The sequence below is a fragment of the Streptomyces capparidis genome (assembly GCF_054782095.1).
Genome location: NZ_BAAGTD010000017.1, coordinates 1 through 57,671 on the forward strand (window position 1 = coordinate 1; position 57,671 = coordinate 57,671).

Here is a 57,671-nt window from a genome sequence, read left to right on the forward strand (position 1 = left end):
ACCGGGCCGGACGCGCGGCCCGCGCCGGCGCCCGCGCCCGCCCGCTCCCCCGCGCCCGGCGGCGGCCCGTCGCCGCTGCCCCGCCGGGTCCCGCAGACCAGCCTGGTGGCGGAGCTGCGCCGCCAGGCGGCGCCGGAGGACCCGGCGCCCGACCGCCCGGCCGACGACGCCCCGTCGCCGCGGGAGGCCGCCTCCGCCCTGTCCGCGTTCCAGCGCGGCACGCACCGGGCCCGCACCGCCGACGACCCGCCGGACGGCGGCGGCACCGCGGACACCGCCGCCGGGACCGGCCCGCGCGGCACCCGGCCGACCGGGCGACCGGGGCCGGCCGGGCCCCCAGAGCCGACCCAGCATCGAGAGCCGACCGAGGACGCATGATGACGCACCCCAGCCCCGCCACCCACAGCCAGCTCGACCAGTTGCTCACCGGCCTGGTGGAGCGGGTCGCCGATGTGCGCCACGCCGTGGTGATGTCGGAGGACGGCCTGGTGGTGGCCAAGTCGACCTCCTTCCCCCGCCCGGAGGCCGAGCGCCTCGCCGCCAGCTCCACCGGCCTGATGAGCCTGGGCCGCGGGGTGTGCGCCGACTTCGGCGGCGGGGCCGTGCGGCAGGCGCTCATCGAGATGCACCACGGCTTCCTGATCATCACCTCGGCGGGCGCCGGGGCGCAGCTCGCGGTGCTCACCACCGGGGGCGCGGACGTCGGCGTGGTCGCGTACGAGATGAACATGCTGGTGAAGAAGATCGGCACCCACCTCAGCGCGCCGCCGCGGGACCGGGCCGACGACGCGGGACCGGGCGCGGGCAGATGAGCGCGGGTGAGGAGGCAGGCCGCCTCGTGCGGCCCTTCACCCTGACCGGCGGCCGCACCCGGCCCAGCCGCTCCGACTTCACGCTCATCACCCTGGTGACCACGGTGGAGCCGCTGCCGAGCCGGTCCGCCGGGCTGCCCCCGGAGCACATGGAGATCCTGCGCCGCTGCCGGGCCCCCATGGCCGTCGCCGAGCTGTCCGCCCATCTGGACCTGCCGGTCAGCGTGGTCGCCATCATGCTGAGCGACCTGCTGGAGGAGGGGCGGATCACCGCCAGCTCCCCGCGCCGGGTGAGCGTCATCAGAGATCCCGTACTGCTCCAGAAAGTGAGGGACGGCCTTGGCCGCCTCTGACACCGTCGCCGACCCCGGCGCCGTCACCGCCCCCGACGCCGTCAAGATCCTCGTCGCCGGGGGGTTCGGCGTCGGCAAGACGACGCTGATCGGCTCCGTCAGCGAGATCGCCCCGCTGCGCACCGAGGAGCACCTGACCGTCGCGAGCGCGGGCGTGGACGACCTGGCCGGCGTCCAGGGCAAGCGGGACACCACCGTCGCCCTGGACTTCGGGCGGATCACCCTCACCCCCGCCCTGGTGCTCTACCTGTTCGGCACCCCCGGCCAGCAGCGCTTCTGGTTCATGTGGAACGACCTGGCGCGCGGCGCGCTCGGCGGCGTGGTGCTGGTGGACACCCGGCGCCTGGACACCAGCTTCGCCGCGATCGACTTCTTCGAGCGGCGCGGCATCCCCTTCGTCGTCGCGGCCAACGGCTTCCACGGGCAGCACTTCCACACCGCCGAGGAGATCCGCGACGCCCTGGCCGTGCCGGAGGGCACCCGGGTCCTGCTGTGCGACGCCCGGGACCGCGCCTCCGCCCGGGACGTCCTGATCGCCCTGGTGGACCAGCTCCTGGCGGCGGTGCGGTAGCGGGCCGGCGTCAGGGGAGCCCGCCACCGGCCGCGGCGGCGCCGTCCCCCGCGGGGCGGCCGGCGCCGCAGGAGTCGCGGACGATCACGGTGGGCCAGAGCTGCACGCGGTGCACGGGGCGGCTGCCGGAGTCGGCGGCCCGGGCCAGGGCCAGCTCGGCGGCGAGGGCGCCCAGGCGGTGCTTGTTGGGCCGCACCGCGGTCAGCGGCGGGTCGGAGGCGGAGGCGACCTCGTCGTCGTAGGAGACCACGGCCAGCTCGCCGGGCACGGCGACGCCCTGGTCGCGGGCGCGCTCGACCATGCCGATGGCCTCGTGGTCGGAGTGCACCAGCAGGGCGCGCACCCCCGCGTCGCGGCAGCGGGCGAGCACCTCGTCGTAGGCGCGGGTCCAGCCGGGGGTGCCGTAGGCGGGGACCTCGATGTCCAGGTGGTCGTGGCCGGGCAGGGCGAGGGAGGCCACGGTCTCCCGCCAGCCCGCGCGCAGGGCCAGGCTGGTGGGGCTGGACCGGGAGGTGACCAGGGCGATGCGGCGGTGCCCGAGGGTCACCAGGTGCCGCACGGCCAGGCCCGCGCCCAGGGCGTGCGCGGTGGTGGCCGCGTCCAGGGGGAGGGTGGGCAGCTCTGGCGGCGGCAGGCGCTCGACGAGCACCACGGGCACCGGCAGGCCGCCGAGCCAGCGCAGCAGGTCAAGACCCGCCGCGCCGGTGGTGGTGGGCGCGACCAGCAGCACCCGCACCCCGCGCTCCAGCAGCTTGCCTATCTGGCGGCGGTCCTCGGCGGGGTCGTAGGCGGAGGCGCGCATGACGAGCCTGCCCCCGGCGGCGGCGACCGCCGTCTGGGCGCCCTGCATCACCTGCGGCCAGTAGTACTCCACGGACGGCACGACCATGCCGACCAGGGCGCCCTCCGCGGTGGGGCCGAACGCCGAGCGGTGGCCGCCGGGCGCGGGCGCGTCCGGGCCGCGGTAGGGCAGCGTGATGCCGCCGTGCAGGCGCAGCACCAGGCCCTGGTCGGCGAGCGCGGTGACGTCGCGGCGGACGGTCACCGCGGAGACCCCGAGCTGCTCGACCAGGTCGGCCAGGCGCACGGTGCCGTGGCGGCGGACGGCGGCGAGGATCAGCTCGTGCCGCTGCCTGGCGAGGCTGACGGGGCGGCCCGGGCCGGGCTCGCCGGTATCGGTGTCGGAGGGGACCACGCTGGGTTGCTTTCGTTTCTGATCGATTTCGATCGAGTTTCTCTTCAGTGATTGACCACGAACTATCGCACAGGATGAAGTGACCGGCACCCCCGTCCTGGGAGTCAGGGCGCGGAGCTCCTCCGGAGGCCGGAGGAGCTCCGCTCAGGACCCCGCCGGAGCTCCGCCCCGGAACCCGGAGGGCAACGGAACCGAACAGGGCACGGCGGGCCGCCGCGGCCCCCGCGCACCCGCCCCGGGCTTCGCCCCGGACCCCGAGCCGAGAGAGCCGAGGACTGACGCACGTGGAAGACGCCATGCCCCCACCGGGTGGAGCCGCGGGAGGCTCCCCGACGGCGCCGGACGCCGCGCCGGACGCGGTGCCGCGCCCGGCCCCCTCCCGCCGCACCGTGCTGCGCGCCTCGGCGCTCGGGGCCGCCGCCGCGGCGACGACGGGCGCCCTGTCCGGCTGCTCCGGCGACTCGTCGGGCCGCACGACGGTCCGGCTCTGGTCCTGGCTGACCGGCATGGACAAGTACGTCGCCGCGTTCAACTCCGCCCAGCGGGAGATCCACGTGGAGTTCAACGTGATCGCCGCGGGCCTGTCCGGCGGGTACGCGCAGCAGACCAACGCCATACGCGCCCACAACGCCCCGGACATCCTGCACGTGGAGTACCAGGGCCTGGTGCAGGTGCTGCTCACCGGCGGCCTGCGCGACCTCACCGACGACATCGCGGACCTGGAGGAGCACTACTCCCCCGCGGCGTGGCGGGGCGTGCGGCCCGACGGGCGCACCTGGGCGGTGCCGATGGACCTGGCGCCCATGGCGTTCTACTACCGCAAGGACCTGTTCGAGGAGCACGGCATCGCGGTGCCGCGCACCTGGGAGGAGTTCCGCGAGGCGGCGCGCGCGGTGCGGGAGGCCGACCGGCGGGCGCGGATCACCACCTTCCCGCTGAACGACGGCTCGTTCTTCGCCGGGATGGCGTGGGGCGCCAACGACCCGTGGTGGCGCATCGACGGCGACCGGTGGCTGGTGAACGTCGACGGCGAGGGCACGGTGCGCACCGCCGAGTACTGGCAGGAGCTGATCAAGGCGGACCTGGTCGGCACCGGGCCGACCGGCACCCAGGACTGGATCAGCGCCATGCACGCGGGCCGCCTGTGGGGGCTGCTCGGCGCGTCGTGGAGCGTCGGCCGGCTCAAGTCGTCCCTGCCGGACGACAAGGGGCGCTGGGCGCTGGCCACCATGCCCGCCTGGGCGGGCGCCGACCCGGCCAACGGGATGCAGGGCGGCACCGCGTTCGGGGTCTCCGAGGAGAGCGAGGCCCCCGAGGCGGCGGTGACGTTCCTGCGCTGGCTGAGCACCAACCCCGAGGTGCCGCGCATCGCCAGCGCCTTCACCTCCCTGTTCCCCGCCCACCTGGAGAACCGCAAGGCCGCCCGCGCGGCGTTCAAGGACGACTTCTTCGTCGGCGACCCCGTCTACGACGTGCTGGACGAGGCGGCGCTGCGGGTCCCGCGGTGGACGTGGGGGCCCAACGCGCTCGGCCTGTTCTCCACCGTCGCCGACACGTTCGGCCGCGTCTCCGCGGGCGGCACCACGCTGCCCGCCGCGGTGCGGCGGGTGCAGTCCACCGCGGTGCGCACCATGCGGGACCGCGGCCTGGCCGTGCGCGAGGCGGGCGGCCGGGCGGCCGCCGCCGCGGGCGCCGGCCGCACCGGTCGGGAAGGGGGCCGGGCATGACCGTCGTCGCTCCCTCCCGCACCCCCGGCGCGGGCTCCGGGCAGGCGCCGCGCCGCCGGGCCGGCGGGCGCCGCTCCGGCGCGGCCGCGTGGGCCCTGGCCGGGCCGTTCGCCGTCCTGCTGCTGGCCACCGTGCTGGTGCCGGTGGGCTACGCCCTCTACCTCAGCCTGTTCACCGAGCGCCTGTCCGGGCTCGGGTTCGACGGGCCCCGCCAGGTGTTCGTGGGCCTGGAGAACTACGGCACGGTGCTGTCGGAGTCCGCCTTCTGGGACAGCGTCGGCAACGTGGCCCTGTACGCGCTGGTGCACATCCCCGTCATGCTCGGCGGCGCGCTGGTGCTGGCGCTGCTGGTGGACGCGGTGACCCGGCTGCGCCAGGTGTGGCTGCTGTCGGTGTTCCTGCCGTACGCCGTGCCTGGGGTCATCGCGGGCCTGATCTGGGCCTACCTGTACAGCCCCGACATCGGGCCGCTGAACAACGCGCTGCCGTTCGACCCGCTGGGCGGCAACGGCGTCATGCCGTCCATCGTGAACATGGCGACCTGGCAGTGGATGGGCTACAACATGATCATCTTCTACACGGCGCTGCGCACCGTGCCCCGCGAGGTGCTGGAGGCGGCCCGGGTGGACGGCGCGGGCGCGCTCAGGACCGCGCTGTCGGTGAAGGTCCCGATGATCAGGCCCACCATGTTCGTCGCCCTGGTCTTCACCGTCATCGGCTCCCTCCAGTTGTTCACCGAACCGCTGGTGCTGCGGAACTTCACCGGCTCGGTGACCAGCACCTGGACGCCCAGCCTGTACGTGTACGAGGCCGCCTTCATCAGCAACGACTACGGCCGCGCCGCCGCGGCCTCCCTGCTGCTCGCCGCCGCGTCCGCGGCGCTGTCGGCGCTGGTGATGCGCCTGTCCGCCCGGAGGTCCCGTTGAGCGCCCCCGCTTCCGCCCCCAAGCGGCCGATGTCCCGCTGGACGTCCCGGGGCACCGTGCACGCCGTGCTGCTGCTCGCCGCCCTGTACAGCGTGCTGCCGCTGGTGTGGCTGGTCACCTCGTCCACCAAGTCGCTCGGCGACTTCTCCACCACGGGCGCGTTCGAGCTCGGCGACTGGAACCTGGGCGGCAACCTGCGGGACCTGTTCGCCGAGGAGGACGGCATCTTCCTCACCTGGATCGTCAACTCCCTGCTGTACGCGGGCGTCGGCGCCGTGCTGGGCGCCCTGATCTGCGCCGCCTGCGGCTACGCCATCGCCAAGCTCGACTTCCCCGGCCGCCGCCTGCTGTTCGCGGTGACCCTGGCCGGGGTGCTGGTGCCCACCACGGCGCTGGCCCTGCCGCTGTACCTGCTGGCCACCGAGCTGCGGCTGGTGGACACCTTCTGGGCGGTGTTCCTGCCGCTGCTCACCAACCCGTTCGGCGTCTACCTCGCCCGGGCGTTCGCCGACGCGGCGGTGCCCGACGAGGTGGTGGAGGCCGCCCGCGTGGACGGCTCCAGCGAGCTGCGCACCTTCTGGACCATCGCCCTGCCGATGATGCGGCCCGGCGTGGTGACGATCCTGCTGTTCCAGTTCGTCGCCATCTGGAACAACTTCTTCCTGCCGCTGGTGATGCTCACCGACCCGGAGCTGTTCCCCATGACGCTCGGCCTGTTCCACTGGAGCAGCCGCGCCACCCAGTTCCCCGACTACGTGCCGCTGGTGATCACCGGCTCGCTGCTCGCGGTGGTGCCCCTGGTGACCGCGTTCGTGCTGCTCCAGCGCCAGTGGCGGTCGGGCCTGGCCACCGGGAGCCTGAAGTGACCGGCGGCGCGCCCGGCGGGCGCGGGCCGCAGACGCTGCTGGTGATGGACCGGGACACGCTGCGGGTGCAGTTCGGGCCCGAGGAGATGGCGCGGCTGCGGGCCACCGCCCGCCTGGGCGAGCCGCCCGCCGCCCACGAGCTGGAGTCGCCCGCCGTGCTGCGGCGGCTGGCCGAGGTGGAGGTGCTCATCACCTCCTGGGGCTGCCCCATGCTGGACGAGCGGGTGCTGGCCCACGCGCCGAGGCTGCGGGCCGTGCTGCACGCGGCGGGCACGGTGCGGCTGCACGTGGGCGACGCCGTGTTCGCCAGGGGCGCGCTGGTCACCACGGCCGCCGAGGCCAACGCCGAGCCCGTCGCCCAGTACACGCTGGGCGCCGTGCTGTGGGCGTTCAAGAAGGCCCCGTTCCTGGCCGCGGAGGCCAGGCGGTTCCGCTCCGACTGGAGCTACCGGGAGCGCCACGGCGAGCTGAGCGGCCGGGACCGCACCGTGGTGGTCGTCGGCTGGTCCCGGGTGGGCCGCCGGGTGGCGCGGCTGCTGCTCGACCTGGGACTCGCCCGGGTGCTGGTCGTCGATCCCGTCGCCGACCCGGCGGAGATCACCGCGGCGGGCGCGTCCGTCACCACGCTGGAGGAGGCGCTGCCGGTGGCGGACGTGCTCAGCCTGCACGCCCCGTCCCTGCCCGAGACCCGGCACATGATCGGCGCCGCGGAACTGGCCGCGCTGCCCCGGCACGCGGTGCTGGTCAACACCGCGCGCGGGGCGCTGGTGGACACCGCGGCGCTGGAGGACGCCTGCCTGCGCGGCGGGCTGCACGCCGTGCTCGACGTGACCGACCCCGAGCCGCTGCCGGACTCCTCGCCGCTGTACGACCTGCCGAACGTGGTGGTCACCCCGCACATCGCGGGCTCCCTCGGCTCGGAGACCCGGCGCATGGCCGACGCCGCCCTCACCGAGCTGGAGCGCTACGCCGCGGGGCTGCCCCCGCTCGACCCGGTCACCCCGAGGAACCTGCGGGTGCAGGCGTGACCGGCCGCACCGGGGCCCCGCCCCCGCCCGGGCCCCCGCCCGACCGCGAGCTGTCCCCGTACACCGGCTGGACCAGGGCGCACCTGGCCGCGCTCGCCGACCGGATGCTCGCCGGCCTCGCCCCCTACCGCTCCCCCACCGGGGCCCGCTACGACCTGCCGGGACCGGCGAGCCGCTCCGGGCGGGAGTCCGACGGCCTGGAGGGGTTCGCCCGCTCGTTCCTGCTGGCCGGGTTCCGGGTGGCGGGCGAGCGCGGCGCCGACCCGGGCGGGCTGCTGACCCGGTACGCCGAGGGCCTGGCCGCGGGCACCGACCCCGGCTCGCCCGAGGCGTGGCCGCGCCCCGACCTGGTGCCGCAGGCCAAGGTGGAGGCGGCGTCCGTCGCCCTGGTGCTGCGGCTGACCCGGCCGTGGCTGTGGGACCGGCTGGACGACGCCGTGCGGCAGCGGACCGTGGAGTGGCTGGCCACGGTGGTCGGGCAGCCGTACCCGCCGATCAACTGGGTGTGGTTCCGGGTGGTGGTGGAGTCGTTCCTGCGCGACGTCGGCGGGCCCTGGTCGGCCGCCGACATCGAGGAGGACCTGGCCGTGCACGCCTCGCTGCGCCGCCGGGACGGCTGGCTGTCCGACGGGCAGGAGCGGGCGTACGACCACTACACCGGCTGGGCGCTGCACCTGTACCCGCTGCTGTGGACCCATCTGTTCGACGTGACCGGCTCGCTGTGCCCGCCGCGACTGCGCGAGCGGTGGGAGCGGGACCTGGCGCGCTGGCTGGACGACGCCGTGCACCTCGTCGGCGCGGACGGCTCCCCGCTGCTCCAGGGCCGCAGCCTGGTGTACCGCTTCGCCGCCGCGGCGCCGTTCTGGACGGCCGCGGTCACCGGCGCCGGCGGCCTGCCGCCCGGGCTGCTGCGCCGCGCGGCGAGCGGCATCGTGCGGCACTTCGCCGAGCGCGGCGCCCCCGACGCCGACGGCCTGCTCACACTGGGCTGGCACGGCCCGTGGCCGGCGATGCGGCAGGCCTACTCGGGGCCGGGGTCGCCGTACTGGGCCGCCAAGGGGCTGCTCGGCCTGGCGCTGCCCGCCGACCACGAGGTGTGGACCGCCACGGAGCTGCCGCTGCCGGTGGAGCGGGGGGACGTGGCGCGGGTGGTGGCCGCCCCGGGCTGGCTGGTGTCCGCCCGGCGGCGGGACGGCTTCGCGGTCGTGCTCAACCACGGCACCGACCACGCCGTCCCGGGCGACGAGGCCGCCGACTCGCCGCTGTACGCGCGTCTGGGCTACTCCACCGCCACCGTGCCGCCGCTGACCGGGCCGACGGTCGCCGACCCGGTGGACGGCTCGGTGGTGGTGCTGGACGGCGACGGCCGGGCCACCCACCGCTGCGGCTTCACCACCCTGTACACCGAGCGACTGCCCGGCGGGGTGCTCGCGGGGGCGTCGCGCGGCCGGGCGCACTGGGTGGACACCGGCGGCGACACCTCGCCCGACCACGGCTCGGGCCGCACCGGCCCGGTGGTGCGCGGACCGCTGCTCACCGTCGCCTCGGTGCTGCGCGACGGGGTGGAGGTGCGCCTGGTCCGGGCGGACGCGCCGGAGGGGGACGCGCCGGAGGCGGGCGGGCCCGGCCCGGGGTGGGGGCCGCTGCGGATCGGCGGCTGGCCGGTGGCGTCGGCGGACGAGCCCGAGACGGCGTCGGGGCCCGGCGCGGCGCGGGCCCGCGCGGGCGGGCTGCGCTCGTACCTGCACGGCCTGGCGGGCATCGCCTCCGGCGGGGTGGCCGTGGAGCGGGGCACCTCGCCGCTCGGCGAGTGGACCGCGGTGCCCTGGCTCGCCACCGCCTCTCCCCTGCCGCTCGGGGAGGTCGTCGCCGCCGCGGTCGCGCTGGACCGCGGCGGCGCGGCGGCCGACCCGCCGCGGGTGTCCGCCCGCCCCCGCGACGGCGGCGGGCACCTGGTCACCGTGCGCTGGCCGGACGGGGCGGCGACCGAGGTCGCCCTGCCCTGACCCCGCGGCGGGGTGCGCCGCCCCGCTCAGCCCTGCGGGGACACCGCGGCCTGAGCGGGGCGGGCCGCCCGGGACAGGGCGGGCAGCGCCAGCAGGCTGGTGCTGGCGATGGCCGCGCCGAGCGTGATCGCGCCCACCTCGGAGGTCACGGACGCCATCAGGCCGGCCAGCGCCCCGCCCGCGGGCACGGCGATCAGCGACAGCGCGTACACCGCGGCGTAGACCCGGCCCTGCCGCTCCAGCGGGGTGGCGGTCTGCCGCAGCGTGGCCGCGGCGATGCCGAGGAACACCGCGGCGGAGCTGAAGACGAGCTGGTACACGGCCAGGCACGCCACCGGGTGGGTCACGCCCGCGGCCGGCACCAGCCACAGCGCGAGCACGGCGGTGCAGAAGGCGGCGGGCAGCGCGGTGCGGGGCGACGCCCGGCTCAGCACCCGCCCGGCGGCGAGCGCGGCCAGCAGGGCGCTGACCCCGCCCACGGTGATCAGCGTCCCGGCGAGCGAGGGCGAAAGATCCAGGCCGTCGTAGAGGAACGGGAACCACAGCGAGCCGACGGTGGCGCCGCCCAGGTTGAACAGGGCGATCGCGGTCACCAGGGCGCGCAGCGCGGGGTGCGCGGCGACGAACGCCACCCCTTCGCGGGCCCTGGCGAACAGGCTCAGCTCCCGGGCCGCCTCCTCCTCCGCCTCGGTCTCCGCCGGCCGGGGCGCGTCCCCCATGGCGGCCAGCAGCGCGGCGGACAGCACATAGCTGGCCGCGTCCGCGAGGATCGCCGTGCGGGTCCCGGCGAACCCGATGAGGAGCCCGGCGAGCACCGGGCCCACGACATCGGCGGCGCTCGCGGCCTGGGCGAGCCTGCTGTTGGCGGGCAGGTAGTCGGCGCGGTCCACCGCCCTGGGCAGGTACGCCTGGCCGGCCACGTCGAAGAACGAGCCCGCCACGGCGACCAGGACGACGGCCGCCACCAGGTGCCACAGCGTCAGCGAGCCGTGCGCGGCCAGGGCGAACACCCCGCCGAGCGTCAGCGCGCGCACCGCGTCGCAGGCCACCATCACGGCGCGCTCGGAGCGGCCCACCAGATGGGCGGCGGCGGGGATCGCCAGCAGCGCGCCGGGCAGGGCCTGGAGCGCGAACAGCAGCGCCACCTGGCCCGGGGTCGCGTCGGTCTCGCGCAGCGCGAGGAACGGCAGGGCGACCAGCGAGCAGCGGTCGCCGAGGAGGCTGACGGCGCGCGCCGACCACAGCAGGCGGAACGCGCGGTTGCGGCGCAGCAGCCCGGGCGCCGAGCGGCTCATAGGGCCTCAGACCTGGTCGAACGGCACGGGCCAGTGGCGCATCCGGAACGGCAGCAGGGTCGCCCACTCGCCGCGCCGCAGCACCAGGCGCTCCGCTTCGAGCAGCGCGGCCAGCTCCCGCACGCCCTCGTCCGCCGAGGTGAGCCGGACGGGCGCCTCCAGGCCGGGCCAGGCGGCCACCGCCGTGGGCTCCTCCAGGCGGTAGCGGGCGCCCTCCCCGCTGTCGCGGACGTCCCGCAGCAGCACGAAGGCGGGCCCGACCCGGTAGTAGCACAGCCCGAACCGGTAGCGGGAGCGCCACCGGTCGCCGGTCCGGTCGCCGGTCCGGTCGCCGCCGTCGGCGCCCCCGCCCCGCTCCGCCCGGGGCGGCGGGATGTGGCAGACCGCCGCGTCGTCGAACGGCAGCGGCCCGCCGGCCGTCCACTCCACCCGCAGGCTCCGCGAGACCGCCTCGCGCAGCAGCCACAGGAAGCGCACGTCGAACTCGTCGTCCGCGCCGAGGCCGACCGGCTCGGCCAGCACCAGCCGCTCGCAGCCCTCCTCGGTGAGCGCGCCCGGGTCGAGGCCGGCCAGCCGGGCGGCGGTCAGCGGCCCCGTCACGCGCCGCTCGCGCGGCCCGGCGCTCACGAGCGGATCCTCACCGGCACACCGGTGGTGGCCAGCGCCACGTACCGGTCGCCCTCGCGGAAGACCAGCCCGGCCTCCTCCAGCTCGTCCAGCCACGCGGCGAGCCGGGTGGGGGTGAGCACCATGCCCCGGTCGGTGAGCCGGGTGAGCACCGCGGGCGCCGACCGCCCGTGCTCCAGCTCCTCGTAGGCGGCCATCAGGGCCGGGTCCGCCACTAGGTGGTCGCGGGCGGGCCACCCGGAGCGGCGGTCCTCCAGCACCAGGCCCTCGCCGGTGGTGTACCGCACCAGGGTGCTGTCGTGGTAGCGCTTCTTCCACTCGCCGATCGCGGCGTCCAGCGCGTCCACCACGTCGTCCTCCACGCCGAGGTAGTCGCTGTCGAACAGGTAGACGAGTTCACTGAGTTCGCTCTCGGGCAGATCGTAGACGTGGTCGTAGAACCGGGCCGGGCGTCTGCGGGTGAAGCCGATGTCCGGGCGGTCGAAGTTGGGGCTGAAGCGCTCCAGCAGGATCGGGGTGGCGTCGGTGGGCGGCTGGAGGTGCACCAGGGCGGGCAGGCCGCGGATCACCGGCAGGTAGTCGTCGCGGTGCTCGCCGGGGAAGCCGTACAGGAAGTTCCACGTCGTGGTCAGGCCGGCGGACTCGCACTCGCGCAGCGTGCGCACGTTGCGCACCCCGTCCACGCCCTTGTCCATCAGCTTCAGCACGCGGGTGCTCAGCGACTCGATGCCGGGCTGCACATGGGCGACCCGGGCCGCGCGCAGCGCCCGCACCTGGGCGGGCGTGAGGTTGGACTTCACCTCGTAGTGGACGCGCAGGTCCCAGCCGAGCGCGGCCACGCGCGGCAGCACCTCGGTGAAGTACCGGTTGTCGATGATGTTGTCCACCATGATCACGTCCAGCGTGCGGTGCCGGGCGACCAGGCCGGTGAGCTCCTCCAGCATGCGGTCGGCGGGTTTGCTGCGGAACTGGATGAGCGACCCGTTGAGCCCGCAGAAGGTGCACTGGTGGGCCTCCCCCCACCAGCAGCCGCGCGCCGACTCCAGCACCAGCTTCGGCTCCACGTGGCCCTCCACCGGCGAGCTCTCCAGGCGCTCGAACCAGTCGTCGTAGTCCGGCGTGGGGATCCGGCCGGGCGGCAGCGGGGTGCCGCTCTCGGGGTTCGCCACGGTCTCGCCGCCGCGCCGCCAGCACACCCCGGGCAGTCGCTCCGGCTCCGCGCCGGACTCGATCGCGTCCAGCAGCGCCGGGAGCACCGTCTCGCCCTCGCCGCGCACCACGAAGTCCACCCACGGGTAGTTGCGGTGCAGCGCCGCGCCCATCGGGCCGTCGCAGTTGCCGCCGCCGAAGACGGTGACGACGTGCGGGGCCAGGCGCTTGAGCCGCGCGGCCACCGCCAGGCTGGGCACGTTCTGCATGAACGTGGTGCTGAAGCCGACCACGTCCGGGCCGAGGTCGAGCAGCTCGCGCGCGGCCAGCTCCACGAAGTCGGCGGCGTGCTCGCGCATCTCGGCGGCGCGGCCCGGGTCCACGCCCCGGTCGCGCAGGTAGGCGGCGAGGGCGGCCCGGCCGAAGTCGTCGTCCTCGTGCAGGGCGCCGCTGAACACCCAGTCGCCGACGCCGTGGAAGATGCCGTTCTCCGCCACGTCGGTGTAGTCGGTGGTGCCGAGGGAGCCGCCGCTGCGGTCGAGCAGGAACTCGGCCCAGCGCAGGTTGCCGTGGTAGGTGGCGGGCAGTTCGCGGCCGGCGCCGCGGCAGGCCGCGCGCAGCAGGCCGAGCGGCAGGGACGGCGAGTCGAGGCCCTGCCACGGCATGGCCGTGAGGCAGACGCGCAGTTCGGTCATGACGGGTCCCAACTGGAGTACCTGCGCGGGTGGGCGGGCGGCGGCCGGGGCCGGCCCGGGGCGCCGCGCGGCACCGCGGGCACCCGCGGCGAGAGCTGCGGGCGCCCGCGGCGCGTACCGAGTCACCGCGCACCGCCCGGGCGCGGCCGCGCGGCGCCGGGCCGCTCAGGCGGGTCCGGCGCGTCCCGGGCGGTGTGCCCGTCACTCTTCCTTGCCGGACTTCTCCGACTTCTCGCTCTTGGCCGCCGGGGCCTTGGGCGGGGCCAGGTAGCGGCAGCTCGCCGCCATCGCGGAGCTGATCCTCACCTTCTTCAGCGTCATCGGGTGTCACCTCCCTCCTCGAGCCGTATTCCGGCGCCGCGCAGCCGTGCGCGGTGCCGGCGTGTGAACCACTGCTCGACCCGTTCCGGGGGGCGGCCCAGCAACTGCCCGAGCCCCTGGCTCACCGCCGGCAGGGCGGCCAGCTCCAGGCAGCGCCGCTCCCACGCGGCGCCGTGCGCCGCCCACTGCTCGCGGTCGCGGGGGTCGGCGGCCGAGCGCCGCAGGTAGTCGAGGCCGATGGCGACGTGCAGCAGCTCGTCCGCCCGCACATGGCGGTAGATGTCGGCGAGCGGGTCGCCGGCGAACACCTGGCGCAGCAGCAGGAACTCGTCGGCGGCCAGGCCCTCCAGCACGGTGTGCAGCAGGCACTTCTCCAGGTACTCGGCGGAGGACAGCATCGCGTGCAGGTCCGTCAGGTAGTCGTCGCCTGCGCAGTCGGCGATCCGTCCGCCGCGGGCCACGGCGTAGGCGAGGAAGGCGTCGCTGTGCCTGGCCTCGTCGGCGACCGCGGTGGCCAGTCCCATCCGCAGCGCCACGTCCTCGGTCTGCGCGGCCAGCTCCGCGGCGGCGACCAGGCCCGCCTGCTCGGCGTAGTACCCGGTGGACGCCAGCAGCCAGGCCCGCTCCTGGGCGTCCTCGGTCAGCTCGGTGCGGCCCGAGCCGATCAGCTCGCGGGCGGACCACGGGGCGCGGTGCGCCGCGCGCCGGAACAGCTCGCGGGCCGAGGCGGTCAGCCGGTCCTCGTCGGGGCGCAGCAGGGTCATCGGACGGGCCCCTCTCCGAGCAGGGCGAGGACCCGCGCCCGGACGGCCTCGGGCCCGGGGAAGACCGCGCTCTGGAGCGCGGGGCTGAACGGGGCGGGCACGGGCAGGGAGTTGAGCTGGTCGATCCGGGACGGGGGCACCGCGCCCGCGGCGAGCAGCCGGGCGGTGATCTCCGAGGCGGCGGAGCAGAGGGCGGGCGCCTCGTCCACGACCAGGACGCGCCCGGTGGCGGCGGCGGCCGCGGCCAGGCCCGGCACGTCCAGCGGGGCCACGGTGCGCACGTCCACCACCCGGACCCCGATGCCGTCCTCGGCGAGGGCCTCCGCCGCGCGCAGCGCGTGGCGCACGGCGAGCCCGATACCGATCACCGTCAGGTCGTCGCCGTGCCTGACGGTGGCCGCCTCGCCGAACGGCACGGCGGGCACCGGCCGCCCCGCCCAGTCCCGCGCGTCGTCGAAGATCGCGGGCGACTCCAGGATGACGACCGGGTCCGGGTGGGTGAGCGCGGTGACGAGCAGCCCCGCGGCGTCCAGCTCGTTCGACGGCACCGCCACCACCAGGCCGGGCACCTGGGCCAGCATCGCGTGCGGGACGTGCTCGTGCTGCGCGCCGAGGGATTCCCCGCCGCGGGTCAGCGCGCGCACGGTGAGCGGCACCGCGTACTGGCCGCCGGTGGTGTAGCGCAGCTTGGTGGCCTGGTTGACCAGCGGGTCCATGGCGCTGAACAGGAACGCGGCCCGCGCGATGTCCACCAGCGGCCGCAGCCCGGCGGCGGCCAGGCCCACCGCGAAGCCGAGCATGGCGTTCTCCGCGATCGGCATGGCGCGCAGCCGCTCGGGCCCGTACTCGGCCACCAGGTCCTCCGGCAGCCAGGTGCACAGCCACACCAGGTCGGGGTCGGCGTCGAGCGCGTCGAGGGTGGCGACGCTGCGGGCGATCACCGCTGCCCCCAGGGGGCGACGGTGAGGTCCTGCGCGGCCTCCTCGGCGGACGGGAACGGCTCGGCCAGGGCGGCCTCGGCGGCGTCCGCCATCTCCCGCTCCGCGCGGGCCCGCTCCCGCGCCAGGTCCTCCTCCGGCACGCCGAGGGCGGCGAGTTCGCGCTCGGCGCGGGCGACGGGGTCGCGTTCGCGCCAGCGCTCCACCTCGTCCGCGGGCCGGTACTCGTCGGGCGGCACCGGCCCGAACTGGCAGTGGAAGTCCCTCAGGTACGTGACGGCCTCCAGGAACCGGGGCCCGGCGCCCGACCTGGTCTCGCCGAGCAGCGCGCCGGCGGCGTCGGCGACCTCGGCGGGGTCGTTGCCGTCCACCGTGCGGGCGGGCACCCCGAGGCCCTGGGAGACGCGGGCGGGGGCCAGGTCGGTGACGCGGGGGCTGGCGGTGCGGTCCTGCCAGCCGTTGTTCTCGCACACCAGCAGCAGCGGCAGGGCCTGGCGGGAGGCGATGCGCAGGGTCTCCAGCACCACGCCCGCGCCCATGGCGCCGTCCCCCAGGAAGACGATCGCGACGCCGTCGTGGCCCCGGATCCGCGCCGCGGCGGCGAGCCCGGCGGCGGCGGGGACGCCCGCGCCGACGATGGAGTTGCCGCCGAGGAAGGCGCGGGAGCGCAGGGCCAGGTGCATCGAGCCGCCCTTGCCCCGGTTGACGCCGGAGGCGCGGCCGAGCAGCTCGGCGAACATCGGCTGCGGCGGCACCCCCACCGCCAGGGCATGCCCATGACATCTGTAGTAGCTGACGACGGAGTCCGCGGGCCCCAGTCGCTCCAGCGCGCCCGCGGCGACGGCCTCATGCCCGGTGGAGGGGTGCACCGCGCCCGGGACCAGGCCGCGGCGGGCCAGGTCGAGCGCGGCGTCCTCGAACGCCCGGATCCGCAGCATCGTCCGCAGCAGTCGCGTCCGCCGCCGCACCCCGGCCTGCCGCTCGGCCACCACGGTGTCACCTGATGCTGGACGCACGACGGTTCCCCCTTCAGCCGGGTGGGGTGGCTGAGGCCAGGTTTTCATGGGGGAATGGGGAGTGTCTTCGTAAGAAGTTGTGAAAGTTCGCCACTGCCGGAGGCAATCGCCCCGGGAGCCGCCGCCCGACGGCGCGTCCGCACGCGGGAAGGCGGCAGAGGCCCCCGGCGTGCGCTCGGCGCGCGGGGGTGGGCGCGGGGGCCCGTGGCGCGTTCGCGGTCCGCGGCGGCGGGGCGGAACGACCCCGCGCGCCGCCCGCCCGGCGGCCCGCGGCGGACTGGCCGGGCCGCGCGGGGGGAATCCCGCTCAGAGGGGAAGGTTCCGCTCCGCAGGCCGCTCCGCCGACGGCTCGGCAGGCCGCGGAGGGCCGGAGGGGCCGCGGGGCGGAACGGCGAGGAGAGGCGGCAGAAGTGAGCGCGACCGTGTCCACGCCGGAGGAACCGGCCCCCGAGCAGGGCTCCGCGGCGGCCGCCGCCGGGGTCGTGCTGCGCCCCGAGGACTTCGGGGCCCGTCCCGGCAAGGACTGCACCACGGCGTTCCGGACGCTGATGGACACCCTGGAGACCAAGCGGCTGAAGGCCGACGGCGGGGGCGGGGTGCCGGTGTGCCGGGCGGCGGTGCTGCTCGGCGAGGGCCCCTACCTGGTGTCGGGGCCGATCATGCGGCCCCGGGCGGGCCGGGCGCAGGCGCTGACGGTGCAGGGCCTCGGCAAGCGCGCCTCGGAGATCGTGCTGACCGGCGAGGGCCCGCTGCTGGTCAACCAGGACCGGTGGATGAACGTGCGCTGGCGGGACTGCTCGTTCCGCTCCGCCGACCCCAAGGGCGCCTACCTGTACTCGTACTCCACCGGCGCCGCGCAGGACTGGGTGTGGGAGAACTGCGAGTGGCGGGGCCGCTGGGCCTACGGGATCGGCCTCGACGGCCCGGAGAAGTCCAACACCAACTCCGAGTTCGGCTTCGTCAACTGCCATGTCAACGGGGCGTACGACAAGGCGTTCCTGTGGTCGGGGATGAGCCCGCAGCACGCGCAGCAGGACCAGTTCCTCAACTTCTGGTTCCGCGACATGAAGGTCGAGTACGACTGGGGCGACTTCCTCCGCTTCGACAAGGGCGGCTTCATCTCCTGCACCGGCGGCTCCTACATCGTCAAGGGCCACCGCCCCGACGGCGGCACCAGCCGCTTCTTCCACCTGCCCACCGCCGGGCACCACGACGCGGTGCAGCACCTGGCGGTACGGGACGTGCGGTTCGAGCTGCGGCACGCCACCACCCAGGTGATCCGCTCCCGCTGGAAGGGCCATGTGCTGTTCGAGGGGTGCAGCGACACCGCCTGGGGCTTCAAGGAGCACTCCGCGTCCCTGGTCGCCCACGAGTACCACGACCCCGGCGTGGTCGCCTACCGGGACTGCGACCTGGTGGGCAGGCACGCCTACCACCTGACGGAGCGGCCGTCCCGGCAGGTGGCGAGCTACACCTCGTGCACCCGCAAGAACCACCGCACCGCCGCGGCCTTCCTCGTCCGCGAGGGCCCCCACGCCGCCCGCCTGCGCGTGGTCCACCGCGACGACGGGGACGGCATCCGCTGACGCCGTCCCCGTCCGGGGCGCGGCCGGAGCCGTCCCTCCACGGCTCGGCCGCGCCCGCCCCGAGGGGGAGGCCCGTGTGCGGGACGGGCCCCCGCCGCGGGAGTTCAGCCCAGCCGCCTGCTCTCCGGCGGGCCCAGGTAAAGGTAGGTGCCGGTCAGGCCGCCGGTGTCCACGATCAGGCGCTGGAGGACCACGGTCGGGTCGGCCATCCAGAAGACCAGGCGGTGGTGGCCGGGGCGGGTGATGGTGTGCCGGGTGGCGGTGCGGTTGACGTTGTCGCCGGTGTTGCGGCCCCACCCGCGGTTCATGGTGCCGTCGTCGGAGCCGGTGGCCGCGATGACATCCACCACCTGCGGCGGGTCGTCGTCGAAGGAGATCCCGTAGCGCAGCCCGCCGCCGGGCAGGGTGGGGTTGCGGGGCGAGAGGTACGCCCACACCGTGACCTCGCCCGCGGTCAGCAGGCTCACGTCGTACTCCAGGCGCGGGGAGCGGCCGCCCGGGGTGAGGCGGGGCGCGGTGACCGGGAAGGGGGTCATGCCCGCGCCGGTGCGGCCCGCCCGGTCGACGCGCAGCCACCGCACCCCGCGGGAGCCGACCGCCCGGGAGCAGTGCTCGGCGTCCACGGCGACGTAGCCGCCCGCCTCCACGAAGCCGCGCAGCCCCGCCCGGTCCGGGCGGTGGGCGACCGCGGTGACGGTGACGGCGGCGCCGCCGGGCCCGCGCACGGTGAGCCGCCCCTCGGCCCTGCCGCGCGGCGCCTTCGCCCAGTCCACCCGCACCGTCACCCGCACCTGCCGCTCCACCCGGCTCCGCGGCCGGTCCACGACCAGCCAGGGCACCGACGGGGTGACGGTGCAGTCGAAGGGCCGCGAGCCCCGGTTGAAGACCTCCAGGTACTGCGCGGGGCGGGTCTGGTACGGGCTGAACTCCGGCAGCACGCAGGGCTCCGCGGCGGCGGGCCACCACGACAGCGAGCCGTCCACCGCGACACCCATCTCCGCGGTGTCGGGCAGGGTGATCCGCCGCACGGGCGGGAAGATCTCGTCGGGCAGGGCGACGTGGTTCCTCTCCGGCTGCTGCCAGGACGCGTCCGGGCCGTACCGCTCCACGTCCCCGTACCCGATGTGCGGCTGGGTCTGGAAGCCCTTCCACTTGCCGCCCGCGACCTTGGTGTTGAACCGGTCGTTGAGCGCGAAGTCCTCCGCCAGCCTGGCCTCGGCCGCCGCCGCGCGCTCCGCGGTGGCCGCGCGGCCCTGCGCGGCGTACAGGATGTTGGTGAACTCCGCCTCGCGCAGCTCGTACACGTTCGCGGTGGCCAGCACCTCGTAGCCGATCAGCTCGAACCAGGCATCCTGGTCGGCCTCGGGCAGGTGCCGGGCGATGCGCTCGGCCTCGCGGGCCAGGCGCCGCCACTCCTCGGTGACCCGCTCCAGTTCGCGGTGGTGCTCCAGGGAGAACGGGGTCGCCTTGTCGTCGTTGACGACCGCCGCCGGGTCGGCGGGGTCCTTGGCCGGGTCGAGGGTGGTGCGGCGGTTGAGCAGCTCGGGCTTGCGGCGGGACTGGAGCTGCCCGTACTCGGCGAGCAGTGCGGCGATCGCGCCCGCCTGCGCCTCGCCGAAGTTCTGCGCGGCGAAGCGGCGCTCCCACTCGGGGACGGCGTCGAGCTCCCAGCGCCCGGGGTTCCAGGCGTAGTCCAGGAAGTACTGGGTGGGCCGCTCCATGCCCTTCAGGTCGCCGACATTGGTGATCCACAGGGTGCGGTTGCCGTAGGCGATCGCCTGGTGGAGCTGGTCCCACATCGCGGGCAGCGAGACGGTGTCCACCCACTTGTAGTTGCGGGAGGCGCCCACGTAGTCGAAGTGGTAGTACAGCCCGTACCCGCCGGAGCGGGGCGGCTCGGCCGGGTCGGGGTGCTTGCGGATGTTGCCCCAGTTGTCGTCGGTGTAGACGACGGTGACGTCCTCGGGGGCGCGCAGGCCGCGGTCCCAGTAGCGCTGGACCTCCTTGTACAGCGTCCACACCTGCGGGAGGTCCGCCGGGTCCCGGCCCGTCACCTCGGCGATGATCTGCCGCTGGGTGGCGATGATCTCGCTCATCAGCTCCACGCCGTCGCCGTCGGGCAGGCTGGTGTCGCCGTTGCCGCGCATGCCGAGGGTGATCACGCCCTCGAAGTCCTCGTCCACCATGCGGCGGACGCCGTCGGCCCAGTACCGCTTGATCGCCTCGGCGTTGCGGCGGAAGGACCACTCGCCGGTGCCGCCGTAGGGGTCGCGGCCGGGGGTGACGACGTTGCCCGCGCCGTCGCGCACGGGCGGCACGGCGTGGCGGTTCCACTCCTCGATGCCGCGCATCATCGGCGCCTCGTGGGAGGTGCCCATGACGATGCCGTACTCCTTGGCGCGGGCGTGGTTCTCCGGGTCGTCCTCGGCGAACGCCCGGCCCCACACGGCGGGCCACAGGTAGTTGGCCTTCAGCCGCAGCACGACCTCGAAGACCCGGGCGTAGAAGTCCGCGGTGAACCCGTTGGGGTGGCCGGGCGCCTTGCCGGGGCCGAAGTGGGCGGGCGCCCAGGTGCCGAGCGCCGGGTTCTCGTCGTTGATGAAGACGCCGCGGTACTTCACCGCCGGGGTGCCCTGAGTGTGCCGCCCGCGCAGCGCGTAGAGCGCGTCGCGGTGGACGGGGCGCACGTCGTCCCACCAGTACCAGGGGGAGACGCCGATGCCGAGCGAGACGTCGTAGACGCCGAAGACGGTGCCGCGCTGGTCGCTGCCCGCGACGACGAACGCGCGGTCCACGCCGGGCAGCGGGGAGTCCACGACGGTCTGGAGCGAGGTCTCCCACCGGCCGCGCAGCCCGGTCACGTCCAGCTTCCCCGCGGCCACCAGGCCGTCGATCAGGGGGCTGCGGCCCACGGTGCCGACGATGACGACCTCGCGGGCGCCCGCCGGAGGGGTGTCCCTGGCCAGGTCGGGCCGCACCCCGGTGACCCGCTCGATGTCGTCCCGCAGGTCGCCCGCGACCCGCACCACGCCGGGGAAGTCGGCGGCGGCGACCATGAGCGGCGCCGCCCGGCCCGCACGGACCAGGGGGAACGCGCCGGGCCTGGGCACGAAGGAGATGTAGGCGCCGAAGTCGGTCACCCGCATGCCCCCGGCCGCCTCCGCGGCGACGGCCCCGCCGGTGAGCCCCGGCAGCGCGCCCAGCGAGCCGAGCCCGGCGGCGCCCGCCCCGGCGCCGATCACGGCTCTGCGGCTGGGGCCCGAGGATCCGTTCCCCGCGGGGGCGTTCCTGTCCATGAGCGCTCCTCCGTCCGCGGCGCGGCAGGGCCGTCGCCCACGGCTATTCGTTCAGGGCCGTGACAAATACTGAGGGGAGCTCCGCGCGGGGACAATGGGCGCGCACGCGTTTCGACGATGTTTCGAAGCGGCCCGTTCCGGGCCCGGCGCGGGGCGGCGGGGCCCGCCGCGACGGGTCGTCACCCGGGGCCGCGCACCCGCGCACCGCGCGCCGGTGCCGCCCGCGCGGAAACGTACACTCGGGGTCCGCGGCGCCCGGCCGCCGGGAGTGGCGGGCGGATCCGGGCGGGTCGCGGGGCCCGGAAGCGCGGAGCGAGGAGGGGCGAGCATGGCCCGCAGCGGCACCGGTGACGACACGGAGACCGCGCACGGCGGCACGGCGGACGGCGGCAGGAAGGGCGGCGGGGACACCCGCAGGCGCATCCAGCGGGCGGCGCTCGACCTGTTCGTCCGCCAGGGGTACGAGAAGACCTCCCTGCGCGAGGTCGCCGACGCGGTGCGGATCACCAAGCCCGCGATCTACTACCACTTCGGTTCCAAGGAGGAGATCCTCCTCAGCGTCTTCCGCGAGCTGGGCCGCCCCGTGGAGGAGCTGATCGCCTGGGGCCGGGAGCAGCCGCGCACCCTGGAGACCAAACGGGAGGTGCTGCGCAGGTACGGCGAGGCGGTGCACGCCGCCGCCCCGCTGTTCCGCTGCCTGCGGGACAACGACGCGACGCTGCGCGATCTCGAGGTGGGCCGGGAGTACCACCGGCAGACGACCGGCGTCTGCGAGCTGCTCACCGACGCGGACGCCCCGCCGGACGCGCAACTGCGCTGCATGGGCGCGCTGCTCACCCTGCACTTCGGCACGCTGGTCCTCGACGGCTGCGCCGCGGCCCCGCTGCGGGACCGGCACCGGACACTGCTGCGGATCGCCGTGGAGCTGGTCGAAACCGCCCACGGCGCCCGGGGCTGACGCCCCGGCGGGCCGCGCTCCGCCGCGCGGTGCCGCGGGGGGCGGGGTGACGCGCCGCGCCGCCCGCCCCCCGCGGCGCGGGTCAGGCGCGGGCCACGATGTGCGACAGCACCCTGGTGGACGCCGTGCCGACGCCCGAGGGGCCGCCGAGCGGCCAGCGGGAGCCGGGGACCCGGCGGATCTCCGGCTCGCGGTAGCGGAGCACGCTGCGGTGCCAGTTGAGGATGCCCGCCATCCAGTTCTCCAGCTCGCGCACGTAGCCGCCCATGCCCGCCCTGGCCTCCCGGTCCAGCCGCAGGTCGTCGTAGAGCACCGGCAGCTCACTCGAGGTGATGTGCCGGAACTGCCGCATCCGGGCCGCCATCAGGTCACCGACGACGCGCACCGCCGTCGGGTAGTCGCACCCGAAGAAGTTCTGCACCACCAGGACGCCGTTGTGCAGCTCCCCCTCGCACTCGATCTCCTTCTGGTAGGAGAAGACGTCGTTGAGCAGGCACGCGAAGTCGGCCGCGGCGTTCTCCATCGCCCGCACCGGACCGCTGGCGAACACCTCCGGCGGGACGCGCCGCCCGTGGCCGATGCGGGCCAGGCTCATCGTCAGGTCGGAGCCGAAGGTGCGGCGGCGCATCTCCACGTAGTCCACCGGGTCGGGGATCCGGTTCTGGGCCTGGTTGGCCAGCTCCCACAGCCAGCTCGTCGTCATGTCCGTGACGGCCCGGCGGAAGGCGCGCCGGGCGGGGGGCTCCATCCGGCCCGCGGTGCGGGACCACAGGTCCGCCAGGCTCCGCTCCAGGGCGCTCGCGGGCGGCGGGGGCGGGCCGCCGTCCACCGGCATCAGCGCGTCCAGCCGCTCCACGCACAGCCGGGCCCCGGCCAGGTCGCGGGTCCTGCCGAACACCGCGGGGAAGTAGTCGTCCCCGTACGTCCCCCAGGCCAGCCAGCCCGAGGCCAGGTCGAGCTGGTCCGGCGAGGCGTCCGGGTGCAGGCCCGCGGCGCACAGCGGGAGGTCGTGGGCGTGCAGGGCCCGCTCGTCCCAGACGTAGGAGTGCGGCACCCCGGGCTCCGGCCGGAGCAGGCCCATGCGGTGCGACCACGCCACCAGGTTGCGGCGGGCGGTGTCCAGGTGCGGGCTGAGGGTGAGGGGGAACGGCATGGGGATGTCGGGCAGCAGCGAGGGGCCGACCCGGCGGAACGGCACATGTGTGTGGGAGCGGACCCTGGCCGCGGCGGCCCGGTCCACCGGCGGGCGGGGCGCGGCGGAGGCCAGGCCGAGCCCGGTGAGCGGGAAGGGGCGCCAGGCGCCGGTGTCCGCGGCGCCCTCGTTCATGTAGCGGCTGGAGCGCATGTGCCACTCGTGGCCGCCGGACTGCCAGTCCTGGAGGCCCTTGACGTACGCGGCGACGCGGGCGCAGGACAGCGGGTCGAGGCCGTGCTCGGCGAGCAGCGGCGGGACCTCGGTGAGCGCGGTGTGCTCGAACTGCTGGAGCCGCGAGGTGAGCACGTCGTTGACGGCGTTCGCGGCCTGCTGGGTGGTGCAGCCGAAGAACGTCTCCAGCACCAGCACTCCGTTGTTGACCTCGCCCTCGGTCTCGGTCTCCCGCTGGTAGGAGAACAGGTCGTTGCGCAGGTGCACCCCGTCGGAGAAGGCGTCCTTGAGCACGCGCAGCGGCCGGGAACCGGCGATCGGCGCGGGCACCTCGGCGGAGCAGGCGTGCTCGACCAGGTCGGCCGACCAGGGGGCGCCGCCGACCTTGCGGCGCATCTCGATGTACTCCACCGGGTTGGGGATCCGGTGGGCGTTGATGTTGGACAGCTCCCACAGCGACTCGTTGAGCAGGTTCGCGGTGCTCTCGGCGAACCGCGCCACCCACGCGGCGGACATGCCGGGCACGGTGCGCGGCCACAGGTCGGCCAGGCCTGCCTCCACCGGGTTGGTGGGTTCGGGCATCGCGGCGGACGGGTCCTGCGGCATGAACGCGGCCAGCCGGTCGAGGTACGCCTTGGCGCCCTCGCGGTCCTGGGTGCGCTTGTAGGTCTCCAGGAAGTGGTCGTCGAAGAAGAACACCCACACGTACCAGTCGGTGACCAGGGCGAGTTCCGCCTCGGACGCGTCGGGGTGGGTGTAGGCGCACAGCAGGGCGTAGTCGTGGGAGTCCAGGTCCTTCTGCTCCCAGATGCCGGAGCCCTCCAGCATGCCCAGGTCGCGCGCCCACTGCGTGGAGTGCCCGCGCGCCTGTTCGACGTGCGGATTCAGGCGGGCGGGGTGGGGGAGGTAGAACTCCGGGAGGCGGAAGGGCTGCTTCAAGGGGGATCCTTTCCTTGGCGGGGCGCTGTCCGCTCATCAAATGAGACATATGAAATAGGGAAATGGGGCGCCAGGGAAGGGGGCCGGGGAAAACGGCGGGAAAAACGGATTCCGGTAAAGGAACGGGAATTCGATAAAACGTTTCTTCGCGTCGCGGCGCACCTGCCGCCGCACCGCGGCCGGGGCCCGGCGGCGTGCCGGGGCGGCTCGTGCGGGCGGGGGCGGCTCGTGCGGGCGGGGCCGCCGGCGTGCGGGCGGGGCCCGCCCGGCGGGACGGGGCCGTCCGTGGCCGCGTCAGGGCGCGGACGCGGCCGCCGCGATGGCGGGTGTCAGCTCGCGGCCGCGACGCCAGCCCGGGGCCAGGGCGGAGGCGTCGCCCGTCGTCACCGTGATCAGGCGCAGGGCGGGCACCACCACCAGGTGCTGCCCGGCCCAGCCGCCGGCGAAGAACGCGGTGCGGCCGGCCATCTCGGTGGACCACCACAGGAATCCGTAGCCGGTGCGCTCCGGCGGCCCGCCCGGGGTGTGGGCGCGGGTGGCCTCCCGCGCCCAGTCCGCCGAGAACAACCGCCCGCCGTCCGGCGCCGTCCCGCCGTCCAGCCACAGGCGGCCGAGCGCCACCAGGTCCAGCGGGGACAGGCGCAGGTGCCCGAAGCCGTACGGCAGCCCGTCGGGGTCGCGCGGCCAGGGGCGCGGCCCGATGCCGAGCGGGCCGAACAGGCGGCGCGCGGCGTAGTCCGCCAGGTCCTCCCCCACGGCCGCCGCCAGCGCCGCCGCCAGCACGTGCGCGGCCCCGTTGTCGTAGCGGAACTCCGCGCCGGGCGGGGACAGGCGGGGCGCGGCCAGGAGCGCGCCCACCCAGTCACCGGGCAGTCGCCTCACCTCGTCGATGTCGTACGGGCCCGAGGGGTCGGCGCCGCCGGTCATCGTGAGCAGGTGCCGGACCCGGACCTGACGGTGCGCCGCGGGCACCCGCCCGCCGAGCAGCTCGCCGAGGGTGGCGTCGATCGTCAGCAGGCCGTCCGACACCGCGCAGCCCACCAGGGTGGACAGCACGCTCTTGGTGATCGAGAAGATGTCGCCGGGCTCGTCCAGGCCCCGCGGCCCGTAGGCGTGGGCGGCGAGCACCCGCCCGTCCCTGACCACCACCAGGTGCTCGGTGTGCGCCAGCAGCGGGTCGGTGCGGATCTCGGCGTCCGCGGCCTCGACGGCCTGCCGCACGGTCACGGGCTCACCTTCCGGAAGGGGCAGGGGACTTCGCACCGCAGGGTACGGGGTCGCGGGAGGCCGGCGGCGGCGGGGGCGCTCGGGCGCGGGAGTGGTGAACGGCCCGTCGGCGGGTAGGCGTCGCCTTGACGGGCCGTCGGCCCACCCGGCCCGGCCGCGGTCGCGCGGCGCGGGTGCGGCCCCGCCGCGCCGCCGTGCGCCGGGCCGGCGAAGCCAAGTCCCCCGAGTGGTTCGGGAGGAGCCATGAGCACATCCCATCCCTACGACCGAGGCCGCGGACACGGCCATGCCCAGGACCCCGCCCACCCCTACGACCACGGCCGCGGATACGGGCAGGCCCCCGGCGGGGCCGCGCCGCCCTACGCGGCGTCCACCGCCGTGCGGGAGCCCGAGCCGGTCACCGAGCCGTCCCGGGTGAACGCCGCCCGGCTGTGGGCGGGCGGCGCCATGACCGCCGTGGTCGCCGCCCTCACCGCGCTGGTCTGCGTGCTGCTCGTGCGGGGGGTGCTGGACGTGCCGGTCTTCGCCCCGGAGGGGGACGGCGCGTTCGGCGACGCCTCGACCGGGCTGCTGGCCACCGCCGCCGCTGCCGCCGCGCTGGTGGCGACGCTGCTGCTGCACGTCCTCACCCTCACCACCCCGCAGCCGGAGCGGTTCTTCGTCTGGATCGTGGGCCTGGCCACCGCCGCGATGGTGCTGGTCCCGTTCACCTTCTCCGTCGCCACGTCGGCGAAGGTCGGCTCGGCGGCCGTGTACCTCGTCCTGGGCTTCGCCATCGGCCGGCTGCTGACCGCGGTGGGCCGCTCCGCCGCCCGGCCGGGGCCGTCCCGCACCTGGTGACCCCCGGGGTTTGCCCGGCCGCCGGGGCGGGAACCCGGCAGGCCCGGTCGAGCCTCGGGAGGGACATGAGCAGCGAAGGCGGCACGCGGGACACCGGCTCACGCGTCGTGGTGGTGGGCGCGACGGGCAACGTGGGCACGGGAGTGGTCACGGCGCTGGGCGACGACCCCCGGGTCGGCTCGGTGCTCGGCCTCGCCCGGCGCCTCCCGGAGTGGAGCCCGCCGAAGACCGAGTGGGCGGCGGTCGACATCGCCGAGGCGGACGAGGAGGAGCTCGTCCGCCACTTCCGCGGCGCGGACGCCGTGATCCACCTGGCCTGGATCTTCCAGCCCACCCACGACCCGGTGACGACCTGGCGCACCAATGTGCTGGGCAGCGTCCGGGTGTTCGACGCGGTCGTGGCCGCCGGGGTCCCCGCCCTCGTCCACGCCTCCTCCGTGGGCGCCTACTCGCCCGGCCCCAAGGACCGCGCCGTCGACGAGTCCTGGCCCACCCACGGCTGGCCCGACGCCGCCTACTGCCGGGAGAAGGCGTACCTCGAACGCGTCCTGGACGGGGTGGAGCGGGCCGCGCCGCACCTGCGGGTGGTGCGGCTGCGGCCGGGGTTCATCTTCACCCGCGGCTCCGCCTCCGAGCAGCGGCGCCTGTTCGCCGGGCCCCTGCTGCCCGGCGCGCTGGCCAGGCCGGAGCTGGTTCCCGTGGTGCCGGACATCCCCGGCCTGCGCTTCCAGGCCCTGCACACCGCGGACGCCGCCGAGGCGTACCGGCTGGCCGCGGCCAAGCCGGTGCGGGGCGCGTTCAACATCGCGGCCGACCCCGTGGTGGACGCGGCCGTGCTGTCGCGGCTGCTGCGGGCCAGGTCGGTGCGGGTCGGGCCCGCGCCGCTGCGCCTGGCCCTGTCGGCCGCGTGGCGCCTGCACCTGGTGCCCGCGTCGCCGCACCTGTTCGACGCGGTGCTGCGCCTGCCGGTGATGGACACCAGCAGGGCCCGCGAGGAGCTGGGCTGGACGCCCCGGTACACCGCGGAGGAGGCGCTGGAGGAGGTGCTCGCCGGGTTGCGGGAGGGCGCGGGCCTGCCGACGCCGCCGCTGGCCTCCCGGGTGCGCGGGGGGCGGCTGCGCGAGCTGAGCACCGGCGTGGGGCGCAGGCCCTGAGAGCGGGCCCGGCGGCCCCCGGCCCGTGGTGGGCCGGGGGCCGCCGGGGGCGGGGGCGCCGCGGGTCGGGGCGGGCTCAGGCCGTGGGGCCGACCAGCTCCGACAGGACGTCCTCCATCGTGACGAAGCCCAGCACGGTGCCCTTCTCGCCGGTGACCGCCGCCAGGTGGGTGCCGCTGGCCCGCATGGCGGTGAGGGCGTCGTCGAGCGGGGTGTCGATCTCCACGCGGGTGACGGTGTGCAGCGCCGACCTGGGGAAGGGCCGGTGGCGGTCGGGGACGCCGAGGGCGTCCTTGATGTGCAGGTAGCCCAGCACCGTGCCGCCGGGGCCGATCACCGGCAGCCGGGAGTACCCGGCGGCGGTCGCGGTGCGCTCCAGCTCCGCGGGGGTGATCCGGTGGCTGACCGTGGTCATCCGGTTCAGCGGCACCAGAATCTCGCCGACCGGGCGGGTGCCCAGCTCCAGCGCGTCCCGCAGCCGCTCGCCGTCGGCCGGGTCGAGCAGGCCGGCCTGGCTGGAGTCGGTGACCAGGCGGGCCAGCTCGTCATCGGTGAACACCGACTCCACCTCGTCCTTCGGCTCCACCCGCAGCACCCGCAGCAGGCCGTTGGCCAGCGCGTTGACGCCGAACACGACCGGGCGCAGGGCGCGGGTGAGCGCGACCAGCGGCGGGCCGAGCAGCAGCGCGGACGGGACGGGCGCGGCCAGCGCGATGTTCTTCGGGATCATCTCGCCGACGAGCATGTGCAGGTACGTCGCCACGGACAGGGCGATGGCGAAGGCGATGGGGTGCACCAGCGCGTGCGGGACGTGTGCCGCCTCGAACCCCGGCTCCAGCAGGTGGGCGATGGCCGGTTCGGCGACCGCGCCCAGCACCAGGGAGGAGACGGTGATGCCGAGCTGGGCCGTGGCCATCAGCGCGGACAGGTGCTCCAGGCCCCACAGGACCGTCCTGGCGCGCTTGTCGCCGGCTTCGGCGGCGGGCTCGACCTGGCTGCGGCGCACCGAGATCAGGGCGAACTCGGCGCCGACGAAGAACGCGTTCGTCAGCAGGGTCAGCGCGCCGATGAGGAGCTGCACCGCGGTCATCGGACGGCCTCCTGCTCGGCGGGGGCGGTGAGGGCCACCCGGTCGGCGCGGTGGTGGTCGACGTCCAGCACCGCGACGTCCCAGCCGTCCAGGTGCACGGTGTCGCCCTCCGCGGGGATGCGGCCGAGGCGGGTGGCGATCAGCCCGGCCAGGGTCTCGTACGGGCCTTCGGGCGCGGCCAGGCCGATGGCCTCCAACTGGTCGATGCGGACGCTGCCGTCCGCCTCCCAGCAGGCCCGGCCGTCCTTCTCCGGGGCGCGCAGCAGATCGGGCACCTCCACCGGGTCGTGCTCGTCGCGGACCTCGCCGACGACCTCCTCCACGATGTCCTCCATCGTGACCACGCCCGCGGTGCCGCCGTACTCGTCGATCACCACGGCCATGGTGCGCTCCGTGCGCAGCCGGCCCAGCAGGACGTCCACCGGCAGGCTGTCGGGCACCAGCAGCGGCGGCACGGCCAGGTCGGTGACCGGGGTGCGGGCGCGCTTGTCCTCCTCCAGGGCCAGGACGTCGCGGATGTGGACGGTGCCGATCACCTCGTCCAGGCTCTCCCGGTAGACCGGGAACCGGGACAGGCCCGTGGCGTGGGTGAGGGTGGCGGCGTCGGCGGCGGTGCTGCCCGCCTCCAGGGCGTACAGGTCCACCCGCGGAGTCATCACGTTCTCCGCGGTCAGCTCGCCCAGGTGCAGGGTGCGCACGAACAGCTCGGCCGAGTCCGCCTCGAGCGCGCCCTGCGCCGCGGAGTGCCGCGCCAGCGCGACCAGCTCCTCCGGGGTGCGGGCGCCCTCCAGCTCCTCGGCGGGCTCCAGGCCGGCGCGGCGCACGAAGGCGTTGGCGGTGGCGTTCAGGTGGCGGATGAAGGGGCCGAACACGGCGGTGAAGCCGCGCTGCGGCCCGGCCACGGCCTTGGCCACGGCCAGCGGGCGGGAGATCGCCCAGTTCTTCGGCACCAGCTCGCCCACGACCATGAGGACGACGGTGGAGGCGGCCACGCCGAGCACGGTGGCCACCGAGGGGGCGGCGCCGCCCAGGCCGAGCGCCTCCAGCGGGCCGCGCAGGAGGGTGGCGAGGGACGGCTCGGCGAGCATGCCGATCACCAGGGAGGTGACGGTGATGCCGAGCTGGGCGCCGGACAACTGGAGCGTCAGCCGCCGCACCGCCTTCAGGGCGCTGTCGGCGCCGCGCTCGCCGGCTTCGGCGGCGCGTTCGAGGTCACCGCGCTCCACGGTGGTGAGGGAGAACTCGGCGGCGACGAAGACGGCGCACGCCAGGGTCAGTGCCAGGGCGAGCAGGAGGAGCAGGGTCTCGGTCACCGTGCCACCCCCCGTTCCTGGCACTCGGCTCCACGGGACGCGGCACGGCTGGTACTGGGAGGTTCACCCATCGCGGGCCTGCTGCTCCTTCCTGCTCACGATCACGAGTCACCCGACCGCACGAAGCGGCGGGGCGGGCTCCCGGCGGGAGCCTCCTGCGGAGAAGTTTCCCCGAAGCGATAGTAAAGGAACAGTAAAAACCACCCTCTTCCACCCCTCCTTCCCCCGACCGGCGGCCCGAACCGGAGGGTAAAGCGGGCCGGGAGGGCCGGGGAGGGAGCCGGGAGGAGGGCGCGGGGGAGGCCGGGGCGTGACCGGGAGGGCCGGGCGGCCGGGGAAAAGGGCGGGGGCGGGAGGGGCAGCCCGGACAGCGGACAGGGCGGACAGGGCGGACAGGAACGAGCCGAGACGGCCGCGAACGCCGCGGGGGGCCCGACGCCGGCGACACCGGCGCGGACCAGGCCGCGGGTCGGCCCGCCCCGTCCCCCGCCCTGGCCAACAACGCGGCCGGGCGCGGGCCCGCCCGCATCCGGCGGCGGGGCGCCGGCCACGCCGTGCCGCACCGCGACCGGCCGGCGGGGGCGGACTCCACCGCCGGAGTGCCGCCGGGCGGCACCGCGGGGCATTCACCACAGCTTGACAGATTGTTCACATAAACGTTTACTCATCCAGCTCGAACAAGCAAGCGACCCCACCGCGCGCCCACGCGAGCAGCCGTCCGGACCGGACCGGCGTCGTCGGGCACACCGAGGGAGGGGCTCGCACGCGGCCCAGACAGCCGCACGCGTCCGCACGTCAAATGAAGATAGTTTTCCTGATCCACAACGCCTACGGCATCGGCGGGGCCATCCGCGCCACCGCCAACCTCTCCAGCGCCCTCGCCGCGCGGGGCCACCGGGTGGAGATCGTCTCCGTCGTCCGGGGCGCCGACGCCCCCCGCCTCCCGGCGAGCCCGAAGGTCGGCCTGCGCGCCCTGATCGACCTGCGCAAGGACTCCCCAGGCAGCGAGGCCGACCACCCGCTCCACGCGCGGCCCAGCGCCCTGCTGCCGGAGCCGGAGGGCACGCCCCCGGCGTTCACCCGCCTCACCGACGAGCGGGTGAACGCCTATCTGGAGACCGCCGAGGCGGACGTGGTGGTCGCCACCCGGCCCGGCCTGGTGGTGTACCTGGCCGAGCACTCCGCCGCCCCCTGGCTGCGGCTCGGCCAGGAGCACCTGACGTACACCCAGCACGCCCCCGCCGTGCGCGCCGCCCTGGACGAGGCCGTCCCCCGCCTCGACGCCTACCTGCCGCTCACCGACCTGGACGTGGCCGCCCACCGGGCCGGGCTCGCCCGGCACCCGCGGGTGCTGCGCCGTCTACCCAACGTGGTGCCCGTCCCCGCCACCGAGCCGTCCGACGGCGCCTCCCGGCTGATCGTCGCCGCCGGCAGGCTGCTGGAGGGCAAGCGCTTCGACCTGCTCGTCCGCGCCTTCGCCCGCCTGGCGGACCAGCGCCCCGACTGGAACCTGCGCATCTACGGCCGCGGCCCGGACCGCGCCAGGCTGCGCGCGCTCATCGACGACCTGGGCCTGAGCGACCGGGCGTTCCTGATGGGGCCGCACTCCCCCATCGAGACCGAGTGGGCCAAGGCCGCCGTCGCGGTGTCCGCCTCCGACGCCGAGTCCTTCGCCCTGACCCTGGTGGAGGCCATGCACTGCGGCGTGCCGGTCGTCTCCACCGACTGCGTGGGCCCCCGGGAGATCATCGAGGACGGCGCCGACGGTCTCATCGTCCCCGTGGGCGACGAGGTGGCGCTCGAAGCCGCGCTGCTCAAGCTGATCGACGACCCCGCGCTGCGCCGCGCCATGGGCACCGCCGCCCGCGCCACCGCGCGCCGCTACGCCCCCGAGCGCGTCGCCGAGCAGTTCGAGCAGGTCGTCCGGGACCTGCGGCCCGAACTGCTGCCCGCGCCCCGGCCGGCCGCCGCTCCCGCGCCCGCCGCCCCCGCCGCCCGCCGCGCCCGGCGCCGGGCCGCCGCCGCCCTGGTGCGGCGGCTGCGCCCCGCCCCCGCCCCCGCCCCCGCCCCCGCGCCCCGGGCGCTCGTGCTGAAGCCGCTGCGCCCCGCGGCCCGCTGCCGGGTGACCGAGGACGGCGGCCTCGAGGTCCGCCTGCCCCGCGGCGGGGTCACCGGCGAGCGCCTGACGCTGACCGCCCGGTTGCGCGGCACCGACGGCACCGGCGAGGGCGAGCGCATCGCCGTCCCCCTCACCCCGCCCGCCTCCGGCAGGGGCCCGCTCGTCGCCCGCCTCCCCCGCGCCGGGCACCGCCTCGCCGAGGGCCGCTGGGACTTCCACGTCGAGCGCGCCGACGACGGCGGGCGGGCCCGGGTCGCCGCCGCCCTGGTCGAGCAGGCCCGCCTGCTCACCCTGCCCCTGGTCACCACCCCGGACGGGGTGACGGCGTGGATCCCCTACACCACCGTCACGGGCTCGCTGACGCTGCGCACCTGGCTGCGCCCGGCCCACGCCGAGCTCACCTCCCTCCGCGCCGGCGAGGACCACCTCGCCCTCACCGCGGTCCCGCACGGCCGGGCCGGCACCCCGACCCGCCTCGTCCTCACCGCCGGGGACCCGGCGCGGGACGGCGCGGACGGCGTCCCCGCGACCGTGCAGGTGCCGGTCACCGACACCGGGGACGGCCGGCTCGCCTGCACCGTCCCCTACGGCGCGCTGCTCGCCGGGCACACGGCGGAGCACACCGTGTGGCGGGCGGAGCTGCGCGGCGCCGACTGCGCACCGGTCGTACCGGTCGGCCGCATCGCCGGGGACAACGTGGACCGCAGGCGCACCGACGTCCACCCCGCCCGCACCCTCGTCCACCCGGTGCGCGGCGAGGTCACCGTCCGGCCGGTCTTCGACCCCGGCAACGACCTCACCCTGCACGTGCGCGACGCCCCCGCCCCCGCCCCCGCCCCCGCCCCCGCCCCCGAGTGAGGCTCTGGCCGCACCTGCCTACCGGCAAGTAGCATCCGGGTGCCGCCGCACCGGCGGCACCGCCGCGACCGCGAGGGAAGGCACCATGGGTCCGCTCGTCCCGTCCCGCGGGGAGATCTCCCCCGGCGCCCTGCTGACCGGCACCCACCGGTACACCCGCCGGGACGTCGCCGCCTTCGACGACCTGACCGGCCGGGCCCCCGACCCGCGGGGCGCGGACGTCCTGCCGGGGCTGCTCGTCCTCGCGCCGCTGACCAGGCTCGGCGGCGAACTGGACTACATCGCCCGCGCGATGACGTGGCGGCAGGAGCGGCCCGTGGCCGTCGGCGAGCCGCTGGAGGCCGAGCTGGAGCTGGTGCGGTCGGCGGAGGAGGAGGCGTTCCACCGCCTCACCTTCGACGCCCGGGTCCGCGCGAGCGGCTCGACGGTCCTGACCGGCAGCAGCGAGGGCGTCGTGCTGAAGCCGGGCGCCCCCTCCCCCGCCGCGTCCACGGCCGCCCCCGCCGCCGGTCCCGCGCCGGACCGCGCGCCCGCCCGCCCCGCCCTGCCGGAAGGGCTCGCGCCCGGCACCGTGCTGCGCGGCGCGCACCGCGCCACGCACGCCGACATCTCCCGCTGCGCCGAGCTCACCGGTGACCACGGCGCGCACCACGCGCCCGGCCTCGGGGCGCGCCGGATCGCCCACGGGCTGCTGACGGCGGCCGCGGTGCCGCTGCTGCGCGGCGACCGCGGCTTCCACGCCGCGTCCGTGTCCCTGGCGCTGCTGCGCCCGGTGTTCGCGGAGGAGACCGTGGAGTGCGAGACCCGGATCACCGCCGCGGGGCAGGACGGGCCGCGCTCGGTGGCGCTGGCCGCGGCGGTGACCAACGCCCGGGGCGCTCAGGTCCTGGCCGTGGAGTGCGCCGGCGCCTTTCCCGGCTGAGCGGGGCGCGCCCGGGGCCCGGGGCGGGCCGCGCGCCGGGGTTGCGGGCCCGCCCCGGGGCTCGGTCCCGGGGGCGGCTCGGGTCCTGTGGCTACCCGGCGGGCGGGGGCAGGGTGATGCCCACCAGCCGGCCCTGCCGGTACGCCTCGCAGATGGAGCGCCGCCGCAGCTTGCCGCTGCTGGTCCGCTCCAACTGGCCGGGCTTGAGGTAGTGCACGTCCTCGGTGCGGACCGTCACCCCGACCGTGCGCACCAGGTGGTCCACGATCCGCGCCCGGCTCCACTCGACGTCGTCGCGGGCCGGGCGGTCCACCTCGGCGAGCACGACGATGTCGCCGTCGATCTGCGCCACGCAGGTGCGGCCCTCGCGCACGAACGGCAGTTGCTCGATGGCCTGTTCGAAGTCGGAGGCGAAGTAGCTGCTGCCGCCGACCTTGATCCGGTCGCTGATCCGGCCGGTGACGAACAGCTCGCCGCCGTCGGTGAAGCCGACGTCGCCGGTGGCGTAGTAGCCCTCCTCGCCGCCGAGCGGCTCCTCCCGCTCGAAGTAGAAGTCGGCCAGGGTGCCGCCGGCCAGCTCGATCTCGCCCAGCTCCCGCTCCCCGACCTCCCGGCCCGCCTCGTCGCGCAGCCGCACCGTGAACTCCGGCATGGGACGGCCCACGGAGATGGCGGGCACGCCGTTGGGCGCGGTGACCACCCGGGGCTCGCTGCCCGCCGGGCGACTGGACACCAGCAGCACGGCCTCGGCCATGCCGTAGCAGGGCATGAACACGTCGCCGCGGAGCCCGGCGGGGGCCATCAGCTCCAGGAACGCGCGCAGGTTGGGGATGTTGATGGGCTCGCTGCCGAGGTAGATGCAGCGCAGCGCGGACAGGTCCATCGCGGCCAGCTCGTCCGGCTCCAGGTCCTGCATCAGCTTCAGCGAGTAGTCGACCGCGAAGTTCGGGATCACCGTGCCGATGCAGCGCTCCCGGGACATGTGCTCCCACCAGCCGCGGGCGTCGAACAGGAACGTCACCGGCTCGGTGAGCAGCAGGTCGCACCCGATGGCGAAGCAGGAGAGCATGCCGCCGACCAGGCCCATGTCGTGGTAGAGCGGCAGCCAACTGCTGACCCGCTCCTCGGGGGTGCGGCCGTCCGTGCGGGTGATCATGCCGAGGTTGGCGCGCAGCCTGCCGTGCCGGATCGGGACGCCCTTGGGGAAGGACGTGGAGCCGGAGGAGAACTGGACGAAGGCGAGCTCGTCGTCGCCGGGGGTGCGCAGCCGGGCGCCGGGCGTGCGGATCCCCTCGGGCGGCAGCGGCAGGGCGGGGGCGGGCAGGTCCACCGCGGCCAGGGTGGGCACCCGCAGCACCCGGGCCGCGCCGAAGTCGCGGGCGACCCGGCCGATGAAGTCCTCGTAGGTGTCCCGCGGCGTGTTCATCACCAGCGGCTTGACGGACAGCGGCACCGCGCCGATCTCCATCAGGGCGAGGAAGGACATGATGACCGAGGTGGACGTCTCGAACGGGAACAGCACCCGCGTGCCGGGACCCACGCCCTGGTCGCGGAAGAAGTCGGCGTGCCCGGCGACCCGTTCGGGGAAGTCGCGGTAGGCGACGAACTCCGGCGGGTCGGTGAACTTCTCGTACAGGTGCAGGCCCCGCTCGGGCGGGCACTCCTGGTTGCGCTGGATGTACTCGAGCACCGCGCCCCCTCCTATTCCCCGGATTCCCCGGCCGTCCGGGATTCCCCGGCCGTGCCTTCCGCGGCGCCGCCGGACGGCAGCCCGCGCATCCACGCCACCACCCTGGGCAGCACCTCCGCCTCCGCGCGGGCGCCGCGGACCACGTCGAAGTGGCCCGGGTCCCAGCTCAGGCCCGTCTCCCGCCCCAGGACGGCGAACTCCACCGGTCCGCCGAGGTGGTCGGCGAGCCTGCGGGCGCGGGCGGGCGAGGCGTGGAAGGTGTCGCCCGCCCCGACGCCGACCAGGGCGGGCAGCGCCACCCGGCCCAGGGCCTGCCAGTAGTCCGTGCCGCCGTCGGCGCTGCGGAACGCGCCGTGCGGGGCCCAGTCGGTGAACTGCCGCATCAGTCCGGCCGGCTCGTCCCAGCGGCCCTGCTTGAGCGCCCGCGCGGGGAAGCGCCCGGCCAGCCGGGACACCACCGTGGCGAACGTCATCCGGGCCCGCTTGGACCAGCCGCCGTCGCTGTAGTCGTTGACCGCCGAGGAGAGCGTGACGACCCCGGCGAGCCGCCGCTGGAGGGCGGGCTCCACGCCGAGCGCGGCCAGCGCCGCGTACCCGGCCATGCTGTGCGCCAGCAGGAACAGCGGCCCGGGGTGCTCCGCGGACACCGCGCGGACCAGGTCGGGGATGTCGTGGCGCACATAGGTGTCGAAGTCCCAGTCCCAGGCGCGCCGTTCGGGCCAGCGGCTGCGGCCGTGCCCGCGCAGCGAGGCCAGATGGGCGGTGAACCCCTCCTCGAGGAAGGCGTTCGCCGGTCCGCGGCCGGACGCGCCGAGGAAGAACTCCCCGTCGGAGAAGAGCCCCGGCAGGAACAGCACGCCGGGCGCGCCCTCCCGCTCCGGGCCCGGCCGCACCCGCCTGACGTGCAGGTGGTGCCCGCCGGACGTGGGCACCCACAGCTCGCTGACCGCCCGAGGACCAGCCGTGCTCATCGCTCTCCTTCCCGCCCTTCCCGGGTGCGGACGCCTGTCGGCGGTGCCCGGCCGCCCGTGCGCGGCCGGGGCGCCTCAGTCCGGGACCGAGGCCGTGAGGAAGTCCTGCATCGACACCAGGCAGCGCCGCTCCGCGTCCAGGAAGGCCACGGTGACGGCCGCGTCCACCGCGGGCCGCTCCGCCTCCGTCAGGTGGATGCGCTGGCGGAACCGCGCCCGGAACGTCAGGTCGTCCTCGTCGAACTCCCGCTCGCTGGGCGACTCCAGGACGGTGCGCACCTCGACCCGGCCGCGGGGGATCTCCGCCAGGTAGTCGATCTCCACGCGGGCGACCACGGAGATCACGCGCTCGGCGTGCACCAGCCCGTTGCGGGCGAGCCAGTCCCACCGGCCCGCCTCCAGGTACTCGAGCGCGACCGCGTTGTTCACGTGCCCCAGGGCATCGAGGTCATTGGGTCGCACCGGAAGCAGGAGCCGTGACTCGCCGAAATACACGCCTGACCGCCCGTTCGATCGTGCCGATGAAAGGTACCGAGGGGCCCGTGCCGGTGACGATGACGACGCAGGACACGAAGCCGCCGCTGTGCGAGAGGGAGACGCTCACCCGCAGGCCGTGCCGGGCCAGGTGGTCGGCCAGCGCTCCGTGGGTGCGGAAGGCCGGCGCGCCGTGGCGGTCGTGGACCAGTTCCGCGTCGGTCCAGAACCACGTTCCCCCGGTGGCGGGCAGCGCCTTGAAGAGTGCCTCCTTGGCGGCGAACCCGCCGGCCATGCTTTGCAGGGGGACGACCGAGGACGCGAAGCGGCGCAGCTCCCCCTCGGTGAAGAAGACGCCGGGTTCGCGCAGGCCGGACGCGACCTCCAGCTCACTGATCAACTGGAGGTCGTGCCCCAGGCCGATCAGCTCCCGACGAGATCCATCCAAGTGTCCTCGACCTCTTCCCGGGAGTGGACCTCGATCCCGGTGATCTTCTTCAGGGCGCCGCAGATGAGCTGCTCCTTCTTCTCCAGCGCCTCCGGGCGGAAGTCCGTGTCGCCCGTGTCCAGGGTGTCCCACCAGTTCACGTGGGTGCCGCGGCGCTCCAGGTGCTCGCGGGAGCTGCCCAGTATCTCCCCGTCCTCGCGCAGGAAGAGGTGGGCCACCGCGAAGGCGTCCTTGGCGTGGTACTCGCCGCTGTCCACCAGCGCCTTGGCGAACGAGATGAAGTAGTTGCGGTGCTGGATCTCGTCCGCGGCGACCTGCTTGAATATCCGCCGCAGCCCCGGGTCCTCGATCACGTGCTGGCACTGGCCGTAGTTGACCGCGGCCGTGATCTCCGAGATGGCGAGCAGCACCAGGGTGCGCAGCATGTCGTCGTCGGGGAAGACCTGGCGGAACTCGATGAAGGTCTCGTCCGAGATCGGCTCCATGCCGGTGGCCTGCGCCAGCCGGATGAAGACCGTCTCGTGGTGGGCCTCCTCCTCGTTCCAGTACCGGCTCCAGGTGCCGCAGGCCTCCATGATCGCCGCCACCGTCGGGTTCTTCTCCTGCCAGCGACGGACCTCCGCTTCCGCCTGGCGTTCGAGCCGGTCCGCGCCCGGCTTGGTGGTCAGCTCGGCCCGCCCCGCGTTCCACACCAGCACCCGGTCCAGCGGGGTGAGGCGGTCCAGGTCCACGGCGGACAGCATGTCCACCACGCTCCAGCGCCGGGACTCGTGCAGCCGGTGCTGCTCCCAGGTGACCTCGACCAGGGACATCTCACGCTTGGTCAGCGCGTCGTACAGGTCGGTGATGATGGCGGGGGGCTCTGCGGGCACGGCCGACCGTCGGGTGGCCGTACGCTCCGTCTGCACACTGGTCATTCCGCCTTCTCCTTTTGCCGCTCGAATTCCTCGAGGAAGACCTTGAGCACCGTCGTGGTCGGTGTGTCGAGGGGCAGCGCGGGCAGGCGCACGCGCACCCCGTGGTCCTTGCGCAGCGAGTTGGAGGTCCGGGCGAACGCCTCCATGAGATCGATGCTGTTGGTCATTCGCGGGCTGCGGCTGATCACCGCGGCCAATGTCACGTCGTCGGCGAACAATTCCTCGTCTGCGAGACCCGCATGCTCGGCGAACTTCTGCCGGATGTAGGCCTCCACCCCAGGCGTCTCCATGGTTCAGAATCGTACAAGTTGTTGAGTGCCGTCATCAAGTGACGATTTCACCGTCGGCACGGGTAACGGCGCACGGAAATACCCCGGTTCAGTGGGACCCGTGCGTCCTGTGGGGTGATGCTCGAGCCGCCCTCGAGGAGTTCTCGGGAGCCGCGGCGTATGAACGTCCCACAACCCTCCGTTCACCAGCGTCGATTACCGTCCGTCAGCCTGGCGGTTCGTCCGTTTTGCCACGCCCCGACGGATGCGGAACGATCCGTTCGGCAGCCGCGTGACCACCTTGCCACGCGTTCGCCGAAAATTCGGGAAAGCGCGTGCCCGGATTTGCCGCGCATTGCCGCGCACGGTATTCGGGAAACACCGCCCGGGAGCCCGGGAAGCTTTTTCCCCGCGCTCCGCGCTTTCCGCCTCCGGCGCCACCGCCCCCGTCACGGTCCGGTGCCCTCACCGGCCTCCCGGCGCGGGGGCCGCCGAGCCGCGCACGGTCGCCGCGGCGAGCACCGCCACGGAGAGGGCGAAGCCCACCGCCATGTACCAGGTGCTGCGGGCGCCGCCGAGCAGGTCGGTCGCGTGGGAAGTCAGGATGGACACCGTCAACGCCGTGCCCAGCACCCCGCCGAGCTGGCGGAAGGCGGCGTTGGCCGCGCTGGCGGTGGCCAGCCGCGCGGGCTCCACCCCCGCCAGCGCCACCCCGCCGAGCACCGGCCACACCAGGCCGGCGCCCAGGCCCATGACGGTGGCTCCGGGCAGCCAGTGCGTGAGGAAGTCCGGGTCCCCGCCGCCGCCCCACGACAGCAGCAGGGTGCCGCCGATGTAGGTCAGACAGCCCGCGACGATCACGGGGCCGTCGCCGAACCGCTCGGCGAGGCGCACGGCGGGCTTGGCGACCAGGGCGCTGGCGAGCGGTGGCGGCGTGGTGGCCAGGCCCGCGGCGATCAGGGACCAGTGCCAGTGGTTGGTCAGGAACAGGATGTTGTTCAGGATGACGGCGTAGAAGGTCACCGCGAACAGCATCGTGCCGATGTTGCCGCCGACGGCCGCGCGGGAGCGCAGCAGGTCCAGGGCGACGACGGGCGCCGGGTGCCGGGCGCTGCGCAGCGCGACCGCGACCGCGAGCAGCGCCCCGGCGGCCAGGCAGCCCAGGGTCCCCGCGCCGGCCCAGCCCCACTCCTCGCCCTTGACCAGGCCCAGCGCCACCAGGCCGAGCGCGGCGCCGAGCAGCACCGCGCCGGGCACGTCGGGCGTGGGACCGCCGCGCTCCCGCTGCTCGCCGAGGTACCGGCTCGCCCACACCGCGACGATGCCGATGGGGATGTTCACCAGGAACACCGCCCGCCACGTCCAGTACTCGGCGAGCATCCCGCCGAGGCCGGGGCCGATGCCAGCGGCCACCGCGGCGGCGGCGCCCCAGATGGTGATCGCCACCAGTCGCCTGGCCATCGGGAACATCGGCATCAGCAGCGCCAGCGAGGTCGGCACGAGGATCGCCGCGCCCACCGCCTGCACCAGCCGGGCGCCGATCAGCACCGCCGCCGAGCCCGCGATCCCGCACACCGCCGACGCCAGGGTGAACGTGGTCAGGCCCACGGCGAAGGACCGCCGGCAGCCGAGCCGGTCCGCCGCCCGGCCCGCGGGCATCAGCAGCGCGGCGATCACCACGTTGTAGCCGTTGAGCACCCAGGACAGCGTGGGCAGGTCGGAGCCGTCGAAGGTCTCGGTGATGCTGGGGAAGGCGGCGTTGACGATCGTGCTGTCCAGGAACGCCATGAAGGCGCCGAGGCAGCACAGCAGGACCAGCGGGGCCGACGGCCCGGCGGCGGGTTCGTCCCTGACGACGTCCCGGGTCTCGCCGGTGGCGGCCGGTGTGTCGGCCATGCGTGCGTCCTCATTCCGGGCGGTCCTGCCGGGCGGGTGATCCGGTGCCGGTGTGCCGTCCGCCGGCCGGACCGGCGTCCGAGCGGCACGTGCCGCTCCCTCACGCGGCCGCCGCCGCGCTCCCGCGGAATACCGCCGCACCCGCACCGGGGATTTCCCCCGGCACCGCGCCGCGGTGGGCGCGGGTTGTCCTGGCGGCCGATTTCCCGCCCGAGCGGTGGGGAAAGCGGGAAAGCGCCGGGAAAAGCAGCGCGAGTACCCGCACCGGCGGTCCCGCCGTGTGCCGATCCTCTCGCACCCGACCTCCCGCACACCCTGGTGCGGCTGATCACCGTGTTCCTTGTTACCCACCGGTCACGATGCTGGTTGACCCCCGCGGGTGTCAACCCCCTCCTGGCGCGCCCGGCTTGACCACGCGGAACTCCCGGACCTCTGCCGAACCCCCCGCCCCGCGGACCCGCGGCCACGCCGTCCGCCCCACCCGCCCGCCCCACCCGCCCGCCCGCCGCGGCCGCCCGCCCGTCCGCACCCCGGAAAGCACCCCGGAACCACGCTCGTTGACCGCCGCGTTATCTTGCTGCCACACTGCTCGCCACAATGGAGCAGGGGGAAGGCACGGGGGTGACTCCTTCACATCGGCACCAGGCCGACAGTTTTGCTCACATCCTGCGGGAAAAAGCGGCGCATTCTCCTGACGCCGTCGCCTACCGCTTTGTCGGCGACGACGAATCGGCCCGCGAGATCACCTACGCGGAACTCGACGCGCGCGCCGCGGCGGTCGCCGCGGGGCTGGCCGGCGCCACCGGCCGCCGGGGGCCCGCGCTGCTGCTGTTCGCGCCCGGCCTCGACTACCTCGCCGGCCTGTTCGGCTGCTTCCGCGCCGGTGTGCCCGCGGTCCCCGCGTTCCCGCCCGACCCGACCCGCCTGGCGCGCACCCTGCCCAGGCTCGCCGCCATCATCGAGGACGCCGAGGCCGACACCGTCCTGACCACGTCGGACATCGCGCCGCTGCTTGAGCAGTGGCTGGCCGAGCAGTTCGCCGGGCACCCGCCCCGCCTGATCGCCACCGACACCCTCGACGCGGCGCCGGGTGACGAAACGTTCCGGCCGGACCCGCTGGCGCTGCTCCAGTACACCTCGGGCTCCACCGCGCTGCCGCGCGGCGTGATGCTCAGCCATGAGCGGCTGATCGCCAACTGCGCGGAGATCGTGCGCGGGTTCGGCCTCCACGAGGGCAGCTCGGGCGTGTTCTGGCTGCCCCCGTACCACGACATGGGGCTGATCGGCGGCATCCTGACGCCCCTGTACTTCGGGTGCGAGGCGACGCTGATGTCCCCGGTGTCGTTCCTGCGCCGCCCGCTGTCGTGGCTGCGCACGGTCTCCCGCCACGGCGGGACGATCACCGGCGGCCCGAACTTCGCCTACGACCTGTGCGTGCGCCGCGCCAAGGACGCCGACCTGGCGGGCCTGGACCTGTCCGGCCTGGAGGTGACGTTCACCGGCGCCGAGCCGGTTCGCGCCGACACCCTGGAGCGGTTCACGGCGCGCTTCGCCCCGCACGGCTTCCGGGCCGAGTCGTTCTACCCCTGCTACGGGCTCGCCGAGGCCACGCTGTTCGTCACCGGCGGCAGGCCGCTGGGCGGCTGGCGCTCGGTGCGGGTGGCGCGCGAGGCGCTGGACCTGGAGGGCACGGCCAGGCCCGCCGCGCCGGGCGAGCCGGAGCGGTCGCTGGTGAGTTGCGGCAGCCCGGGGCCCGGCACCCGGATGCTGGTCGTGGACCCGGCGACGGCGAAGCCGCTGGACGACGGCGCGGTCGGCGAGGTCTGGCTGGCCTCGTCCAGCGTCGCCGACGGCTACTGGCGGCGCCCGCGGGAGACCGCGGAGGTGTTCGGCGCGCGCACGGCGGCCGGCGAGGGGCCCTATCTGCGCACCGGCGACCTGGGGTTCGTCCTGGACGGTGAGCTGTTCGTGGCCGGGCGGACCAAGGACCTGGTCGTCGTCAACGGGCGCAACGTCCACCCGACCGACATCGAGCGGGCCTGCGAGGCGGCCGTCGAGGGCATCCGCCGCAACTGCGGCGCCGCGTTCGCGGTCGAGGACGACGCGGGCGCGGCCGAGCGCCTGGTGGTGGTCTACGAGGCCGAGCCCGGCGACGAGGAGCGGTACCGGGCGGCCGTCGAGGGGATCCGGCGGACCGTGTCGATGGAGGTCAGCGTCCCCCCGCGCGCCGTGGTGCTGGTGCGGCCGCGCACCATCCCCAAGACGTCCAGCGGCAAGGTGCAGCGCTGGCTGGCCCGCCGTCACTTCCTCGCCGGCGAGCTGGAGGAGGTCGCCCGCTGGCAGGCTCCCGCCCGGCCGGCCCCCGCGCCGGGCACGTGACGGCCACACACCCGCGGACCGCGCTGCTGCGGCCGCCACCATCGACGAAGGAGTCCGGGCGGTGATCTTCAAGGTCAGGGGCGTACTGCTCCGCTTCACCGACTACCAGAACGAGATCGAGGTCGACGGCGGCACGGTCCGCGACGGCCTGGCGGCGCTGACCGAGCGCTACCCCGGTCTGCGCGAGGTGCTGCTGGACCGCGAGGGGACGGTGCGCGCCACGCACCTGATCGCCCTCAACGGCGAGCAGCTCCCGCACAGCGAGCTGGACCGGGAGGCCACCGAGGACGACCGGGTGGACATCGTCACCGCGGTCTCCGGGGGCTAGGCCGGATGCCGCGCAGCTCCTCCTACGAGGTCGTGCTCGACACCGGCCTGTTCACCCCGACCCGGCTCCAGCCCACCGCCGTGGCCCGGCTCGCCTTCCAGGCCGGCACCCGCTGGATGCGCGACCACGTGGGCAGCCACCGCACCCTGCTGACCGAGCACAAGGTGGGCTTCGTGCTCTGGGCGTGGGAGCTGGAGTACGACCGGCCGCTGGGCTTCTTCGACGCCGACGAGGCCCGGGTCGAGGTGCGCGGCCGGGTCCGCGGGCCGCGGGCGTCCCAGTTCGAGGCCGAGATGACCCTGACCGGGCCCGCGGGCGTGGCGGTGCGCACCCGCGCCGCCTCGGTGCCGCTGCGGCTCAGCGGCGACCTGGCGCTGTCCGGCGCGCCGACCGCCCTGCCGGAGAAGGTGGTGGCCGCGTTCCGGCCCGACGAGGTCGAGCGCTCGGTGTTCCGGTCCCGGGTGCCCGCGCTGCGGGCCGCGCTGGAGCGGGAGGGCGAGCTCCTGGCGGAGCACACCTGCGGGTTCCGCGTCCACCGCCACCACTGCGAGGTCGCCGACCAGTGGTACTGGGCGGAGACCCTGGGGTTCGCCGGCGGGGCGCGGGAGGAGTGCGTGCTGCGGCACGGCTCGGCGGCGCCCGAGCTGCGCCGCGGCCTGGTCGACGGGGTGCGCCGGATCGACGTGACCTGGCTGCGCGCGGGCCAGCTCTGGGACCTGCTGCACGTGCGCACCACCGCGTACCGGCACGCCGGGGACGTGGTGTTCGTGCACGAGCTCGGCCTGGACGGCGACGGCGGCGGGCCGTGCGCGATCGTGGTGGAGCGCTCATGACGCGGGTGGACGGCCCGGTGGAGGACTCGGTGGCGGGCGTGGCGGCGGACCCGGTGGAGGGCACGGCGGCGGACCCGGTCCCGGCCGGGTTCCGGGCGGCGGAGGAGGCCGAGCGGCAGCTCGGCTGCCCGTTCGACCCCGCGACCGGGATGTCGCTGGCCGGCGGGGTGCGCGCCGACGAGGAGGAGGCCGAGCCGGTCGCGGCGTACGAGGCGGCGTGGGCGGCCGGGCTGCACGCGTACCTGGTGCCCGCGGACGAGGGCGGGCGGCTGGAGTCGTTCGAGTCGCTGCTGGGCGTGGTGCGGGCCGTCTCCCGCCGCGACCTGGCCGTGGCGGTCGGGTTCGGCTCCACGCTGCTGGCCGCGATGCCGGTGTGGGTCTGGGGCGACGACGCCCAGCGGCGCCGGGTCGCCGAGCTGGTGCTGGACCGGGCCTGGGGCACCGCCGGGATCAGCGAGGAGGCGGCCGGCAGCGACCTGCTGGCCACCGTCACCCGCGCCGTGCCGGAGGAGGACGGCGGGTACCGCCTGACGGGCCGCAAGTGGCTGGTCGGCAACGGGCGGCGGTCCTCGTTCGCCACCGTGCTCGCCGCCTCCGACCCGTCCTTCGGGCTGTTCCTGGTGGACTTCGCCGACACGCCGCCCGGCGCCGTCGAGCGGCTGCCGAAGGTGCGCACGCACGGCCTGCGCGGCCACGACCTGAGCGGCTTCGCGCTGCACGACTGCCGGGTGGGCCCCGGCGCGGTGATCGGGCGGCCGGGACGGGGCGTGGAGATGCTCACCGGGGCGCTCCAGTTCACCCGGACGCTGATCGGCGGCAGCAGCCTCGGCGCGGCCGACACCGCGCTGCGGGTGGCGCTCGGGCACGCCCGCGGCCGGGTGCTGTACGGGCGGCCCGCGCTGGACCTCGCCCCGGTGGGGGCGCTGCTGGCCCGGGCCTTCGCGGACGTGCTGGTCGCCGAGTGCGTGGCGCTCTCGGCGGCGCGCGCCCTGGACGTGGCGCGGCCGCGGGCCGCGCTGTGGTCGGCGGTGGCCAAGTACGTGGTGCCGCGGTTCGCGGTGGACGCGGTGAACGCCTGCGGCGAGGTGCTCAGCGCCCGCGCCCACCTGCGGGAGGGCGTGGCGGACGGCGCCTTCCAGAAGCTGCTGCGGGACGTGGCGATCACCCCGGTGTTCGAGGGCACCGAGCTGGTGCAGTTGGACACGGTCCGCGCGCAGTTGGTCGGCGCGGCCCGGCGGGGCAGGGGGCGCGCCGAGCCCGTGCTGCCGGCGCTGTTCTCCTTCGGCGCGCCCACCGCCCCGGCCGGGCTGCGCGAGCAGCGCCCCAGGCTGGTGTACGGCAGCGCCGACGAGGTGGTGGACTCCCTCGACGAGGCGGTGGCCGCGCTGGCCGGCGACGCGGAGCTGGCCGCCCTGGGGCGGGCGCTGCTGGCGGTGCGGGACGAGACCAGGGAGGCGTTCGGCGCGCTCGCCGCCTCCCGCACGCCCCGCACCGCCGACGCCTACGAGTGGGCCCGCCGGCACTGCCTGGTGCACGCGGGCGCCTGCTGCCTGCACACCTGGCTGCTGCGCCGGGAGGCGCCCGGCGGGGACGGCGGCCCGGACGGCGGCCGGGCCTGGCTCTCCGTGGCGCTGCGCCGCGTCCTGGACCGGCTGGGCCGCCCCGCGGGGCCGGACCGGGAGGCCGAGGACCGCCTGCTGCGCCGACTGGTGGAGCTGGACGACGACGACCGGGCGTTCTCCCTGGTGCCGCTGCGGCTCGCCCCGCGGCACCGGGGGCGGACGCCGTCCTGAACCGGGGAGGACACCATCATCACCGAAGACCGCGACAGCACCGCCGAGCCCGTCGGCGCGTGGCTGTCATCGCTGATCGGGGAGCTGCTCGGCCTGGACGGCGAGCCGGTGCCCGCCGACCGGCCGCTGGGCGAGCTGGGCATCGACTCGCTCACCGCGGCGCAGTTGTCCGTCGAGGTCGAGGAGCGCACCGGCGCCACCATCCCGCTGGAGCGCTTCCTCGGCGAGTCGACCCTGGCGGAGCTGGCCCGCGAGGCGGAGCGCGGCGCCGCGAAGGGGGCCGGGGCATGACGGAGCGGGTGCACGCCGCCGACGTGATGAACCGGTCCGCCGCCGGGCACCGCACCCTCCAGGCGGAGATCGAGCAGGTCAGGCGGGAGGCGCGGCGCCGCTTCGGCGGCCTGGTGCTGGACCTGGCGAACCCCGGCTCGTACTTCCGCAACCGCCACTGCCGGCCGCCGCAGGACGGGATCTTCGAGCGGGCGGGCGACCTGGGGCTGATGCGGTTCTCGCTGCCGCCGGAGATCGGCGGCGACGGGCGGGACAAGCTGGCCTGGGGCGTGGTCGTGGAGGAGCTGGCCCGCCTCTCCCGCGACCCCGGGTTCGCGGTGCTGCTCGACATCACCGTCGAGATCACCGAGCTGATCTACTCCAGCGGCAGGCCCGAGCTGATCGAGCGCTACGTGCCCGACCTGGTGGCGGGCCGCCGCTTCGGGGTGCAGGGCGCCTTCGAGAGCCGCGACCCGTGGGACTACGAGTCCACCGCGCGGCTCGACGGCGACGAGTGGGTGCTCAACGGGGCCAAGCGCTTCCTGGCCGGGGCGAGGTTCGCCGACGTGTACGTGCTGTTCCTGCGCGACGCGGCGTCCAACGACATCCTGGCGTTCGTGGTCGACCGGGACGACCCGGGCGTCACCCCGGTGCCGCTGGAGACCATGGGCCTGCACAGCATGGGCCTGGGCCAGGTGGTGCTGCACGAGGTGCGGCTGCCGCAGTGGCGCCTGCTGTGGCGGGCGGACGCGCTCAGCGAGCTCAACACCTACGCGCGCATCCGCAGGACGATGAGCGCCTGCGGGATCGTCGGCGCGGTGGACGGCCTGGTGGAAGCCTGCGTGGAGTCCCTGGCCGAGCGCAGGCGCGGCGGGCGCCGGGTGCTGGACTACCCGAACGTGGAGCGCTCCGTCGGCGAGATGCGGGCGCTGCTGGAGGCCGCCCGCGCCGCGGTGTACCGGGCGCTGGACCACACCCGCTCCCCGGACCGGGACCCGTACTTCGACGAGTTCGCCACCATCGCCAAGCACCACGCCTCGGCGTGCGCGCTGCGCATCGGGGAGCTGGTGATGCACCTCCAGGGCGGCGAGGGCTACATGAGCGCCTTCCCCTGGGAGCGGTGGATGCGCGACCTGATGGGCATGATCGGCGGCCAGGGCTCCCAGGAGATCCTCCTGCTCCAGTTGGGGCAGCGGGCGATCGTGGACCTGGAGGGCGCGCGGGTGCGGCAGGACGCCGCCGAGCGGGCCGTCACCGCGCTGGCGGACTCCTGGTGGGCGCTGCACGCCGCGTCCGTCCACGGCTCCGCCCCGCACGCGTGGGCGCCCGCGGTGGCCGAGACGGTGGAGGCCGCCGGTCTCGGCGCCGTCGCCGACGGGCCGCGCCGGGAGCTGGACGCGCTGCTGGAGCGCGCCCACGGGCTGCTGGCGGACGCCGCGGCCGGGCGGCTGCCCGACAAGCTTCCCCAGTGCCCCGCCGGGCTGTTCGACGGGCGGGCCGCGCGGGTCGCCGAGGAGGCGTGGCGGCTGCTGGCGTGCGCCGTCGCGCACCGGACCGGGCTGCTGGCCCGGCTGCTGGAGCCGTGCACGGTGCGGGAGGCGGCCGGCGAGCTCCCCGAGGCGCTGACCGGGCAGGTGCTCGACGCCCTGGTGGACGCCTCGCTGGTGCGCCGCGACGACCAGGGCCGGCACACCGTGGCCGAGGGCCTGGAGCGGGTGCTCATCGGCGGGCCGCGCGCCGCGGCGTTCGCCGCCCGGCTGCGCCGCGCGGTGGACGGCGCCGCCCGGCTGCGCGCCGCCGGGCCGGCTTCGGGGCGGCGGCTCGCCGCCGGGTGCGGCGCCGACGCGGCGGCCCTCGCCGACGTGCTCGTCAACGCGCTGCTCGGGCGGCTGGAAGGGCTGCCGGTGCTGCTGGACCGGCCCGGCCTGGCGGTGGGCTGCGCGGCCGGGGACGGGGGCAGGTCCGCCGCCGAGCTGGCCCGCCACATCCCGTTCACGCCGGTGCTCGCCCTGGAACCGCGGGAGCTGCCGGACGCCGGGGTGCGGGTGAGGGTCGGCGGCGCGGCGGCGTTCACCGAGGACGACCGGCTCGCCCTGGCCTGGCTGCCCGCGGCCGGGCTGACCGGCGACGAGCTGGGCGAGGCCGTGGCGTCGGCGGCGGGCGCGCTGGTGCCCGGCGGCTGGCTCGTGGTGCCGTGCCCGCTGCTGCCCAAGCGCCCGCTCGGCGCCGCCGCGGCCCGCCTGGACCTCGCCCTCACCGGCGCCCCGGCGCCCGAGCCCGGCGTCGTCGAGGAGCTGCTGCGCTCCGCGGGCCTCGGCCACGTGCGCACCGCCTGGGCCGACCCCGCCCTCGGCCTGCGGCTGCTGGCGGCACGGCGCCCCTGAACCGCCTCGCCCCTGAACCGCCTCGCCCCCGCGCCGCCCGCGCCACCGCGTCCGGGCGGCGGGGGCGCGGCGCGGGGTGCCCGCCTACGCTGGAGGCGAGACCGGACACGTGCGCGCGCGTGTTCCCCGGGAGGCACACCGGAGGCCGCGATGGCCGAACCACCCCACCCCCCTCGCCCGGAACCGGCCGACCCCGGGCGCTACCTGCCGATCGCCGAGCACGGCCTGATCGGCGACCTGCGCACCGTGGCGCTGGTGGGCACCGACGGCACCGTGGACTGGTACTGCTGCCCGTCCTTCGACGCGCCGAGCGTGTTCGCGTCGATCCTGGACGCCGAGCGCGGCGGGTCCTTCGAGCTGGCCGCCGCCGACCCGCGGGCCAGGACCAAGCAGTTCTACTTCCCCGACACCAATGTGCTGCTCACCCGGTTCTTCACCGAGGAGGGGGCCGGGGAGGTGCAGGACTTCATGCCGGTGACCGACGACACCGGCGAGGCCGACCGGCACCGGCTGATCCGGCGCGTGGTCTGCGTCCGGGGCACCGTCCGGTTCCGCGCCCGGGTGGCCCCGCGGTTCGGCTACGGGGCGCGGCCGCACACCGCGCGGACGGCGGACGGGGTGACGCTGTTCGAGTCCGCCGACCTGGACCTGTCGCTGACCGCCACCGTGCCGGTGGAGTGCGACGGCCGGGACGCGCGGGCCGACTTCAAGCTCGCCGAGGGCGAGACCGCGGTGTTCGCGCTGGACCGGGTCGGCGGCGAGGTCGCGCCGCGCGGCTGCGCGCACCTGGAGGCGGAGCGGGAGTTCACCGCGACCGTGGCGTTCTGGCGGCGCTGGCTCGCCGCGTCCCGGTACCGGGGGCGGTGGCGGGAGATGGTGCACCGGTCCGCGCTGACGCTGAAACTGCTCACCTACGCGCCGACCGGGGCGATCGTCGCCGCGCCGACGACCAGCCTGCCCGAGCAGCTCGGCGGGGAGCGCAACTGGGACTACCGGTACCTGTGGGTGCGGGACGCCGCGTTCTGCGTCTACGCGCTGCTGCGGCTGGGCTTCACCGGTGAGGCCGCCGCGTTCATGCGGTTCCTCACCGAGCGGGTGGACCCGGGCGGCGCCGGGCCCTCCGGGCCGTTGCAGGTCATGTACGGCATCGACGGCCGCACCGGGCTGCGCGAGCGGGAGCTGCCCCACCTGGAGGGGTACCGCGGCTCGGCGCCGGTGCGGGTGGGCAACGCCGCCGCGGGCCAGTTGCAGCTCGACATCTACGGGGCGCTGATCGACTCGGTGTACCTGTACGACAAGTGGGGGGAGCCGATCTCCAGCGACCAGTGGGACCGGGTGTGCGCCCTGGTGGACTGGGTGTGCGCGCACTGGGACCAGCCGGACGAGGGCATCTGGGAGACCCGCGGCGGGCGCAAGCGGTTCCTGTACTCGCGGCTGATGTGCTGGGTGGCGATCGAGCGGGCCATGCGGCTGGCGAACCACCGCGGGCTGCCCGCCGACATCCCGCGCTGGCGGCGGGCCAGGGACACCGTCTACCGGCGGATCATGGCGGACGGCTGGTCCCCCGCGCGGCGGGCGTTCACCCAGCACGAGGACGGGGACGTGCTGGACGCCGCGGTGCTGATGATGCCGCTGGCCAAGTTCGTCTCCCCCACCGACCCCAAGTGGCTGTCCACCCTGGACGCGCTCACCGCGGGCCTGGTGTCGGACTCGCTGGTCTACCGCTACGACCCGCAGGCCAGCCCCGACGGCGTGCGCGGCGAGGAGGGCACGTTCTCGATCTGCTCGTTCTGGTACGTGGAGGCGCTGGTGCGCGCCGGCCGGGTGGAGGAGGCGCGACTGGCGTTCGAGAAGATGCTCACCTACGCCAACCACCTGGGCCTGTACGCGGAGGAGATCAGCCACACCGGGGAGCAGCAGGGCAACTTCCCGCAGGCGTTCACCCACCTGGCCCTGATCAGCGCGGCCTTCAACCTGGACCGGGCCCTGGGCTGAGCCGGCCGCCGCCCGGCCCGGTCACCCGGGCCCGCCCCCGCTCCCGGGCCGCCGCGCGCCCGGCAGGCGGACGGTGACGCTCAGGCCGCCGCCGGGGCGGGGGGCGAGGGTCAGGCTGCCCTGGTGGGCGGTGGCGACGGCCCGCACGATGGCCAGGCCGAGGCCCACGCCGCGCTCCGGGTGCGGGCGGCGGCCCTCGCCGCGCACGAACGGCTCCGGCAGCCGCCGCGCCTCCTCCGCGGACAGCGGCCGGCCCGTGTTCTCCACCCGCAGGAACGCCGCGCCGCCCGCCGTCCCGGTGGTGACCGCCAGCTCGCCGCCCGGCACGTTGTGCCGCAGCGCGTTGTCCACCAGGTTGCCGACCAGCCGTTCCAGCAGCACCGGCTCCCCGTCGACCGGCGCCGGCGCCAGGTGGCGGCGCACCGCGAGGCCCAGGGCGTCCGCCCGGGCCGCCGCGTCGTCGAGCAGCCGTCCCGCGGTGCCGGCCAGGTCGGCCCTGGTGGACGTGCGCGGCCCCGCCTGGCTGCCGGCGAGCAGCAGCAGCCCGTCGAGGGTGCGCCTGCCGTGCTCCACCGCGTCCCTGATGTCCGCCGCCATGGTGAGCAGTTGCCCGGTGGTGGGTTCCCCGTCGAGCGTCACGTCGATGGCGGTGCGCACGGTGGTCAGCGGGGTGCGCAGCTCGTGCGCGGCGTTCGCGGCGAACATGCGCTGGCTGTCCAGCACCCGGTCGCGCTCGGCGATGCCGCGCTGGACGCGGTCCAGCATGCCGTTGACGGTGGCGGCGAGGTCGGCCAGCTCGTCGCGGGGCGCCCGCACCGGCACCCGCTCGCCGATGTTCTCCGCCGACAGTTGCCGGGCGGTCGCCGTGATGTCCCGGATCGGGCGCAGCACCCGCCCGGCCACCAGCCAGCCGAGCACGGCAGCCGCCGCGGTCACCGCGGCCAGGGCCAGCGCGGCGTGGGTGAGCAGCTCGGCCAGCGCGGCCTCCCGGGTCCGCTCCAGCGCCTCGGACACCGCAGGGGGCGGCGGCGCCTGCCCGTCGTCGCCGGGGCGCAGGTGCAGGACGACGACGCGGGCGCGGGCGCGGCGCCGGGTGAGCGCGTACGTCAGCGCCGTCATCGCCGTGCCCGAGACCAGCACCAGCGCCGTGTGCAGCAGCGCCAGCCGGGCGCGGGCGGTGAGCCGGGGCGTCAGCGTTACGGGCACGGGCGGATCCGGTAGCCGGCGCCGGTCACCGTCTCCACCAGCGGCGGCCCGCCCAGCTTGCGGCGCAGCGTGCCGACGGTGATCCGGACGGCGTTGGTGAAGGGGTCGGCGTGCTCGTCCCACACCTTCTCCAGCAGCGTCTCGGCGCTGACCACGGCGCCGTCGGCGGCCAGCAGCCGTTCCAGCACGCCGAACTCCTTGGGGGTCAGCGGCAGCGCCCGCCCGGCGCGCTCCGCGGTGCGCCGCGCCGGGTCGAGCACCACGTCGCCCGCGCGCAGCACCGGGGGGCGCGCCGGGGCGCTGCGCCGCAGCAGCGCCCGCACCCGGGCGACCAGTTCGGAGAAGGCGAACGGCTTGGCGAGGTAGTCGTCGGCGCCCAGGGTCAGCCCGTCCACCCGGTCCTGCACCGCGCCGGACGCGGTGAGCATCAGGATGCGGGCGGTGCCGCGCCCGGCCAGGCGCCGGCACACGGTGTCGCCGTGCACGCCCGGCAGGTTGCGGTCGAGCACCACCACGTCGTACGGGGCGAGGTCGCACTTGTCCAGGGCGGTCGCGCCGTCGTGGGCGACGTCCACGGCGAACCCGTTCCTGCGCAGCCCGGCCGCGACATACCCGGCCAGCGGCTGTTCGTCCTCGACCAGCAGCACCCGCATGCGGCACAGCGTGGCAGCGCCGGCATATGGCCGGTGTGAGGAGCGGCGATCGGCCGGCCATAGGTCCGCCCGGGTGTAGTTGCCACCGTCCTCCCGAGCCGTCGAAAGGACCGCCTTCATGAACACCTCCCGCCGATCCGTACTCGGCCTGCTGGGCGCCGCCGGGGCGGCCCCGCTCGCCGCCGGGGCCCTGCCGGGCGCGGCGCACGCCGCGTCCAGGACAGGGCCCGGGTCCGGGGCCGGGTCCGCCGGAACCGTGCCGCCCGAGCTGCGGCCGGGCGGCGCCTTCGACCGCCGTCTCGCCGGGCTCGCGGCCGAGGACGCGTTCTCCGGCGGTGTGCTGCTCGCCCACCGGGGCCGCACCGTGCTGGCCCGCTCCCACGGCATGGCGAACCGGGCCCTGGCCCTGCCCAACGGCCCCGGCACCCGGTTCTGCCTGGGCTCGGTGACCAAGCTGTTCACCGCCGTCGCCGTCGCCCAGCTCGCCGAGCGCGGCGCGATCGCCTTCCAGGGGAGGCTGGGCGAGTACCTGGACGGGTTCCCGCCCGAGGTGGCGGACAAGGTGACGGTGCACCACCTGCTCACCCACGGCGCGGGCATGGGCGACTTCCGGCAGGACCCGCGGTTCGCGGAGCGCAAGGACTCCTGGCGCACCCACGACGAAGTGCTCGCCGGGGTGCTGGACCTGATCCGGGACACCCCGCCGCGGTTCCCGCCGGGGACCGGGTACGCCTACAGCAACTCCGGTTTCGCCGTGCTGGGCGCCATCGTGGCGCGGGTGGCCGGGCGCTCCTACTTCGACCACGTCCGCGAGCACGTGTTCGCCGCCGCGGGCATGACCGGGTCGGACTTCCTCACCCAGGCGCAGTGGCGCGACGACCCGGACGCCGCCCGCCCCTACGCCACCGCCGCCTCCGGGGAGCGCGTCGACGCCCTGGACCGGCACGAGGTGGTCGGCTCCCCGGCGGGCGGCTCCTTCGCCACCTGCGCCGACCTGGAGCGCTTCGCCCGCGCCCTGACCGGGGGCCGCCTGGTGGGCCCGCCGTACGCCCAACTGCTGCTGAGCCCCAAGCAGCCCATGCCGATGCGCCGGGAGCCGGGCCGGCCGGCGGCGTTCGAGGCGTACGGGGCCATCGCGGAGCTGACGGGCGACCAGTGGGTGGTCTCCCGCAACGGCGGCTCCCCCGGCGTGTCCACCGAGCTGCGGCTGTTCGCCCCGGCCCGGGACTGGGTCGTGGTGGTGCTCGCCAACCACGACCAGGCGGCGCGGGAGCCCACCGCCCTGGCCACGCGGATCATCACGGGCCAGGGGGCGGGGTGAGGCGGCCGGGCGCTACAGGGTGAACTCGCCGGGCGGCGCGGCCTGCGGGTCGGCGTGCAGGCCGCGCTCCCGCTCGCGCAGCTCGATGCGGCGGATCTTGCCCGAGATGGTCTTGGGCAGCTCGGCGAACTCCAGGCGCCGCACCCGCTTGTACGGGGCGAGGTGCTCGCGGGCGAAGCGCAGGATGTCCTGCGCGGTCTCCTCGGTCGGCTCGTGTCCCGCGGTGAGGGTGACGTACGCCTTGGGCACGGCCAGCCGCACCGGGTCGGGCGAGGGGACGACGGCGGCCTCGGCGACCGCCGGGTGCTCGATGAGGACGCTCTCCAGCTCGAAGGGGCTGATCCGGTAGTCACTGGCCTTGAACACGTCGTCGGCCCGGCCCACGTACGTCAGGTAGCCGTCGGCGTCCCGGGAGGCGATGTCGCCGGTGTGGTAGTAGCCGCCCGCCATGGCCTCGGCGTTGCGCTCCGGGTCGCCGTGGTACCCGGCCATCAGCCCGGCCGGGCGCCGCGCCAGGTCCAGGCAGATCTCGCCCTCCTCCGCCTTCTCCCCGGTCACCGGGTGGACCAGCTCGACGGCGAAGCCGGGCATGGGCCGCCCCATCGACCCGGGCCGCACCGGCTGGCCCGGCGGGTTGGCGATCTGCACGCTGGACTCGGTCTGCCCGAACCCGTCCCGGATCCGCACCCCCCACGCCCGCTCCACCTGCTCGATGACCTCGGGGTTCAGCGGCTCGCCCGCGCTGACCGCCTTCCGCGGCGGCGCGGCCAGCGCCGACAGGTCGGCCTGGATGAGCATGCGCCACACCGTCGGCGGCGCGCAGAAGCTGGTCACCCCGCAGCGGCCGAGCACGTCGAGCAGGTTCCCGGCGGAGAACCTGGCGTAGTCCATGACCAGGACGGTGGCCTCGGCGTTCCACGGGGCGAACACGCTGGACCAGGCGTGCTTGGCCCAGCCGGGCGAGGAGATGTTGAGGTGGACGTCGCCGGGCTCCAGGCCGATCCAGAACATCGTGGACAGGTGCCCGATGGGGTAGGAGCTGTGGGTGTGCTCGACCAGCTTCGGCTTGGCGGTGGTGCCGGAGGTGAAGTACAGCAGCAGGGTGTCGTCGGCCTTCGTCGGCCCGTCGGGCCGGAAGTCGGCCGACACGGCGCCGGCGTCCGCGTAGCCGTGCCAGCCCTCGGGCGCGCCGCCGACGGCGATGCGGGTGTAGCCGCCCTCGACGGCGTCGAACTTGCCGGTGTGGGCGGCGGCCGCCACCACGTGCGCGACCCGGCCGCGCGCCACGCGGTCCCGCAGGTCGTCCGCGGTCAACTGCGGGGTGGCGGGGATGACGACGGCGCCGAGCTTCATCGCGGCGAGCAGCGTCTCCCACAGCTCGACCTGGTTGCCCAGCATCAGGATGATCCGGTCGCCGCGGGCGACGCCGAGGCCGCGCAGCCAGTTCGCGACCCGGTGGGAGCGCTCGGACAACTCCCGGAAGGTCCACGACGCGTCGCCGCCGTCGCCGACGATCCGCAGCGCGGCGCGGGCGCCGCGGACCGGGTCGGCCGCCACGGCGTCGAAGTGCTCCAGCGCCCAGTTGAACTCGCCCGGGGCGGGCCAACTGAAGTCGCGGTACGCCGTGTCGTAGTCCTCGCGGTGCGCGAGCAGGAAGTCCCGCGCGGCGTGGAAGGCGCCGTCCAGCGCTGCCTTGTCAGCGGACATCGTCGTCCCTCACCTCCGTTGTCGTCCGCGCCACGCTACCGGGGAGCCCCGGGCGGGTTCACCGCCCGGACCGCGCGGTGGCGGACGGGTGAGGGGCGCGGGGCGGGCGTCACCCGGCGGCGGTCCGCAGCAGCACGCCGAGGCCGTCGGCCAGGGGCAGCTCGTCGCGGGGCACCACGACCAGTTCCGCGCCGGTGCCCACCACCGCGCGCAGGAGGGCGGACTCGGCCGGCTCCGCCCGCACGGAGGTCGCGCCCGCGGCCCGCAGCTCCTCGGCCGACCTGCCGACCTGCGCCGGGTCCTCGCCGCGCCACAGTTGCCCCAGGGGCCGCGCGGGCCGGTTGACCAGCAGGGCCTGCGCCCGGCCGCGGCGCAGCGCGGCCGTCGCGGCGTCCAGGCCCTGCGACGCGTCCGGGTGCCGGGCGAGCTGGGCGCGGAACATGTCGAGGTGCATCAGGTCCCGGACGTTCAGCCGCCCGGACAGCATCTCGTCCAGCTCCTCCTCCAGCAGCGCCCGCCCGGCCGCCGCGGGACGCCCACCGGAGGCGACGGTGACCGTGCGCTCCCGCAGCGCCGCGGGCATCAGGTCCACCAGGAAGCCCCGCTCCCACGGCTCGCCCGCCTCCGCGCCCAGCACGACCACCTCGGCGCCGCCGCGGTGCGCCAGCTCCGCCAGCTCCCGGGCGAGCCCCGCCGCCTCCTCGTGCCACCGCGCGGCGGGCCCGCGCCGCTCCAGCACCGGCTCCCGGGTGAGGCGGCCCGTCGGCCACCGCCCCGCCTGGATCCGCGCCACCACCTCGGCCCCCTCCTCACCGGCGCCCTCGCGGCCGAGGTCCACCGCCAGGTAGGGGATGTCCGGCGCGTGCTGCACGGCCAGCGGCATGGCGTCGGGCACCTCGCCGAAGCGGGCGGTGTCGCGGCCCGGCGGCTCGGGCAGCTCCTCGGCCAGCAGCAGCCGCCCGCGCGCGGCGAACAGCGCCTGCCCGTGGCGGCCGGGCAGGTCCCCGTCGGTGCCGACGGCCCCGGCCAGCGTGGAGACCGTCTCGCCGTCCGCGCCCTGCCGCACCAGCTCGTCCCGCAGGTGCCGCCAGCGCTGCCCGACGGCCTCGTCCGGGTCGCGGACATCGCGTGAGGTGTCCAGATAGACGCCCGCCAGCGGTCCGGGTGCGGCGTACAGCGTGTCCAGGAAGGAAAGTCTCACGACGCTCTCGCCCTCTGCCACGCCCGGCGGACGACTGGGCCGACCCACCGGGCCGGTGCCGCCGACGGTCTCCCCGCCGACGCGCTCCTGACCCCCGCCGGGTTTCCCCCCACCCGGCGGGGAAACCCGGCGGGGCGGTTCGGTGCGGCGGCGGCGTGGGGCGGCTTGGCTCGGTCGGTGAGGGGGCGGCGGGGGCGGCGGGGCAGCCGGGGCGGTCGCGAGGCCGGGCGGCCGAGGGCCGACGGGGGCGGCTCGGTGCCGGTGGGGTGGCGCTTTGCTCCGCGGGTGAGGGCGTCGGCCGAGAGCCGACGGGGCGGCTCGGTGCGCGTGCTCCGGCGCGGGGACCGGACGCGGGTCTCGTGGACGGCGGCGGCCGGGACAACGTACTCGACCGGGCCGCCTCCGATCCGATCGCTGGGCGGGCACGACAAGCCACCGCGCCCACGTCACGCACCCGCACCCGATCCCGCCGAGCCCTCACGCCCGGACCGGACCCGGCACGCCATGCCCCCGCTCCCCCGCACTGGCCGGACGCGGCGGCCGTTCCGGCGCGCGGCCTCGGATGCGGAACGGCGGTCGGCGTCCACGCCTCCTGCCGGTCCACCCGCTCCCAGGCCGCGGGGGCCCGCGCGCCCCGGACCGGGGCGGCGCGGACGGGTCGCGATCTCAGGCGGGCACGCCGCCGGAGCCGCGGGGCCGCAGGCCGAGGGCGGTGACGATCTCGTGGGCGTTGCCGTAGCTGCCGCCGTCGGGGAGCCTGCCCACCGCCTCGACCAGGGCGTCCGGCGCGCTGCGCTCCCGCAGGGCCGCCACCAGGGCGTCCCGGTCGGCGGGGAACGCGGTGCGGTCCAGGTGGCGGGCCAGCTCGAGGCGCAGTTCCTCGGCCTCGGCCTGCGCCCGCGCTCGCTCGCGCTGCTCGCCCGGGGGCGGCACGGGCCCGCTCCCGCCCGCGGCGATGTCGTCCTCCGCGCGCGGCTCG

General features: G+C 75.8%; 46 protein-coding genes and 1 pseudogene (1 of these 47 running past the window's edge). 23 read left to right on the top strand and 24 right to left on the bottom strand.

Translation table 11 applies throughout. The features are described from left to right. The 4 genes and pseudogenes from ACYVO2_RS15670 to ACYVO2_RS15685 all read left to right on the top strand — a co-directional run. Positions 1 to 378: pseudogene (locus ACYVO2_RS15670) on the top strand (histidine kinase); the annotation flags it as partial. Beyond that, a complete protein-coding gene (locus ACYVO2_RS15675) occupies positions 378 to 812 on the top strand; it encodes a roadblock/LC7 domain-containing protein (protein WP_461008413.1) in 435 nt (144 codons plus the stop codon). The pseudogene ACYVO2_RS15670 and the gene ACYVO2_RS15675, both read left to right, overlap by 1 nt. Next, the gene (locus tag ACYVO2_RS15680) at positions 809 to 1,165 is read left to right on the top strand and encodes a DUF742 domain-containing protein (protein WP_461008414.1); all 357 of its coding nucleotides are present in this window, start codon (positions 809 to 811) and stop codon (positions 1,163 to 1,165) included. The genes ACYVO2_RS15675 and ACYVO2_RS15680 overlap by 4 nt, the downstream gene beginning before the upstream one ends. After that, a complete protein-coding gene (locus tag ACYVO2_RS15685; RefSeq protein WP_461008415.1) occupies positions 1,152 to 1,736 on the top strand; it encodes a GTP-binding protein in 585 nt (194 codons plus the stop codon). The genes ACYVO2_RS15680 and ACYVO2_RS15685 overlap by 14 nt, the downstream gene beginning before the upstream one ends. 10 nt (positions 1,737 to 1,746) lie before the next feature. Here the strand turns inward: ACYVO2_RS15685 and ACYVO2_RS15690 are convergent, their stop codons facing one another. After that, entirely contained in the window at positions 1,747 to 2,931 is a 1,185-nt protein-coding gene (locus ACYVO2_RS15690) for a substrate-binding domain-containing protein (protein ID WP_461008416.1), read from the bottom strand. Between the two features lie 296 nt (positions 2,932 to 3,227). On the opposite strand from ACYVO2_RS15690, the gene ACYVO2_RS15695 reads away from it, so the two are divergent. Genes ACYVO2_RS15695 through ACYVO2_RS15715 form a run of 5 tightly spaced genes read left to right on the top strand, consistent with a single transcriptional unit; the run spans position 3,228 to position 9,484 of the window. After that, positions 3,228 to 4,658 (top strand): ABC transporter substrate-binding protein, encoded by a 1,431-nt coding sequence (locus ACYVO2_RS15695; protein WP_461008417.1) that lies wholly within the window; start codon positions 3,228 to 3,230, stop codon positions 4,656 to 4,658. Further along, positions 4,655 to 5,584 (top strand): carbohydrate ABC transporter permease, encoded by a 930-nt coding sequence (locus tag ACYVO2_RS15700; RefSeq protein ID WP_461008418.1) that lies wholly within the window; start codon positions 4,655 to 4,657, stop codon positions 5,582 to 5,584. The genes ACYVO2_RS15695 and ACYVO2_RS15700 overlap by 4 nt, the downstream gene beginning before the upstream one ends. 29 nt (positions 5,585 to 5,613) lie before the next feature. Further along, a complete protein-coding gene (locus ACYVO2_RS15705) occupies positions 5,614 to 6,450 on the top strand; it encodes a carbohydrate ABC transporter permease (protein ID WP_461008533.1) in 837 nt (278 codons plus the stop codon). A gap of 44 nt (positions 6,451 to 6,494) precedes the next feature. Continuing rightward, on the top strand, positions 6,495 to 7,478 hold the full coding sequence (locus ACYVO2_RS15710; protein ID WP_461008534.1) for a hydroxyacid dehydrogenase: 984 nt from the start codon (positions 6,495 to 6,497) through the stop codon (positions 7,476 to 7,478). Continuing rightward, positions 7,475 to 9,484, top strand: a complete 2,010-nt coding sequence (locus tag ACYVO2_RS15715; RefSeq protein WP_461008419.1) for a DUF2264 domain-containing protein — start codon at positions 7,475 to 7,477, stop codon at positions 9,482 to 9,484. The genes ACYVO2_RS15710 and ACYVO2_RS15715 overlap by 4 nt, the downstream gene beginning before the upstream one ends. Positions 9,485 to 9,510: 26 nt before the next feature. Here ACYVO2_RS15715 and ACYVO2_RS15720 read toward each other — a convergent pair whose 3' ends face one another. From ACYVO2_RS15720 to ACYVO2_RS15745, 6 genes are all read right to left on the bottom strand, one after another. After that, positions 9,511 to 10,779 carry an MFS transporter gene (locus ACYVO2_RS15720; protein WP_461008420.1) on the bottom strand — a complete coding sequence of 423 codons (1,269 nt, stop codon included), beginning with the start codon at positions 10,777 to 10,779 and terminating at the stop codon, positions 9,511 to 9,513. Positions 10,780 to 10,785: 6 nt separating this feature from the next. Then, complete coding sequence (locus ACYVO2_RS15725; protein ID WP_461008421.1) at positions 10,786 to 11,406, bottom strand: DUF5825 family protein; 621 nt, start codon at positions 11,404 to 11,406, stop codon at positions 10,786 to 10,788. Then, a complete protein-coding gene (locus tag ACYVO2_RS15730) occupies positions 11,403 to 13,250 on the bottom strand; it encodes a RiPP maturation radical SAM C-methyltransferase (RefSeq protein WP_461008422.1) in 1,848 nt (615 codons plus the stop codon). The genes ACYVO2_RS15725 and ACYVO2_RS15730 overlap by 4 nt, the downstream gene beginning before the upstream one ends. 317 nt (positions 13,251 to 13,567) lie before the next feature. Next, positions 13,568 to 14,335 carry a ferritin-like domain-containing protein gene (locus ACYVO2_RS15735; protein WP_461008423.1) on the bottom strand — a complete coding sequence of 256 codons (768 nt, stop codon included), beginning with the start codon at positions 14,333 to 14,335 and terminating at the stop codon, positions 13,568 to 13,570. Then, positions 14,332 to 15,276 (bottom strand): alpha-ketoacid dehydrogenase subunit beta, encoded by a 945-nt coding sequence (locus ACYVO2_RS15740; protein WP_461008424.1) that lies wholly within the window; start codon positions 15,274 to 15,276, stop codon positions 14,332 to 14,334. Before ACYVO2_RS15740 ends, ACYVO2_RS15735 begins: the two co-directional genes overlap by 4 nt. Continuing rightward, entirely contained in the window at positions 15,273 to 16,289 is a 1,017-nt protein-coding gene (locus tag ACYVO2_RS15745) for a thiamine pyrophosphate-dependent dehydrogenase E1 component subunit alpha (protein WP_461008425.1), read from the bottom strand. Before ACYVO2_RS15745 ends, ACYVO2_RS15740 begins: the two co-directional genes overlap by 4 nt. Before the next feature lie 410 nt (positions 16,290 to 16,699). Between ACYVO2_RS15745 and ACYVO2_RS15750 the strand changes: the two genes are divergently transcribed. Then, on the top strand, positions 16,700 to 17,875 hold the full coding sequence (locus ACYVO2_RS15750; RefSeq protein WP_461008426.1) for a glycosyl hydrolase family 28-related protein: 1,176 nt from the start codon (positions 16,700 to 16,702) through the stop codon (positions 17,873 to 17,875). Between the two features lie 104 nt (positions 17,876 to 17,979). Here the strand turns inward: ACYVO2_RS15750 and ACYVO2_RS15755 are convergent, their stop codons facing one another. Further along, on the bottom strand, positions 17,980 to 21,171 hold the full coding sequence (locus ACYVO2_RS15755; protein WP_461008427.1) for a glycosyl hydrolase 115 family protein: 3,192 nt from the start codon (positions 21,169 to 21,171) through the stop codon (positions 17,980 to 17,982). Between the two features lie 328 nt (positions 21,172 to 21,499). Between ACYVO2_RS15755 and ACYVO2_RS15760 the strand changes: the two genes are divergently transcribed. Next, positions 21,500 to 22,129, top strand: a complete 630-nt coding sequence (locus ACYVO2_RS15760) for a TetR/AcrR family transcriptional regulator (protein WP_461008428.1) — start codon at positions 21,500 to 21,502, stop codon at positions 22,127 to 22,129. An 82-nt stretch (positions 22,130 to 22,211) separates the two neighbouring features. On the opposite strand, the gene ACYVO2_RS15765 is transcribed toward ACYVO2_RS15760, so the two are convergent. Further along, a complete protein-coding gene (locus tag ACYVO2_RS15765; RefSeq protein WP_461008429.1) occupies positions 22,212 to 24,434 on the bottom strand; it encodes a terpene synthase family protein in 2,223 nt (740 codons plus the stop codon). Positions 24,435 to 24,728: 294 nt separating this feature from the next. Then, entirely contained in the window at positions 24,729 to 25,661 is a 933-nt protein-coding gene (locus ACYVO2_RS15770; RefSeq protein ID WP_461008430.1) for a serine hydrolase domain-containing protein, read from the bottom strand. A 243-nt stretch (positions 25,662 to 25,904) separates the two neighbouring features. Between ACYVO2_RS15770 and ACYVO2_RS15775 the strand changes: the two genes are divergently transcribed. Both ACYVO2_RS15775 and ACYVO2_RS15780 read left to right on the top strand, forming a co-directional pair. Then, positions 25,905 to 26,501 carry a DUF6069 family protein gene (locus tag ACYVO2_RS15775; protein ID WP_461008431.1) on the top strand — a complete coding sequence of 199 codons (597 nt, stop codon included), beginning with the start codon at positions 25,905 to 25,907 and terminating at the stop codon, positions 26,499 to 26,501. A 65-nt stretch (positions 26,502 to 26,566) separates the two neighbouring features. After that, on the top strand, positions 26,567 to 27,655 hold the full coding sequence (locus ACYVO2_RS15780) for an NAD-dependent epimerase/dehydratase family protein (RefSeq protein WP_461008432.1): 1,089 nt from the start codon (positions 26,567 to 26,569) through the stop codon (positions 27,653 to 27,655). A gap of 76 nt (positions 27,656 to 27,731) precedes the next feature. Here ACYVO2_RS15780 and ACYVO2_RS15785 read toward each other — a convergent pair whose 3' ends face one another. Then, positions 27,732 to 28,745 (bottom strand): hemolysin family protein, encoded by a 1,014-nt coding sequence (locus ACYVO2_RS15785; RefSeq protein ID WP_461008433.1) that lies wholly within the window; start codon positions 28,743 to 28,745, stop codon positions 27,732 to 27,734. After that, entirely contained in the window at positions 28,742 to 30,058 is a 1,317-nt protein-coding gene (locus ACYVO2_RS15790) for a hemolysin family protein (protein ID WP_461008434.1), read from the bottom strand. Before ACYVO2_RS15790 ends, ACYVO2_RS15785 begins: the two co-directional genes overlap by 4 nt. Positions 30,059 to 30,857: 799 nt before the next feature. Here ACYVO2_RS15790 and ACYVO2_RS15795 point away from each other — a divergent pair. Together ACYVO2_RS15795 and ACYVO2_RS15800 are read left to right on the top strand one after the other, a co-directional pair. After that, positions 30,858 to 33,035 (top strand): glycosyltransferase, encoded by a 2,178-nt coding sequence (locus ACYVO2_RS15795; RefSeq protein WP_461008435.1) that lies wholly within the window; start codon positions 30,858 to 30,860, stop codon positions 33,033 to 33,035. Positions 33,036 to 33,120: 85 nt separating this feature from the next. Next, positions 33,121 to 33,957, top strand: a complete 837-nt coding sequence (locus ACYVO2_RS15800; protein ID WP_461008436.1) for a MaoC family dehydratase — start codon at positions 33,121 to 33,123, stop codon at positions 33,955 to 33,957. Between the two features lie 91 nt (positions 33,958 to 34,048). On the opposite strand, the gene ACYVO2_RS15805 is transcribed toward ACYVO2_RS15800, so the two are convergent. The 7 genes from ACYVO2_RS15805 to ACYVO2_RS15835 form a co-directional block, all read right to left on the bottom strand. Then, positions 34,049 to 35,647, bottom strand: a complete 1,599-nt coding sequence (locus ACYVO2_RS15805) for an AMP-binding protein (protein WP_461008437.1) — start codon at positions 35,645 to 35,647, stop codon at positions 34,049 to 34,051. Positions 35,648 to 35,658: 11 nt separating this feature from the next. Next, positions 35,659 to 36,618 carry an alpha/beta fold hydrolase gene (locus tag ACYVO2_RS15810; protein WP_461008438.1) on the bottom strand — a complete coding sequence of 320 codons (960 nt, stop codon included), beginning with the start codon at positions 36,616 to 36,618 and terminating at the stop codon, positions 35,659 to 35,661. Positions 36,619 to 36,693: 75 nt separating this feature from the next. After that, entirely contained in the window at positions 36,694 to 37,047 is a 354-nt protein-coding gene (locus ACYVO2_RS15815; RefSeq protein ID WP_461008439.1) for an acyl-CoA thioesterase, read from the bottom strand. A gap of 19 nt (positions 37,048 to 37,066) precedes the next feature. Further along, a complete protein-coding gene (locus ACYVO2_RS15820) occupies positions 37,067 to 37,540 on the bottom strand; it encodes a holo-ACP synthase (RefSeq protein WP_461008440.1) in 474 nt (157 codons plus the stop codon). Then, a complete protein-coding gene (locus ACYVO2_RS15825) occupies positions 37,516 to 38,457 on the bottom strand; it encodes a ferritin-like domain-containing protein (protein WP_461008441.1) in 942 nt (313 codons plus the stop codon). The genes ACYVO2_RS15820 and ACYVO2_RS15825 overlap by 25 nt, the downstream gene beginning before the upstream one ends. Beyond that, complete coding sequence (locus ACYVO2_RS15830; RefSeq protein WP_461008442.1) at positions 38,454 to 38,747, bottom strand: hypothetical protein; 294 nt, start codon at positions 38,745 to 38,747, stop codon at positions 38,454 to 38,456. The genes ACYVO2_RS15825 and ACYVO2_RS15830 overlap by 4 nt, the downstream gene beginning before the upstream one ends. 444 nt (positions 38,748 to 39,191) lie before the next feature. Then, positions 39,192 to 40,622: an MFS transporter gene (locus tag ACYVO2_RS15835; protein WP_461008443.1), complete on the bottom strand. Its 1,431-nt coding sequence runs from the start codon at positions 40,620 to 40,622 to the stop codon at positions 39,192 to 39,194. A gap of 621 nt (positions 40,623 to 41,243) precedes the next feature. Between ACYVO2_RS15835 and ACYVO2_RS15840 the strand changes: the two genes are divergently transcribed. The 7 genes from ACYVO2_RS15840 (at position 41,244) to ACYVO2_RS15870 (ending at position 50,604) form a co-directional block, all read left to right on the top strand. After that, positions 41,244 to 43,001 (top strand): fatty acyl-AMP ligase, encoded by a 1,758-nt coding sequence (locus ACYVO2_RS15840; RefSeq protein ID WP_461008444.1) that lies wholly within the window; start codon positions 41,244 to 41,246, stop codon positions 42,999 to 43,001. A 61-nt stretch (positions 43,002 to 43,062) separates the two neighbouring features. Next, a complete protein-coding gene (locus ACYVO2_RS15845; protein ID WP_461008445.1) occupies positions 43,063 to 43,329 on the top strand; it encodes a MoaD/ThiS family protein in 267 nt (88 codons plus the stop codon). A 5-nt stretch (positions 43,330 to 43,334) separates the two neighbouring features. After that, entirely contained in the window at positions 43,335 to 44,162 is an 828-nt protein-coding gene (locus ACYVO2_RS15850) for an acyl-CoA thioesterase (RefSeq protein WP_461008446.1), read from the top strand. Then, a complete protein-coding gene (locus ACYVO2_RS15855; protein WP_461008447.1) occupies positions 44,159 to 45,955 on the top strand; it encodes an acyl-CoA dehydrogenase family protein in 1,797 nt (598 codons plus the stop codon). Before ACYVO2_RS15850 ends, ACYVO2_RS15855 begins: the two co-directional genes overlap by 4 nt. A gap of 72 nt (positions 45,956 to 46,027) precedes the next feature. Next, a complete protein-coding gene (locus ACYVO2_RS15860) occupies positions 46,028 to 46,246 on the top strand; it encodes an acyl carrier protein (RefSeq protein ID WP_461008535.1) in 219 nt (72 codons plus the stop codon). Then, positions 46,243 to 48,609, top strand: a complete 2,367-nt coding sequence (locus ACYVO2_RS15865) for an acyl-CoA dehydrogenase family protein (protein ID WP_461008448.1) — start codon at positions 46,243 to 46,245, stop codon at positions 48,607 to 48,609. Before ACYVO2_RS15860 ends, ACYVO2_RS15865 begins: the two co-directional genes overlap by 4 nt. A 150-nt stretch (positions 48,610 to 48,759) precedes the next feature. Further along, positions 48,760 to 50,604: a glycoside hydrolase family 15 protein gene (locus tag ACYVO2_RS15870; protein WP_461008449.1), complete on the top strand. Its 1,845-nt coding sequence runs from the start codon at positions 48,760 to 48,762 to the stop codon at positions 50,602 to 50,604. 21 nt (positions 50,605 to 50,625) lie between these two features. On the opposite strand, the gene ACYVO2_RS15875 is transcribed toward ACYVO2_RS15870, so the two are convergent. Continuing rightward, entirely contained in the window at positions 50,626 to 51,507 is an 882-nt protein-coding gene (locus tag ACYVO2_RS15875; protein WP_461008536.1) for a sensor histidine kinase, read from the bottom strand. A 293-nt stretch (positions 51,508 to 51,800) separates the two neighbouring features. After that, a complete protein-coding gene (locus ACYVO2_RS15880; RefSeq protein WP_461008450.1) occupies positions 51,801 to 52,463 on the bottom strand; it encodes a response regulator transcription factor in 663 nt (220 codons plus the stop codon). Positions 52,464 to 52,581: 118 nt separating this feature from the next. On the opposite strand from ACYVO2_RS15880, the gene ACYVO2_RS15885 reads away from it, so the two are divergent. Next, on the top strand, positions 52,582 to 53,784 hold the full coding sequence (locus ACYVO2_RS15885; protein WP_461008451.1) for a serine hydrolase domain-containing protein: 1,203 nt from the start codon (positions 52,582 to 52,584) through the stop codon (positions 53,782 to 53,784). 12 nt (positions 53,785 to 53,796) lie between these two features. On the opposite strand, the gene ACYVO2_RS15890 is transcribed toward ACYVO2_RS15885, so the two are convergent. The 3 genes from ACYVO2_RS15890 to ACYVO2_RS15900 form a co-directional block, all read right to left on the bottom strand. Further along, a complete protein-coding gene (locus ACYVO2_RS15890) occupies positions 53,797 to 55,491 on the bottom strand; it encodes an AMP-binding protein (RefSeq protein ID WP_461008452.1) in 1,695 nt (564 codons plus the stop codon). A gap of 109 nt (positions 55,492 to 55,600) precedes the next feature. Beyond that, positions 55,601 to 56,692 (bottom strand): baeRF2 domain-containing protein, encoded by a 1,092-nt coding sequence (locus ACYVO2_RS15895; protein WP_461008453.1) that lies wholly within the window; start codon positions 56,690 to 56,692, stop codon positions 55,601 to 55,603. A gap of 666 nt (positions 56,693 to 57,358) precedes the next feature. Then, positions 57,359 to 57,671: the 3' portion of a DUF2795 domain-containing protein gene (locus tag ACYVO2_RS15900; protein WP_461008454.1), read on the bottom strand. The gene runs 116 nt beyond the window's last position; the window shows 313 of its 429 coding nt (coding positions 117-429); its start codon lies off the right edge, out of view — the gene reads right to left on this strand; it ends in the stop codon at positions 57,359 to 57,361.

Coding starts and splice junctions, on each gene's coding strand:
- ACYVO2_RS15675 (WP_461008413.1), top strand. CDS start 378: ATGACGCACCCCAGCCCCGCCACCCACAGCCAGCTCGACCAGTTGCTC.
- ACYVO2_RS15680 (WP_461008414.1), top strand. CDS start 809: ATGAGCGCGGGTGAGGAGGCAGGCCGCCTCGTGCGGCCCTTCACCCTG.
- ACYVO2_RS15695 (WP_461008417.1), top strand. CDS start 3,228: ATGCCCCCACCGGGTGGAGCCGCGGGAGGCTCCCCGACGGCGCCGGAC.
- ACYVO2_RS15700 (WP_461008418.1), top strand. CDS start 4,655: ATGACCGTCGTCGCTCCCTCCCGCACCCCCGGCGCGGGCTCCGGGCAG.
- ACYVO2_RS15705 (WP_461008533.1), top strand. CDS start 5,614: ATGTCCCGCTGGACGTCCCGGGGCACCGTGCACGCCGTGCTGCTGCTC.
- ACYVO2_RS15710 (WP_461008534.1), top strand. CDS start 6,495: ATGGACCGGGACACGCTGCGGGTGCAGTTCGGGCCCGAGGAGATGGCG.
- ACYVO2_RS15720 (WP_461008420.1), bottom strand. CDS start 10,779: ATGAGCCGCTCGGCGCCCGGGCTGCTGCGCCGCAACCGCGCGTTCCGC.
- ACYVO2_RS15730 (WP_461008422.1), bottom strand. CDS start 13,250: ATGACCGAACTGCGCGTCTGCCTCACGGCCATGCCGTGGCAGGGCCTC.
- ACYVO2_RS15735 (WP_461008423.1), bottom strand. CDS start 14,335: ATGACCCTGCTGCGCCCCGACGAGGACCGGCTGACCGCCTCGGCCCGC.
- ACYVO2_RS15755 (WP_461008427.1), bottom strand. CDS start 21,171: ATGGACAGGAACGCCCCCGCGGGGAACGGATCCTCGGGCCCCAGCCGC.
- ACYVO2_RS15760 (WP_461008428.1), top strand. CDS start 21,500: ATGGCCCGCAGCGGCACCGGTGACGACACGGAGACCGCGCACGGCGGC.
- ACYVO2_RS15775 (WP_461008431.1), top strand. CDS start 25,905: ATGAGCACATCCCATCCCTACGACCGAGGCCGCGGACACGGCCATGCC.
- ACYVO2_RS15780 (WP_461008432.1), top strand. CDS start 26,567: ATGAGCAGCGAAGGCGGCACGCGGGACACCGGCTCACGCGTCGTGGTG.
- ACYVO2_RS15785 (WP_461008433.1), bottom strand. CDS start 28,745: ATGACCGCGGTGCAGCTCCTCATCGGCGCGCTGACCCTGCTGACGAAC.
- ACYVO2_RS15795 (WP_461008435.1), top strand. CDS start 30,858: ATGAAGATAGTTTTCCTGATCCACAACGCCTACGGCATCGGCGGGGCC.
- ACYVO2_RS15800 (WP_461008436.1), top strand. CDS start 33,121: ATGGGTCCGCTCGTCCCGTCCCGCGGGGAGATCTCCCCCGGCGCCCTG.
- ACYVO2_RS15810 (WP_461008438.1), bottom strand. CDS start 36,618: ATGAGCACGGCTGGTCCTCGGGCGGTCAGCGAGCTGTGGGTGCCCACG.
- ACYVO2_RS15825 (WP_461008441.1), bottom strand. CDS start 38,457: ATGACCAGTGTGCAGACGGAGCGTACGGCCACCCGACGGTCGGCCGTG.
- ACYVO2_RS15830 (WP_461008442.1), bottom strand. CDS start 38,747: ATGGAGACGCCTGGGGTGGAGGCCTACATCCGGCAGAAGTTCGCCGAG.
- ACYVO2_RS15835 (WP_461008443.1), bottom strand. CDS start 40,622: ATGGCCGACACACCGGCCGCCACCGGCGAGACCCGGGACGTCGTCAGG.
- ACYVO2_RS15850 (WP_461008446.1), top strand. CDS start 43,335: ATGCCGCGCAGCTCCTCCTACGAGGTCGTGCTCGACACCGGCCTGTTC.
- ACYVO2_RS15855 (WP_461008447.1), top strand. CDS start 44,159: ATGACGCGGGTGGACGGCCCGGTGGAGGACTCGGTGGCGGGCGTGGCG.
- ACYVO2_RS15865 (WP_461008448.1), top strand. CDS start 46,243: ATGACGGAGCGGGTGCACGCCGCCGACGTGATGAACCGGTCCGCCGCC.
- ACYVO2_RS15870 (WP_461008449.1), top strand. CDS start 48,760: ATGGCCGAACCACCCCACCCCCCTCGCCCGGAACCGGCCGACCCCGGG.
- ACYVO2_RS15880 (WP_461008450.1), bottom strand. CDS start 52,463: ATGCGGGTGCTGCTGGTCGAGGACGAACAGCCGCTGGCCGGGTATGTC.
- ACYVO2_RS15885 (WP_461008451.1), top strand. CDS start 52,582: ATGAACACCTCCCGCCGATCCGTACTCGGCCTGCTGGGCGCCGCCGGG.
- ACYVO2_RS15890 (WP_461008452.1), bottom strand. CDS start 55,491: ATGTCCGCTGACAAGGCAGCGCTGGACGGCGCCTTCCACGCCGCGCGG.